Raw genomic sequence first — 57,671 nt, 5'->3', positions numbered from 1 at the left:
CCGTGGACAAGGCGTATGACGGAAAGCTCGCCGCCGTGCTCGAAGCGCTCGGTGCCACGGGCGCCGAAGGCGAGATCACCAAGCTGCCGGCACCGGACGGCCTCAAGGTCCCGGTCGTGCTGGCGGTCGGACTGGGCTCCCTCCCCGAGACGGACGAGTCCTACGACGAGGAGGCGCTGCGCCGCGCCGCCGGCGCCGCCGCCCGCGCCCTGCACGGCACCAAGAAGGCCGCCTTCGCGCTCCCCCTCGACGACGCCTCCGCCGTCACCGCCGTGGCCGAGGGCGCGCTCCTCGGCGCGTACGCGTTCACCGCGTACCAGGGCGGCGAGAAGAAGGCTTCGAAGAACGGCGGGCCCAAGCAGCCGCTCGCCGAGATCGCCCTGCTCGGCGCCAAGCCGCGCGACAAGGAGCACAAGGCCGCCGCCGAGCGCGCCACGGTCCTCGCGACCGAGATCAACATCGCCCGTGACCTGGTCAACACCCCGCCGAACGACCTCACCCCCGAGGCCTTCGCCGCCGTCGCCACCGCGACCGCGAAGGAGAACGGCATCAAGGTCCAGATCCTGGACGAGAAGGCCCTGGTCAAGGGCGGCTACGGCGGCATCATGGGCGTCGGCAAGGGCTCCGAGAACCCGCCGCGCCTGGTGAAGCTCTCCTACACCCACCCCAAGGCGGAGAAGACCCTCGCCTACGTCGGCAAGGGCATCACCTACGACTCGGGCGGCATCTCCCTGAAGCCGGCCGGCCACAACGAGACGATGAAGTGCGACATGGCCGGCGCCGCCGCGGTCTTCGCCTCCGTGGTCGCCGCCGCCAAGCTCGGCCTCCAGGTCAACGTCACCGGCTGGCTCGCGCTCGCCGAGAACATGCCGTCCGGCTCCGCCACCAAGCCCGGTGACGTGCTGCGCATGTACAGCGGCAAGACCGTCGAGGTCCTCAACACGGACGCCGAGGGCCGCCTGGTCCTGGGTGACGCGCTCACCAAGGCCTCCGAGGAGAACCCCGACGCCATCGTCGACGTCGCCACCCTGACCGGCGCCATGGTCATGGCGCTGGGCGACCGGACCTTCGGCATCATGGGCAACGACGAGGCCTTCCGGACCTCCATCCACGAGATCGCCGAGGAGGTCGGTGAGGCCTCGTGGCCGATGCCGCTCCCCGGCGACCTGCGCAAGTCCATGGACTCCCCCACCGCCGACATCGCCAACATGGGTGTCCGGATGGGCGGCGGCCTGGTGGCCGGCCTCTTCCTCCAGGAGTTCGTCGGCGAGGGCATCACCTGGGCCCACCTCGACATCGCGGGCCCCGCCTTCCACGAGGGCGCCCCGTACGGCTACACCCCCAAGGGCGGCACCGGCTCCGCCGTGCGCACCCTGGTGCGGCTGGCCGAGCGCACGGCCACGGGCGACCTGGGCTGACACCGGCGGCACCGCCGAACGGTCTGCGGGCCCCGGGCATGATCAGATTTTCTGATCGGGCCCGGGGCCTGTTCACTGTCAACGAAATCCGTAGGTTTCTACGCTGCGGTAACCCCCGGTTCGGGCAGAACGACCTGTCCGGGGGCAGGCCCGGCGTCCCGCGTTCCGCCGACAAATGCGAAGATGGGTTCTCGGCAGGACAGGGCCCCCACCACAGGGCCGAAGAATCAAGCGGCCGTATACCAGCCGCCGCCCGGTCACAGAGGACCGGTGCTCGGCGCACATGCATGGAGGACGTGACGTGGCGAACGACGCCAGCACCGTTTTCGACCTAGTGATCCTCGGCGGTGGCAGTGGCGGTTACGCCGCGGCTCTGCGCGCATCCCAGCTGGGTCTGGACGTTGCCCTGATCGAGAAGAACAAGCTCGGCGGCACCTGCCTGCACAACGGCTGCATCCCCACGAAGGCTCTGCTGCACGCGGGCGAGGTTGCCGACTCTGCTCGCGAAGCCGCCCAGTTCGGTGTCAAGACCTCCTTCGAGGGCATCGACATCGCGGGTGTCCACAAGTACAAGGACGATGTGGTCTCGGGCCTGTACAAGGGCCTGCAGGGTCTGGTCGCCTCCCGCAAGGTGACCTACATCGAGGGTGAGGGCCGCCTCTCCTCGCCGACGTCCGTCGACGTGAACGGCCAGCGCATCCAGGGCCGCCACGTCCTGCTGGCGACCGGCTCCGTGCCGAAGTCGCTGCCGGGCCTGAACATCGACGGCAACCGCATCCTCTCCTCGGACCACGCGCTGGTCCTGGACCGCGTGCCCGAGTCCGCGATCATCCTGGGCGGCGGCGTCATCGGCGTCGAGTTCGCCTCGGCGTGGAAGTCCTTCGGGGCCGAGGTCACCGTCATCGAGGGCCTCAAGCACCTCGTGCCGGTCGAGGACGAGAACAGCTCGAAGCTGCTGGAGCGCGCGTTCCGCAAGCGCGGCATCAAGTTCAACCTCGGCACCTTCTTCGACAAGACCGAGTACACCGAGAACGGCGTACGGGTCACCCTCGCCGACGGCAAGACCTTCGAGGCCGAGGTGCTGCTGGTCGCCATCGGCCGCGGCCCGGTCTCGCAGGGCCTGGGCTACGAGGAGAACGGCGTCGCGATGGACCGCGGCTACGTCCTGGTCGACGAGTACATGCAGACCAACGTGCCGACCATCTCGGCCGTCGGTGACCTCGTCCCGACCCTCCAGCTCGCGCACGTCGGCTTCGCCGAGGGCATCCTGGTAGCCGAGCGTCTGGCCGGTCTCAAGACCGTCCCGATCGACTACGACGGCGTCCCGCGCGTCACGTACTGCCACCCCGAGGTCGCGTCCGTGGGCATCACCGAGGCCAAGGCCAAGGAGATCTACGGCGCGGACAAGGTCATCGCGGCCAAGTTCAACCTCGCGGGCAACGGCAAGAGCAAGATCCTGAAGACCGCGGGCGAGATCAAGCTCGTCCAGGTCAAGGACGGTGCCGTGGTCGGTATCCACATGGTCGGTGACCGGATGGGCGAGCAGGTCGGCGAAGCCCAGCTGATCTACAACTGGGAAGCGCTCCCCTCCGAGGTCGCGCAGCTCATCCACGCACACCCGACCCAGAACGAAGCGCTCGGCGAGGCCCACCTGGCACTTGCCGGCAAGCCGCTGCACAACCACGACTGATCGTCACGGGCGCGACGACCGACCACATCCGCACATTCGTTAGGAGCAACTGAAACCATGTCGGTTTCCGTAACCCTTCCGGCGCTCGGAGAGAGCGTTACCGAGGGCACTGTCACCCGCTGGCTGAAGGCCGAGGGCGAGCGCGTCGAGGCCGACGAGCCGCTGCTCGAGGTCTCGACCGACAAGGTCGACACCGAGATCCCGTCCCCCGTGTCGGGCATCCTCGCCTCCATCAAGGTCGCCGAGGACGAGACCGTCGAGGTCGGTGCCGAGCTGGCCGTCATCGACGACGGCTCGGGCGCGCCGGCCGCTGCCGCGGCTCCGGCCGCCGAGCCGGCCGCCGCCGCTCCGGCCCCCGTCGCCGAGGCCCCCGCGGCCCCGGCTCCGGTTGCCGAGGCTCCGGCCGCCGCCGCGCCTGCCGGCGCCTCCGCCGCTTCCGGCACCGATGTCGTGCTCCCCGCCCTGGGCGAGTCCGTCACCGAGGGCACCGTCACCCGCTGGCTCAAGGAGGTCGGCGACTCCGTCGAGGCCGACGAGCCGCTGCTCGAGGTCTCGACCGACAAGGTCGACACCGAGATCCCCGCCCCGGTCGCCGGCGTCCTGCTGGAGATCCTGGTCGCCGAGGACGAGAACGCCGAGGTCGGCGCGCGTCTGGCCGTCATCGGCGTGGCCGGCGCGGCTCCCGCTGCCGCCCCTGCCGCCGCCCCGGCTCCGGTCGCCGCTGCCGCTCCGGTCGCCGCCCCGGCTCCGGTCGTGGCCGCTCCCCCGGTCGCCGCTCCGGCTCCGGTCGCCCCCGCGGCGCCCGTGGCCGCTCCGGCTCCGGTGGCCGCTCCGGCTCCCGTCGCCGCCCCGGCTCCGGTCGCCCCGGCCGCCCCCGCCGCACCGGTTTCCGCCGGTGACGAGGGCGCGTACGTGACCCCGCTGGTGCGCAAGCTCGCCACGGAGTCCGGCGTCAACCTGTCCGCGGTCTCGGGCACCGGTGTCGGTGGCCGCATCCGCAAGCAGGACGTCCTGGCTGCCGCCGAGGCCGCCAAGGCCGCCGCCGCTCCGGCTCCGGCCGCTGCCGCTCCCGCCGCCAAGGCTCCGGCCGCCGCGGTCTCCGAGCTGCGCGGCCAGACCGTCAAGATGACCCGCATGCGCAAGGTCATCGGCGACAACATGATGAAGGCCCTGCACTCGCAGGCGCAGCTCAGCTCCGTGGTCGAGGTGGACATCACCAAGATCATGAAGCTGCGCGAGAAGGCCAAGGCCGGCTTCCTCGCCCGTGAGGGCGTCAAGCTGTCCCCGATGCCGTTCTTCGTCAAGGCCGCGGCCCAGGCGCTGAAGGCCCACGCGGTCGTCAACGCCCGGATCAACGAGGACGAGGGCACCATCACCTACTTCGACTCGGAGAACATCGGCATCGCCGTGGACTCCGAGAAGGGCCTGATGACCCCGGTCATCAAGGGTGCCGGTGACCTCAACCTGGCGGGCATCTCCAAGGCCACCGCAGACCTGGCGACCAAGGTCCGCGGCAACAAGATCACGCCGGACGAGCTGTCGGGCGCGACCTTCACCATCAGCAACACCGGCTCGCGCGGTGCGCTGTTCGACACGGTCATCGTGCCCCCGAACCAGGTCGCCATCCTGGGCATCGGCGCGACGGTCAAGCGCCCGGTGGTCATCGAGACCGCCGAGGGCACGAACATCGGCATCCGCGACATGACGTACCTGACCCTGTCCTACGACCACCGCCTGGTGGACGGCGCGGACGCGGCCCGGTACCTCTCGGCCGTCAAGGCGATCCTCGAGGCCGGCGAGTTCGAGGTCGAGCTCGGCCTGTAAGGCTCTCCGCGACAGCGCGCAGCGACTGTCCCGTACGGCGCCCCCGCCCGGACCGCAAGTCCCGGGCGGGGGCGCCGTCGTCGTACGCTGGGGCGCCGCGGCGGGCGGCTGTAACCAGCCTCACCCTGCGCCTCCGACCAGGAACGCATCGCGACGAGCGGCGCCGCCGTATTGTCTACGCATCAGGCCCCGCGTGACCCTGCACACCCACCAGGAGATGAAGACCCGATGATCACCCCACCCGTCGTGCACTCGCTGCGCGAGCAGATCCGCGAGCACATCGTGGAGGGGATCGTCAGCGGGCGCTGGAAGCCCGGCGAGCGGATCGTGGAGCGCCGGATCGCGGTGGAGCTGGAGGTCAGCCAGACGCCCGTGCGCGAGGCGCTGCGCGAGCTGGAGACGCTGCGGCTGATCGAGTCGGCGCCGAACAAGGGCGTGCGCGTACGGAACCTGTCGGCGGCGGACCTGGAGGAGATCTATCCGGTCCGGGCCGGCCTGGAGCAGATCGCGGCCGAGCTGGCCGCGCCCCGGCTGGCGGCCGACTGCACGGCCCTGGAGCCGCACGTGGCGGCCCTGTGGGAGGCCGACCGCAGCGCGGACGGCACGGCGCAGGTGCGGCACACCGTGGGCTTCCACCGGGAGCTGGTGCGGGCGGCCGGGAACAGCGTGCTGCTGCACACCTGGGAGTCCCTGGGCATCGAGGTGTTCACGGCCCTGTCCATCCGGTGGCTGGGAACCGTCCAGAAGTCCTACGCCGAGGAGCACGAAGCCCTGGTGGACGCCTTCCGCAATCAGGACCCGGAGATCGGCCTGCTCGTGAAGCGGCATGTCCTGGGGTGCGCGCCGAGGGCTTGATTTCACCCCTCCAACGGCCCACATTGCCCTAATTTGCCCGGCACTGGGTGCCTAGATCCATGGCACCCGGTGCCGACTTTTGTCATTTCGTCATTTCTTCGCCACTTTCATTTGATCGATCATCGATCAGCGCCTTAGAGTCGACCGCGGACCCCACCCGGGTCCAACGACCCTGTCCTGCCCGTCAGGGATTTCTTCACCACCTCTCCTTTGTCCGGAAGGCGGCGCACACCGATGTCCGACCCCGTAGGAAAGCTTCCGAGCGAGCTCGACCAGCTCCCGGACCGCGACACCGAGGAGACCGCCGAATGGGCGGCCTCCCTCGACGCCGTCGCCAAGGCCGCCGGTACGCGCCGCGCCGAATACCTGCTCCGTCGCACGCTCCAGCACGCCGAGGCCGCCGGTCTCGCGCTGCCGAAGCTCCTTGAGACGGACTACGTCAACACCATCCCCACCGCCGCGGAGCCCGAGTTCCCCGGCGACGAGGCGATGGAAGCCAAGATCACCGCCTGGAACCGCTGGAACGCGGCCGCCATGGTGACCCGCGGCTCCAAGTACGGCGTCGGCGGCCACATCGCCACCTTCGCCTCCGCCGCGTGGCTGTACGAGACCGGCTTCCAGCACTTCTTCCGCGGGAAGGAGGCCGACGGATCGGGCGACCAGCTCTACATCCAGGGCCACGCCTCCCCCGGCATCTACGCCCGCGCCTTCCTCGACGGCCGGATCTCCGAGCAGCAGCTCGACAAGTTCCGCCAGGAGTCCGGCGGCAACGGCCTGCCGTCCTACCCCCACCCGCGGCGCCTGCCGTGGCTGTGGGAGTTCCCGACGGTGTCCATGGGCCTCGGCCCGCTGTCCGCGATCTACCAGGCGCGCTTCAACCGCTACCTGCAGAACCGCAGCATCAAGGACACCGCCAACTCGCACGTCTGGGCCTTCCTGGGCGACGGCGAGATGGACGAGCCCGAGTCGACCGCCGCCCTGGCCCTGGCCTCCCGCGAGCAGCTCGACAACCTGACCTTCGTCATCAACTGCAACCTGCAGCGCCTCGACGGTCCGGTCCGCGCCAACTTCCGCGTGGTCCAGGAGCTGGAAGCCCAGTTCCGCGGCGCTGGCTGGAACGTCATCAAGTCGCTGTGGGGCTCCGCCTGGGACGAGCTGTTCCAGCTCGACACCACGGGCGCCCTCGTACGCCGCCTGCGCGAGGTGCCCGACGCCCAGTTCCAGACGTACGCGACCCGCGACGTGGCCTACATCCGCCAGCACTTCTTCGGCGCCAACGCCGAGCTCGTGCAGCTGGCCGGCGTACTGTCCGACGCGAAGATCGCGGAGTGTTTCCACAGCTCCCGCGGCGGCCACGAGCCCCGCAAGGTCTATGCCGCGTACAAGGCCGCCCTGGAGCACAAGGGCGCGCCGACGGTCATCCTCGCGCAGACCGTCAAGGGCTACACCCTGGGTGCCGGGTTCGAGTCGAAGAACGCGAACCACCAGATGAAGAAGCTGACGATCGACGAGTTCAAGGACATGCGTGACCTCCTTGGCCTCCCGATCCCGGACAGCGCCTTCGCCGACGGCCAGGTCCCGTACGGCCACCCGGGTGCGAACAGCCCCGAGGTCCAGTACCTGAACGAGCGCCGCGCGGCGCTCGGCGGCCCGGCCCCGGCCCGCAAGGTCAAGCACGTGGCCCTGCCCGCCCCGGCGGACCGTTCCTTCGCCCCGCTGCTCAAGGGCTCCGGCAAGCAGGAGATGGCCACCACCATGGCCTTCGTCCGGCTCGTCAAGGACCTGATGCGGGACAAGGAGACCGGCAAGCGCTGGGTGCCGATCGTGCCCGACGAGGCCCGTACCTTCGGCATGGAGTCCCTCTTCCCGTCGGCCGGCATCTACTCGCCGCTGGGCCAGACGTACGAGCCGGTCGACCGCGACCAGCTCATGTACTACAAGGAAGCCAAGGACGGCCAGATCCTCAACGAGGGGATCACCGAGGCCGGCGCCATGGCCGACTTCATCGCCGCCTGCACGTCGTACGCGACGCACGGCGAGCCGATGATCCCGTTCTACATCTTCTACTCGATGTTCGGCTGGCAGCGCACCGCCGACCAGATGTGGCAGCTCGCCGACCAGCTCGGCAAGGGCTTCATCGTCGGCGCCACCGCCGGTCGCACCACGCTGACCGGTGAGGGCCTGCAGCACGCGGACGGCCACTCGCACCTGATCGCGTCCACGAACCCGGCGTCGCTCAACTACGACCCGGCCTTCGCGTACGAGATCGCGGTGATCGTCAAGGACGGTCTGCGCCGGATGTACGGCGAGAAGCCGGAAGACGTCTTCTACTACCTGACCGTCTACAACGAGCCGAAGCCGCAGCCCGCCATGCCGGAAGGCGTGGAAGAGGGCATCCTGCGCGGTCTGTACCGCTTCAACACGGCGGCGGACCTGGCGGAGGCGACCCCGGCCGCCGACGCCCCGAAGATCCAGCTGATGGCCTCCGGTACGGCCATCCACTGGGCGCTGGACGCGCAGAAGCTGCTCGCCGCCGACTGGAACGTGGCCGCCGACGTCTGGTCCGCCACCTCCTGGGGCGAGCTGCGCCGCGACGCGCTGGAGTGCGACGAGGCGCTGCTGCGCGGGGAGATGCGCACCCCGTTCGTCACCCGCGCGCTGGAGGGCGTCACCAGCCCGGTGCTCGCCGTCTCCGACTGGATGCGTCAGGTCCCGGACCAGATCAGCCAGTGGGTCGAGCAGGACTACACCTCGCTGGGCACGGACGGCTTCGGCCTCTCCGACACCCGTGAGGGTGCCCGCCGCCACTTCGGTGTCGACGCCCAGTCGATCGTGGTGGCCGCGCTGGCCCAGCTCGCCCGCCGCGGCGAGGTCCCGGCGTCCTCCATCAAGGAGGCCCGGGAGCGCTACGGCCTGTAGGCCCCGGCTTCCCTGAACGACCGTGAGGCGGTCCGCCCCCGTGGGGGCGGGCCGCCTCCTGTCGTCGGTGGGGCCGGTCGCGGGGCGCGCCCCGTGCGCGGAGCGCCGCCCGAACTCGTCCCGGCGGGCGCCCGGGGGCCGGGGATGGGGCCGTGCGGGGGGCGTGCACCGGCCTTTCGCGCCACGCGCGGTGGCGGCGGGAGGGTCGACCCGTGATGCTGGAGCGGTGATGGACGAGACGGAATTCTGGGAGATGGTCGACCGTACCCGCGAGGCCGCCGACGGCGACCCCGAGGAACACGCGGAGCTGCTCGTGGAGCGGCTGGCGCAGCTCGATCCGGATTCCGTCCTGGACTTCGCCAGGCACTTCGAGTCGCGCTACAACAGGGCCTACACCTGGGACCTGTGGGGCGCCGCGTGGGTGCTGCTCGACGGGGCGAGCGACGACGCGTTCGACTACTTCCGGTGCTGGCTGATCGGCCAGGGGCGGGAGGTCTTCGAGGGCGGGGTGCACGACCCGGACCAGCTGGCGGAACTGCTCGACGAGTTCGACGAGGAGATCGACGGGGACGGCGAGGAGCTGGGGTACGCGGCCGACGAGGCGTACGAGCAGCTGACCGGCTCGGTCGCGCCGGATCTGGGGATCCCGCTGCAGGCGGCGGAGCCGGAGGGCGCTGCGCTGGACTTCGAGAACGAAGCCGTGCTCGCGGAGCGCTTCCCCCGGCTGTGGGACCGCTTCAGGGGCTGACGCCCCGCGGTGGTGCCCCGGTGGTGCGTACGGCCCGGTGGTGCGGCCTGTTCGTGCGGCCCGGTCGTGCAGCCCGGTGGTGCGGCCTAGTAGTGCGTGCCGCCGTCGATGCGGATCTCCGTACCGGTGATGAAGGCACCGTCCTCGGAGCCGAGCATGGCGACGACGCCGGCGACCGTCTGCGGGCCGGCGAAGCCCTGGCCGAGGGCCGGGGCGAGCTTGGCGAACAGGCTCCAGTCGGTGTCCTCGGGCAGGCCGGGGCCGTTGCCGGTGGTCATGCCGCTCTCGATGGAGCCGGGCGCGACGGAGACGAAGCGCAGGCCCTGCTTGCTGTACTCGGCGGCCAGCGCGTGGGTCATGGACTGGATGCCGCCCTTGCTGGCCGCGTAGGCGCTCATGTAGGGGTGCGCGAAGCTCGCCGAGGTGGAGCTGAAGTTGACGACGACCGGCTGGTCGCCGGCCAGCAGCGCCGGGAGCGACTCGCGGATGACCAGGAAGGTACCGGTCAGGTTCACCGCGATGATCTTGTTCCAGAATTCGAGCGTGGTCTGGTGGGTGTGCGCGGAGCGCAGGATGCCCGCGGCGTTGACCAGCACGTCGATGCCGGTGAGCGCGTCGACGGCGGCGGCGACGCCCGCCTTGACGGCGGCTTCGTCGGATATGTCGAGGACCCCGGTGGTGAGCCGGCCGGCGTGTCCGTCGGCGGCCGCCCGCTCGGCGGTGGCCTTGAGGCCGGCCTCGTTGACGTCCACGGTGTGTACCCGGCCGCCCTCGGAAAGGATGCGGTGGACGGTGGCCTGGCCGATGCCGGATCCGCCGCCGGTGATGAGGACGCGACGTCCTTCGTAACGGTTCATGGGGACGAGCGTACTCCCGTCATGACACGTTTTGCCAGACTGTCAAAATGTGCATTACGTCCGTCCGCGCCGAGGTATCCTTCCCTCCGTGAGATCCCCTCGTCCGTACTCTCCCCAGGCCGGCCCCGGAGCCCAGTCGCTGAACGAGCGCCGCAAGGCGGCCACCCAGCTCGACATCGCCCGCGCGGCCTGCGAACTCTTCGCCGAGCACGGCCCCGACGGCACCACCGCCGAGGACATCGCCCACCGTGCGGGCGTGGCGCTGCGCACGTTCTACCGCTACTTCCGCAACAAGCAGGAGGCGGTGGGCCCCCTGCTCGCGGTCGGCGGCGACGCCTGGCGGGCCCTGCTCGCCGAGGAGGATCCCGGCACCCCGCTCACCGAGGCCCTGGAGCGCGCCGTCACCCGCTCGCTCGCCGACCCCCAGGCGCTCGACGAGGGGCTGGAGGTCACCCGCGGCCTGCTGCGCGCCGCCGCCTCCGACGAGGCCCTGCGGGCGGTCTGGTACCGGGTCAACCAGGACTCCGAGGAGCGCCTGGTCCCGGTCGTCGCCCGGCTCGCCGGCCCGGAGGCCGACACCCTGGGCGTACGCCTCCTCGCGGCGGCGGCCACGGACGCGATCCGCATCGCCCTGGAACTCTGGTCCACCACGGACGCCCCGCCCTCGGGCCCCGGCTCCCCCGCCGAACTGGCGGTCCGCTGCCTGCGCGACCTGACCGGCGCCATGCCCCTGCTGCGCTGACGGCCCGGCGCCCTGACGCCCTGACACCCGACCGGCCCGCCGCTCCGTCACAGGAACCGCTGCGACTTCTCCCTCAGGTGCTCCGCGAAGAAGGCGGGGGCGTCGGGCCGCATCCGGGCGAGGGCGACCATCGCCGTGACGATGACGTCGGCGACCTCCGCCTCCACATCGCCCCACGTGTGCGAGTTGCCCTTGCGGGGATTGCTCCCCTTGGCCCCGATGACGGCCTGCGCCGCCTCGCCGAACTCCTCGCCGATCTTCAGGATCTGCAGCGTCACGCTCTCCTCCCGCGCCACCCCGCGCTCCCGGTCGTGCTCGTCGAACCGCGCCACGAGCGCCCCGATGGTCTTCCACGCGTCGTCCATCCCCCGAAACTAGCCGCACACGACGAAGCCCCGCCCCCTTCTCGGCGAAGGGGGCGGGGCTTCGAGTGATCAGCGCGTCAGCACGGCACGGCTTAGAGGTCGAAGTAGAGCTCGAACTCGTGCGGGTGCGGGCGCAGCGCGATCGGGGCGATCTCGTGCGTGCGCTTGTAGTCGATCCAGGTCTCGATCAGGTCGGGGGTGAAGACACCGCCGGCCAGGAGGTACTCGTGGTCGTCCTCCAGGGCCTTGAGGACCGCGTCCAGGCTGGTCGGGACCTGCGGGACGCTCGCGTGCTCGTCCGGGGAGAGCTCGTAGAGGTCCTTGTCGATCGGCTCCATCGGCTCGATCTTGTTCTTGACGCCGTCGAGGCCGGCCAGCAGGAGGGCCGCGAACGCCAGGTACGGGTTCGAGGACGGGTCCGGGGCGCGGAACTCGACGCGCTTGGCCTTCGGGTTCGAGCCCGTGATCGGGATGCGCATGGCGGCGGAGCGGTTGCGCTGCGAGTACACCATGTTGACCGGAGCCTCGAAGCCCGGGACCAGGCGGTGGTAGGAGTTCACCGTCGGGTTGGTGAACGCCAGCAGCGACGGGGCGTGCTTGAGGATGCCGCCGATGTAGTAGCGGGCGGTGTCCGACAGGCCCGCGTAGCCGGCCTCGTCGTAGAACAGCGGGTCGCCGTTGGCCCACAGCGACTGGTGCACGTGCATGCCCGAGCCGTTGTCACCGAAGATCGGCTTCGGCATGAAGGTCGCGGTCTTGCCGTTCTTCCACGCGACGTTCTTCACGATGTACTTGAAGAGCATCAGGTCGTCGGCCGCGGCGAGCAGCGTGTTGAACTTGTAGTTGATCTCGGCCTGGCCGCCGGTGCCGACCTCGTGGTGCTGGCGCTCGACCTGGAGGCCCTGGGCGTCCAGCTCGAGGGAGATCTCGGCGCGCAGGTCGGCGAAGTGGTCGACCGGGGCTACGGGGAAGTAACCACCCTTGTAGCGGACCTTGTAACCACGGTTGTTCTCCTCGGAGCCCGTGTTCCAGGCACCGGCCTCGGAGTCGATGTGGTAGAAGCTCTCGTTCGCGGTGGTCGCGAAGCGCACGCTGTCGAACACGTAGAACTCGGCCTCGGGGCCGAAGTACGCGGTGTCGGCGATGCCGGTGGAGGCCAGGTACGCCTCGGCCTTCTTCGCGACGTTGCGCGGGTCACGGCTGTAGGCCTCGCCCGTGATCGGGTCGTGGATGAAGAAGTTGATGTTGAGCGTCTTGTCCTTGCGGAACGGGTCCAGGCGCGCGGTGGAGATGTCGGCGCGCAGCGCCATGTCGGACTCGTGGATCGCCTGGAAGCCGCGGATCGAGGAGCCGTCGAAGGCCAGCTCCTCGTTCGGGTCGAACGCCCGCCCCGGGATGGTGAAGTGCTGCATGACACCAGGCAGGTCACAGAAGCGGACGTCAACGAACTTGACGTCGTTCTCCTCGATGTACTGCTTCACTTCGTCGGCGTTCTTGAACATCCAACTCCTCCTACTCCCGACCCCGGGGCAGGGGCGGGCTTTATAGCTAGTGGTGCGTCAGTGCGGTGCCGCACGCTGACCCGACCATAAGCAGACGGGGTTTCTCAAGCATGACCCATTTGTTTCGCACAAGTTAACCAGGGTCCCGCCGGAAGAGCGGGAACCGGCACCGGTACCGTGGTTCGCGTGGACAAGAGGCAAGCAATCGGATCCTGGCTCTCCGGCCCCCGCGAGGCCGCCGAGGAGATGGGTGTCGACTTCGGCTACCCCGGCAAGCAACTGGGCCTGCCGCAGCAGGGGCCCGGCTCGGTGGCCCGTTTCGGCCGCCGCTTCGGCGCCCTGCTCATCGACGGCCTGGGCTGCCAGCTGATCGCCTACGGCCTGATCACGGGCCGCGACTGGAACGCCGCGGCCAACTGGTCGCTGCCGCTCCTGGTGGTCCTGGGAATCCTGACCATCGGCACCGTGGGCTTTACCCCCGGGAAGCGGATGCTGGGCCTCCGCGTCATCTCACAGGACGGCGGCCGGCTCGGCTTCGGCCGCGCGGTGCTGCGCACCGTGCTGTTCGCCCTGCTGATCCCGGCCCTGGTCTGGGACCGCGACGGCCGCAGCCTGCACGACCGCCTCAGCCGCGCCGTCCAGGTCCGGATCTGAGACCGGCACTCGGCACGGCACGGCACAGCACGAAACAGCACCACACAGCACGACGCAGGGGCGCCCCGAGCCATCGGCTCGGGGCGCCCCTGCGTCGTATACGAAAAACTGGTCAGCGCATCTTTCCGCCGCGCGGCATGCGCATCCCCTTGGGCATCGGGCCCTTCGGGATCGGCATGTTGCTCAGCAAGTCGCCCATGGCCCGGAGCTTGTCGTTGACCTGGGTGATCTGGGGTCCGGAGAGCACGCGGGGCAGCTTCATCAGGGTCGTACGGACCTTCTTGAGCGGCACCTCGCCCTCGCCCTTGCCCACGATGAAGTCGTGGACCGGAATGTCGGGCATGATCCGGGCCAGCTTCTTCTTCTCGTTCGCGAGCATCGGCTTCACCCGGTTCGGGTTGCCCTCGGCGATCAGGACCACGCCGGCCTTGCCCACGGCACGGTGGACGATGTCCTGCTGCTTGCTCATCGCGACGGCAGGGGTGGTGCTCCAGCCCCGGCCCACGTTGTCCAGTACGGCCGCGGCCGCGCCCGGCTGTCCTTCCATCTGCCCGAAGGCAGCACTCTCGGCCCGCCGCCCGAAGATGATCGCCATCGCCAGGAACGCCACCAGGAAGCCCAGGATGCCCAGGTAGACCGGGTGGCCGATCAGGAAGCCGATCGCAAGAAAGACACCAAAGGTGACGATTCCCACGCCCGCGACGATCAGACCGACCTTCGGGTCGGCCTTGCGCGTCATCTTGTACGTCAGGGCGATCTGCTTCAGTCGCCCGGGGTTCGCAGCAGTCTCTGCGTTTGACTTCCTCGCCATGAAGCGAAGTTTACGTGGCCTTCTCGGTCCGGGTCGCCGCGGCCTCGAGTACGTGCTCGGTTTCGACCCGGTCCTTGGCTCTGCGGCGGTCTTCGAGGACCGCCGTCCAGGCGTTCCGGCGGGCGCCGCTCATGAGCAGCGACTCTATGCCCCGGAAGGCATCGGTGAACGACGGGATGGCGATGGCGCGTACGGGCGCGGCCTGCATGATGTCGATCCCTTTCACGGAGCTCACATCGGGGGGTGCCAGGAACGTGTGCGGTGCGTCCAACTATCGTCACTGACTGGTGTTACCAGGGTGTGACCGACTGGTCAAACAGTGATGAAACATTGATGCGGCCCACCGGACTCTTCCTGGAAAGAGCCTAGGGGCCGCATCGATGCGGTGTTACCCGTAAGTAAGACTTTGTGCGCGAGTTCACATACCTCCCGCACCACGCGCCTCGGGCGCCTCAGACGGTCGCGCGCTTCTCCATCGCCTGCTGGTACAGCCGGCCCGCGCGGTACGAGGAACGCACCAGCGGCCCCGACATGACGCCGGAGAAGCCGATCTCCTCGGCCTCCTTCGCCAGCTCCACGAACTCGGCCGGCTTCACCCAGCGCTCGACGGGGTGGTGGCGCGGCGAGGGCCGCAGGTACTGGGTGATGGTGATGAGCTCGCAGCCCGCCTCGTGGAGGTCCTTCAGCGCCTGGCTGACCTCCTCGCGCTCCTCGCCCATGCCCAGGATCAGGTTGGACTTGGTGACGAGGCCGTAGGCCCGCGCCTGGGTGATGACGTCCAGGGAGCGCTCGTAGCGGAAGCCGGGGCGGATCCGCTTGAAGATGCGCGGCACCGTCTCGATGTTGTGGGCGAAGACCTCGGGGCGGGAGGCGAAGACCTCCTGCAGCAGCTCGGGGACCGCGTTGAAGTCGGGGGCCAGCAGCTCGACCTTGGTGTGGCCGGTCTCGCGGCCCGCCGTCTGCTGGTGGATCTGGCGCACGGTCTCCGCGTACAGCCAGGCGCCGCCGTCCGCCAGGTCGTCTCGCGCGACGCCCGTGATGGTGGCGTAGTTCAGGTCCATCGTGACGACGGACTCCCCGACGCGGCGCGGCTCGTCCCGGTCCAGCGCCTCGGGCTTGCCCGTGTCGATCTGGCAGAAGTCACAGCGCCGGGTGCACTGGTCGCCGCCGATGAGGAAGGTGGCCTCGCGGTCCTCCCAGCATTCGTAGATGTTGGGACAGCCGGCCTCCTGGCACACCGTGTGCAGTCCTTCGCCCTTCACCAGGGCCTGCATCTTGGTGTACTCGGGACCCATCTTGGCCCGCGTCTTGATCCACTCGGGCTTGCGCTCGATGGGCGTCTGGCTGTTCCGGACCTCCAGGCGCAACATCTTGCGTCCGTCGGGTGCGACTGCGGACACGACCGGCTCCCTGTGACTTCGATTCTTCGGCGCCCACCAGGGTACGCCCGTAATTTCATACGCTCTTACGTCGGCCAACCTGCGGGCGGCCGGGCCCATTCCCGGGTCCGTTCCCGGGCCCATTCCCGGGTCCGTCCCCGAGTCCGTTCCCGGTGCCGCTCCCGGCCCGCCGGAGCCGTGCCGCTACGAGCCCACCGCGGGCTCTATCTCCCGGGGCCGCAGCTCCGCCTGCTCCAGTACGTCCTTCAGGTGCCGCTCGATCACCGGCAGCACCTCGGCGATGGTGATCTCGCGCCCGAGCTCGTACGAGAGCGAGGTCACACCGGCGTCCCGGATCCCGCAGGGGACGATCCGGTCGAACCAGGTGTTGTCGGGGTTCACGTTGATCGCGAAGCCGTGCATCGTGACGCCCTTGGCCACCCGGATGCCGATGGCGGCGAGCTTGCGGTCCTCGCGGCGCTGGCCGGCGTTGGACGGGGCGTACTCGGGGCCGTTCAGCCGCGGGTCGAACTCCTCGTCGTGCAGCCGCGGGTCGAAGTCCAGCGAGAGCCCGCCGATCTTCGGACGCTCCTCCACCGGGTCGCCCAGCACCCAGACCCCGCTGCGCCCCTCGACGCGGGTGGTCTCCAGGCCGAACTCGGCGGCCGTGCGGATCAGCGCGTCCTCCAGGCGGCGGACGTGGGCCACCACGTCCACCGGGCGGGGCAGCTTCATGATCGGGTAGCCGACCAGCTGGCCCGGGCCGTGCCAGGTGATCTTGCCGCCGCGGTCGACGTCCACGACGGGCGTCCCGTCGAGCGGCCGCTCGCTGTCGGCGGTGCGCCGGCCCGCCGTGTAGACCGGCAGGTGCTCCAACAGCAGGCAGGTGTCCTCGATCTCGTCCGCGAAGCGGGCCGCGTGCACCCGGCGCTGCTCTTCCCAGGCCACGGTGTACTCCACGGCCTCCGGCCCGAAGCCCAGACGGACAAACCCAAGCTCAGCCACCGCGGCGCCTCCTCGTTGAACCTGCCGACGAACTTGCTGTGTGCACGTATCGCACCAGGCAAGGGTACGGCGACCCGCGCGCGCCCCGTCAGCGGCCTGCGCACGGCCGGTCAGCGGCCTGCGCGCAGCACGGTCAGCGCCCCGTCACGAGCCCGGGGTCCGGCGGCCCGGGCAGCTGCTTCGGCCGTCTGCGGCCCTCCGGCGGCCGGTCCGGGTCCTCGTCCGCCCGGGGGAGCCGGCGGTGCCCCTCGGTGTGGTCGTTCACCCAGCCGCAGACCCCGCAGGCGTAGCGCCCGTCGAGGCCCGCGATGTACGTCCCGCAGCGCCGGCACTCCGCTTCGGTGAGCTCGGGCGCGGGGAGCGGGGCCGTGGATTCTGCGCAGCGGTCGTCGCCGTGGAGGCGCTCGAAGCTGCCGGGGCGGTGCTCCCCGGTGGTCCGGCGGGTCATGGGCCGCAGCGTACGCGGGTGGAGGGGGTCAGTCCGTAAAGAGCCCTACCGATTCTGCACACGATCGGATGAATGTGGGGCAGAGAGGGCGGTGCAGACCGGGTTCGCCGCTACATTCACGCCGTTCACAGGGCCGGGACTCCGGTCCGTCACGTCAGGAGACCGTGGAGCCGATGACGGAACGACCTGCCCAGCGTGTCCCCAACCGGCAGCTCGCGGCGCTGATCGCCGAAGCCGGGTTCTCCAACGCCGGGCTCGCCCGCCGTGTCGACCAGCTCGGTCTGGAGCACGGTCTCGATCTGCGGTACGACAAGACCTCCGTGACCCGCTGGCTCCGCGGGCAGCAGCCGCGCGGCACGACCCCCGCACTGATCGCGGAGGTGTTCACCCGGCGCCTGGGGCGGCGGCTGTCGGCCCAGGACCTGGGCCTGGACGCGTGCGCACCCGTGTACGCGGGGCTGGAGTTCGCCGCCACCCCCGAGGAGGCCGTCGACATCGCTAGCGGGCTGTGGCGCAAGGACTCCGGTTCGCACGCCGAGCTGCGAAAGATCGCCTTCACCCCGGCCGGGCTGGTGGTGCCGAGCCGGGACTGGCTGATCGGGCGGGCCGACGAACGGGTCGGCCGGGGCGCGGACCAGGCCGCGCGGGTCCCCGTACAGGGCCGCCCCCTGCCGGCACATCCCGCTCAGGGCCACCCCCTTCAGGGCCATCCCGTCCAGGGCCGCGCCGCGGTGCCCCGGCAGCGGCAGATCGACCGCGGTCCGGGGCAGCGGGTCACGGGCGGTGACATCGCCGCGCTCAGATCGGTGAGCGAGCTGTTCCGCACCCTGGACGACGCCTACGGCGGCGGCCACGCCCGCCAGGCCCTGGTGCGGTACCTGGAGCACGAGGCCGAGCCGATGCTGCGCGGCACCTACGGGGAGACCACCGGGCGCCGGCTGTTCTCCGCCGCGGCCGATCTGACCCGGCTCGCGGGCTGGACCTCGTACGACATCGCCGCGCACGGGCTGGCACAGCGGTACTTCGTGCAGGCGCTGCGCCTGGCCCAGGCCGCCGCGGACCGGCCCTACGGGGCGTACGTGCTGGTCACCATGAGCCGGCAGGCGGTCTACCTCGGCCACGGCCGGGAGGCGGTGCAGCTGGCCCGGGTCGCCCAGCAGGGCGTCGGATCGGGCCCGCCGCCGGTGGTGCAGGCGCTGCTGCACTCGGCGGAGGCCCGCGGGCACGCGGTGCTCGGCGAGGTCAGGGCCTCGACGGCCTCGCTGGTGCGGGCCGAGCGGGCGCTGGGCTCGGCCCGGCCGGGTGACGACGTGCCGCACTGGGCGCGGAGCTACGACGAGGCGCAGCTGGCGGACGAGTTCGGGCACTGCCACCGGGACCTGCAGCAGTACCGGGCGTCCGCGCAGCACGCGGAGCGCTCGCTCCAGCTGCGGGCGCCCGGGTACGCGCGCTCGCGGCTGTTCTGCCGGGTGGTGCTGGCGACGGCGCGGCTGGGGCTGGGCGAGCTGGACCAGGCGTGCGCGCTGGGCGCGGAGGCGGCGCAGCAGGCGATGGAGATGCGGTCGGTGCGGGCGGTGGAGTACGTACGGGACTTCGAGCGGCGGCTCGAGCCCTACCGGGACGCGTCGGCGGTGCGGACGTACCGGGACCGGGTGGCCGCGCTGTCCTGACCGGCGGGCCGGCTCCCGGGGCTCCGGCCCGGACCCGTGCCCCGGTCGCCGGCGGGGCTGGATCCGCCCCGCCGGCGTGAATCTCAGGCCGCCACCGGAAGTGCGGCTTCCGGGGCGGCCGGGAGTGGGATGCCGAAGTCGCGCAGGACGGCGCCGGCCGCGCGGCGGGCCGAACGCAGGGCGCCCTCGACGGTGTTGGTGTCCCGGTGGTCGCCGCATACGTACAGCCCGGCCAGGACCCGGACGGTGCGCCGGGTGTCCTGGGGCGGTGGCATCGCGGGGACGGCCTCGGGGGTGTGGTGGACGGCGAGGAGCTCCCAGTCCCGGGTCGCGGTCTCGTAGAGCCGGGCCAGCCGCGAGGCCACCGTACGCGTGGGCGGCGGCGGGCCGAGCACGGTGGTGGTGACCAGGCTTCGGCCGGCGGGGGCGCGCGTCGGGTCGACGGCGCTCATCACGGCGGTGTGGGCGACGGGCCAGTCGGGGTCGCCGTCCAGGAGCAGGGAGCCGTCCCAGGCCAGCGGGCCCGCCGGGGTGGTGGTGGCGTGGTGGATGACGGTGACCTGGTGGAACCGGGGCACGCGCAGCCCCGGGAGCAGTTCGGCGGCGGCCCGGGCGCCGGTGGCCAGGACCGCGGAGCGACAGCTGAAGTCGCCGTGCTCCTCGGTGGTGACCAGGTTGGTGGCGACCGAGCGGACCCGGACCCCGGTGCGTACGGTGCCGGGCGGCAGCGCGGCGGCGAGCAGCCCGGGCAGGGTCGCGGCGCCGCCCTCGGGCACGGCGAGGCGGCCGCGCGCGAAGGTCCGCAGGGCCAGGTCCGCGACGCGGCTGGAGGTGGTGAGCCCGGGGTCGCGCAGGAGCGCGGCGAGCAGCGGGCGCAGTGCCGTACCGAGGCTCCTGGAGCTCAGGGCGGCGTGCGCGGTGCGTTCGGGGCGGGCCAGGAGGCGTTCCTCAGGCAGTGCGGCGAGGCGGCCGAGGGCGGCGCCGAGCCGGGCCTGGTCGAGGGAGCCGCTGGTCAGGGCCCTGGCCGGGGTCAGCGCGCCGGCCCGGAGCGTCCTGCCTTCGGTGTGGATGAGGGCGCCCGGCGCGAAGGGCCGCAGGACCAGGCCCTCGAGGCCCGGGGTGCGGGCCGGTTCGGCGTAGGCGGTGTTGAGGAGCTGGCCGACCCGGTCGAGCCGGAAGCCGTCCACGGTCTCGGTGGCCATCCGGCCGCCGGGATCGTCGGCGCTCTCCAGGACGATGACCGTGACTCCGGCCGCGATCAAGTGGTGCGCGGCCGCGAGTCCCGAGACTCCGGCTCCTACGATGACCACGTCCGCATGGTGTGCGTGTGCGCTGTTGAGCACGTGCCCCTCCCCGAGGTCGGCCCGGCTGTGTGGGGAACCTCCTTCCCCCAACGGCATCGGGCGGAACCCGAGTTGGCCGGACCATTACGGGCTGCGCGGTCAACTCCGGTCGCACGGCGGTCGCATTGGGCTCACAACCGGTCGCACACGTGCGCCGGAGTGCTCCCCCTCAGGTCCCCCTCGGGTCTCCCTCGGGCTCCCCTCAGCCCCCCCCTCAGACTCTCCCCGGACTCCCTCCTCAGGAGTCCAGCGCCGCCCGGACCGACTCGTCGATCCCGGGGTACCGGAAGACGAAGCCGGACTCCAGCAGCCGGGCGGGGCGCACCCGCTGACTGCCCAGCACGTCCTGGGCGAACTCCCCGAGCACCACGCGCATGACCGGAGCGGGCACGGCGAACACCGCCGGGCGGTGCAGGACCCGTCCCATCGCGGCCGTGACCTCGCGGTTGGTCAGGGGCTCGGGGGCGGTCAGGTTCACCGGCCCTTCCAGGGAGGGCGTGTCGATGAGGTGCCGCAGGGCGGCGAGCTCGTCGTGCATCGAGATGTGCGACCAGTACTGGCGGCCGTTGCCGAGCCGGCCGCCGATGCCGGCCTTGAAGATCGGGAACAGCTTCCCCCAGGCTCCGCCCTCGGCCGCGACGACCAGCCCGGTACGGGCGAACACGGTCCGGATCCCGGCCTCCCGGGCGGATGCGGCGGCGGCCTCCCAATCGACGCACACCTCGGGGAGGAACCCCTCTCCCGCCGGGGCGCTCTCGTCGACGGCCCGGTCACCGGTGTCCCCGTAGTACCCGATGGCGGTCCCGCAGACGAACACCCCGGGGGCCTCGTCCATGGCGGCGACGGCCGAGGCCATGGCGGCCGTGCCCTTGACCCGGCTGTCGCGGATCTCCCGCTTGTAGGCGTCCGTCCACCGGTGGTCGCCGACCCCGGCCCCGGCGAGGTGCACGACGGCTCCGCACCCTTCGAGACCCGCCGGGTCCACGTACCCCCGCTCCGGATCCCACCGCGCCTCGTCCGGCGCGGCCGGCTCCCGCCGCACGAACCGGACGACCTCATGCCCGTCGGCCTTCAGGACCCGCCCGAGGGCGCTGCCGATGAGCCCGCTGGCCCCGGTGACTGCGATACGCATGGCCACATCTTGACACCCACCCCACCCAACCCAGTCAGCACACCTCCCGGACCCGCCCCCCGAACATCCGAGCCGCCGCTCCCGGGGACCAGCCCCCGGACCCCGCGCCTCAAACGCCGGCGGGGCTGAAAGATCGCCTCAATCGCCGGCGGGGCTTGATCTTGGCCGGCGTCAGCCCACACGTGACCTCCGGAGTGCCGGAAAACCCAGCTCCGCCTGCGTTTGAGGCGACCCTCCAGCCCGTCGGCGTTTGAGGACCGGGGTCCCGGGCGGATCCCCAGGCGGCTCGGGCACAGCCCGGCATGCCTTCAGCCCGTCCGGCGTTTGAGGACCGGGTCCGGGCAGAGCCCGGGGGCCCTTCAGCCCGTCCGGCGTTTGAGGACCGGGTCCGGGCAGAGCCCGGGGAACGGGCGAAGGGCGGGTAGGGGAGCTCCGCCCCGCAGGGCCCACCACGCGCGCCCCGGCACAGGGGCCCCCGCCGGGACAGCCGGGGCCACACCGGGCACCGGGACCCGCGCCGGGACGGCGATGGTCGCGGCCCCGCCCGGACAGGCCCCGACGGACGGAGTCCGGCGCAGCGGCGCGAGGGACCCGCCGAAAAGGCTAGGCGCCGCCCAGCCATGTGCCGACCGCATAGGTCACGGCCATCGCCAGCGCCCCGCCGACAACGTTCCGCAGCACCGCCCGACCAGCAGAGGCCCCACCCAGCCGCGCACTCAGCACCCCGCACAGCGTCAACGCCACCAACACCGCCACCACCGTCACCGGCACCCGCCCCGACGCCCCCGGAAGGACGATCGCCAGCAGTGGCAGCAGCGCCCCCACCGTGAAGGCGACCAGGCTCGCCAGCGCCGCGTGCCAGGGGTTCGCCAGCTCGTCGGGGTTGATCCCCAGCTCCACCCGCGCGTGCGCCCGCAGTGCGTCCCGCTCCGTCAGCTGCTCCGCCGCCTCCCGCGCCACCGCCTCGCTCAGCCCCCGCTGGGCCAGCAGCTCCGTCAGCTCGTCCAGCTCCGCCGCCGGCGACTCCGCCAGCTCCCGCCGCTCCAGGTCCAGGGCCGCCTTCTCCGAGTCCCGCTGGGAGCTGACCGACACGTACTCCCCCGCCGCCATCGACAGCGCGCCCGCCAGCAGTCCGGCGACGCCCGCCGCCAGGATCGCGGTCCGCGAGGTCGTGGCCCCGGCGACGCCGACGACCAGGCCCGCGGTCGAGATGATCCCGTCGTTCGCACCGAGCACCCCCGCGCGCAGCCAGTTCAGCCGGGTACTGATCTCCGCGCTCTGCTCGTGCGGAGGATGCGCGCCGCTTTCCGTTTCCGTCACGCCACCACTGTCGCGGCCACCGCCGGAAGGAGCCACCCGGCGTGCGCGCCTCCGGTGCCGGGACCAGGGTGGAAGGGTGAGACGCCGACGCGAGGAGCCGGGCTGGCTGCGCGGGACGCCGCCGCCGCGCTGGGCACGCCTCGCGCCCGCGGTGGCCCTGGTGGTGCTGGTGTGCGTACAGCGCATCACCCCGGGCGACGTGGAGCTGGGCTACTTCCTGGCCGGGCTCCCCCCGGTGGCTGCCTTTGCGTACGGGGCCGCCGGGACTGCCTTCTTCGCCGGCGTGGTGCTCGTGCTCGTCGGCGTGCCCTCGCTCGGCATCGCGCACGCCCAGGGCTCCGATCTCGCGACCGTCGCGGTGATCGGCCTGCTCAGCGTGGTGGTCGCCTGGGTCCGAAAACGCCGCGACGCCCAGCTGGTGAGCGTGCGCACGGTCGCGGAGGCGGCCCAGCTCGCGGTGCTGCCGCCGATCCCCGAACGGGTCGGCGCGGTCGCCTGCGCGGGCCTCTACCGCGCGGCCCAGCAGGGCACCCTGGTCGGCGGCGATCTCTACGACGTGCGGGTGGGGCCCTTCGGCGTGCGCGCGCTGGTCGGCGACGTCCAGGGCCACGGCCTGGCCGCCGTCGGCACGGTCGCCTCCCTGCTCGGCGCCTTCCGGGAGGGGGTCCTGGACGACGCGGAGCTCACGATGGTGGCGGCCCGGCTGGACCGGCGGCTGCTGGCGGATTCGGCGGCCGAGTCGGAGGAGCACGCGGAGCTGTTCGCGACGGCGGTGCTGCTGGAGTTCCCGCCCGGGCTGGGCCTCGTACGGATCGTGTCGTGCGGGCATCCGCCGCCCCTGCTGCTACGGGGCTTCACGGTCTCGGAACTCGACGTGGAACCGGGCCCCCCGCTCGGCCTGGGCCTGGCCGGCCCCACCCCCGCAGCACCGGCCGAGCTCCCGGTCGGCCCCGGAGACCGGCTGGTGATGTACACGGACGGGGTGACGGAGGCCCGCGACGCGGCGGGCCACTTCTACCCCCTGACCGCACGCGTGCCCGTACTGGCGACGGACCCGGCGGGACTGGCCCGGGCCGTCTGGCGGGACCTGCAGTCCTTCACCGGGGGCGGGCCGCGCGACGACGTGGCACTCCTGGTGCTGTCGCTGGACGAGGGGCCGGACGGTGACGGCGGTGACGGCGGCCTTGCCTGATGACCGCGCCGTACTGAACACATGACCAAACGATGACAACCGCCCATTCGGGCCATTCACCGTGATTCGCTCGATTTCCCCAGCCCCCGAGCATGGAAACCGAGGCCCACCCGATGCACGCACCGCACAAGCACAACAGGCGGATCACCGCGGTCCTGGTGGCGGCCGGAGCCATCGCCCTGCTCACCGGCACGATCGTGGTCGGCGCCACCGCAGCGGGCGCGACGGCCCCCGGTTCCACGAGGAGCCCCGTCGAGGCCCCCGAAAAGCTGTCGCCGCTGCCCGAGGAACAGGGCAACGGCGACAGCTTCCCGAAGGTCCGCGAGGCGCACTGAGACGGACTGAGACCGACTGGCGGGCCGGTCCGGGCCCGGACTACCCGGCGTCGCGGATGAAGGAACGGACCATCTTGCAGGTGACGTTCGACGGCCGGCGGACACCCGTCCGGACGGCCATCGTGCGGATCTTGCGGTTGGTGGCGCGCTGAACGTCGTACGTGCCCGAGTCGAGCAGGGATATCGCCAGCCGCATCGCCTTCAGGCGCCGGTTGTGGCTCTCGTACCACTCGCGGGGCAGCCCCGCCGGCAACGGCTTCTTCTTGACGGGCTCGATGGTGCGCAGGGTCATGGCAGTGGCCATCTACAGCCTCCCAAACGGTAGTTGGCTTCCTGTCGTTCTCCTTCGATTTTACCGGCGACCACTGACAAAGGACCTGGCCAGACACCGCCTCGCTAAGCTTTCGGGCATGGAGATCTGGATCAACCCCGCCTGCTCGAAGTGCCGCAGCGCCCTGACCCTGCTGGACGCGGAGGGCGCCGAGTACACCGTCCGCCGCTACCTGGAGGACGTCCCCTCCGAGGCCGAGATCCGCGAGGTCCTGGGTCGCCTGGGCCTGGAGCCCTGGGACATCACGCGCACCTCGGACCCGCTCGCCAAGGAGACCGGCGTACGCGAGCTGCCGCGCGAGGAGACCGAGGAGGCACGCGGGCGCTGGATCAGCCACCTGGCAGCGCACCCGAAGCTGATCCAGCGCCCGATCATCACCGCAGAAGACGGCACGGCAGTGATCGCCCGCTCAGAGGAGTCCGTCCGCGATGCCCTGGGCCGGAAGAGGTAGGGCCCATCGGGGGTGAACCCCGGGGCCTGGGCTGCGCGTTGGTCGGTTGCTTCGACAAGGTCCGGTGGGAGCCCGGCAGTCCAGCGTCCTTTCGGTGCGGGCCGGTCCCTCAAGGGCGCTCCCTACGGTCGCGTCGCTACGCGATGACCTTCGGCCACCCTTGACCGACCGACCCACCCCGAAACGCCACAAGACTCCCGGGATCCCCCCGAGGAACGGCCGGGAGGAAGAGTGTGGAGGAGCGGCCGGATCAGGGATGCCCATCCCCCTCCGGCCGGTGCGATCCGGACCGGTCACCTATCAGCACCGCCCAGCCGGACGGTATGGACGCCCGGGACGGTCAGAGCATCCAGGACCGGGCGGTCGGACACCCTTCCCGAGACTTCGACACGGCCAACATGAGCGTAAGGACGACCACCACCCCTTCGCAGGGTCGGTGGGCGCATCGGATCGCTACACAGTCCCACTCGGCTTAGCGGCTACCGACCGTCTGTGGCTGGACATAAGCCGCCCGTCCACCGGACCCGACGATGAGACGATGATGGGTGCTCCGCAGGGTCTGGCGGTCAGACGTAGCTGAGGATGACGAGCAATGCCGCGCACTCGGCCAGGATCTGGACGACGACCGCCGCTTGCCGCACCCGGACTGCGGGCGCGGCCATGGCGACCACGAATGCCACGGCCGCGACGCCGGCACCCCAGATGAACCAGCGCGCCGGCAGGCCTGAGGCGCAACCCTCCCCATACGTCAGACAGCGTGCGGCCGACTCCTGCACCAGGGTGAGCAGACCGGCCGCCACCACGCCCGGCACGAAGAGGGCGGCGGTGAGGGCGGCCCACAGCCGGCTGCGGTCCCGTGCTGCCGGGGCCGAGAGCGTGTGGTCGGGAGTGGAGGTGGTGTTCATGCCCTCATCCAACCGGTGCACGCCGGAATCACACAGCCGTCCGGATACTCAGGTCCAGGGTGCGGGTGTACTCAAGAGCAGGGGTCTTGAGGACCCTATAGGCCCTGCCTGCAGAATCTGTCCCGTTGGTCCAGACTCCTCAACCACAGACGGTCGGTAGTCGCTAAGCCGAGTGGGACTGTGTAGCGATCTGATGCGCCCACCGACCCTGCGAAGGGGTGGTGGTCGTCCTTACGGTCCGGTTGGCCGTGCGAAGTCTCGGGAAGGGTGTCCGACCACCCGGTCCTGGATGCTCTGACCGTCCCGGGCGTCCATACCCTCCCCCTTCTGCGGTGCTGACAGGTGACGGGTGCGGATCGTCGCACCGGCCGGAGGGGGATGGGCATCCCTGATCCGGCCGCTCCTCCCCATCCGTCCCTCCCGGCCGTTCCCCGGGGGGAACCCGGAAGTCTTGTGGCATTTCGGGGTGGGTCGGTCGGTCAAGGGTGGCCGAAGGCCATCGCGAAGCGACGCGACGACGAAGGAGGAGCGCCCTTGACGGGCCGGCCCGCACCGAAAGGACACTGGACTTCCGGGTTCCCACCGGACCCTGCCAACGCCCCCGCCCAACCCGCAGCACAGCCGCAGCACAGCCGCACCGCAGCCCCACCGCAGCCCCCACCCACCCCACCCCCCTCACACGCCCCCCACCCCCACCCCCTACGCTGGCCAGGGCCACCACAAAAGGCACAAACCACCCCCAAGGACCAGCCTCCGTGACCCAACAACCGCCGCAGCCGCCCCAGTCCCCGACCTCCCCACCTCTACCCTCCCCACCACCCCCGCCCCCGCTCCCCCCACCCCGACGGGGAGCGGACTGGATGTTCGGCGGGGTCTACGGGACGGTCCTCGCGTCCGGGCTGCTCGCGGCGCTCGACCAGAAGGGCGGGGAGTACACGCCCTTCTACGACGCCAGCTGGGTCCTGGTCACCGCCGCCACCGCCGGTCTCGCGCACGGGTACTCGCACCACATGAGCACCCATCAGCCCGGCTCCGCGGGGCACCGGTGGCGGATCCTGGGGCGGGCGCTGTGGAACGAGTGGCCCATGATCGCGGCCACCCTTCCCACGGTCCTGCTGCTGCTCATCGCCGGGCTCGCCGACTGGGACTCGCACGGGGTCACCGCCATCGGGCTCGGCCTGAACACCGCGATGCTGTTCGCCTGGGGCTCCTTCGTGGCCCTGCGGGTCGGCTACGGCCTCGGCTCGGCGCTCCTGATCGGCGTCGCCGACGCCACGATCGGGCTGGCCATCATCGTGGCCAACGCCGTCATCAAGTGACGGGCCCCGGGCGGCACGGCCCCGGAGCCGGCCACCGGCGGCAGAGCCCCCGAGCCGAGCCCGGCCGCCGGCACCAGGGCCCCGCGCCTCACTCCGGCAGCTGTCCCTCCGCCTCGGCCAGGATCTCCGTGAGCCGCGCGCCGAACTCCGCACCGCGCGCGTCCGGCACCCCGGTGCGGGCCGAGTCGAGCAGCGCGTCCAGGGCGCGGCCGTAGGCACCCGGTACGTCGCTCCAGTCCGGCAGGCCGAAGACGCCCTCGGTGCCGCGCAGCTCCAGCCCCACCCCGGCGGCCGCGCGCGGGGAGCTGAGGCTGAGGACTGCGGTGCTGGCCGCGCCGGAGCTGTGGCGCAGGGCCAGCTGGACCAGATCGGCGGGGCCGCGGGTGGCGCTGACCGAGGTGACGTCTCCGAGGACCGGGATGAGTACGGACAGGGCGTGCGGGCCCACGTCCCACAGCCCGCCCTTGGCCTTGCGCCAGGGCGAGTCCGCGTAGGCGCTGGGCTCCCCGTCGGGCGGGAAGACCGCGCCGAGCCAGTGCGCGGCGGCGGTGAACCAGCCGGAGCGTGCGGCCTGCTGGTCCACCCAGCCGGCCGTCGGCTCGGCGAAGCGCAGGGTGAGGAAGACGACGGAGGCGACCCGGTGTTCGACCACGGCGTCGGCGACGGCGCGGGCGTCGGCCGCGGTCGTGGCGACGGGCTTGTCGAGCAGCAGGTGGCATCCGGCGGCGGCCGCGCGCACGGCGAGCGGGGCCTGTACGTCGGGCGGCAGGGCGAAGGCCACGGCGTCACAGTCGGCGAACAGCGCGTCGGGGTCTTCGTACACCTTCACCCCGTACTCGCGCGCCAGCGCGGTCGCGGCTTCGGGCCGCCGGCCCCAGACTCCGGCGAACTCGGAGCCGGCGTGCGCGGCGAGGGCGGGGGCGTGGGTGCGATGGGCCCAGGGGCCCGTACCCAGCAGCCCGACCCGGGGGCGTGGCCCGGAAGCGGCCTCTGCGGCGGCATCTCCGGCGGACGTCAAATCGTACGAAATGCTCACCCGCCCAGTCTGCCCCACTCGTACGGGTGCACGGACGTCGACCCGCACAGCCACGCCCACCTGCGGCGTAAACCTCGGTAACACGGGGTTCACACACGGGCAACGGAAGAGAAATCGCGAGCGGGCACGCTGCGGTCTACACCGCAGAACGAATTCGCAGCACGCGAACCGCAGGACGCAACGCAGCATCCGCAGAGTCTGCGCCGGAGCGACGCACCGAAGGATGGGGCCCGTGAGCTACAAGGCTGAGTACATCTGGATCGACGGAACCGAGCCGACGGCGAAGCTGCGTTCCAAGACCAGGATCCTGGCGGACGGTGACGCGCTGCCCATCTGGGGCTTCGACGGATCGAGCACCAACCAGGCAGAGGGCCACGCTTCGGACCGCGTCCTGCAGCCGGTGTTCTCCTGCCCGGACCCGATCCGCGGCGGCGACAACGTCCTGGTCCTGTGCGAGGTCCTGAACATCGACATGACCCCGCACGAGTCGAACAGCCGCGCGCTGCTCCGTCCGATCGCCGAGAAGTTCGGGGCGCAGGCCCCCATCTTCGGCATCGAGCAGGAGTACACCTTCTTCGACGGCACCCGCCCGCTCGGCTTCCCGGTCAACGGCTTCCCGGCCGCGCAGGGCGGCTACTACTGCGGCGTCGGCTCGGACGAGATCTTCGGCCGCGAGATCGTCGAGAAGCACCTGGACCACTGCCTCACGGCGGGCCTGGCGATCTCCGGCATCAACGCCGAGGTCATGCCCGGCCAGTGGGAGTTCCAGGTCGGCCCGGTCGGCCCGCTGGAGGTCTCCGACCAGCTGTGGATCGCGCGCTGGCTGCTCTACCGCACCGCCGAGGACTTCAACGTCTCCGCGACGCTGAACCCGAAGCCGGTCAAGGGCGACTGGAACGGCGCGGGCGCGCACACCAACTTCTCCACGAAGGCGATGCGCGAGGACTACCGCGCGATCATCTCCGCGTGCGAGTCCCTGGGCGAGGGCAGCAAGCCGCTGGACCACGTCAAGAACTACGGCGCCGGCATCGACGAGCGTCTGACGGGCCTGCACGAGACCGCCCCGTGGAACGAGTTCAGCTACGGCGTCTCGGACCGCGGCGCGTCCGTCCGCATCCCGTGGCAGGTGGAGAAGGACGGCAAGGGCTACATCGAGGACCGCCGCCCGAACGCGAACGTGGACCCGTACGTGGTGACCCGCCTCATCACGGACACCTGCTGCACCGCCCTGGAGAAGGACGGCCTGGTCTGAGACCGCCCCTCCCCCCGCTCACGCCCCGACGCCCGCCCGGTCCCCGCGACCGGGCGGGCGTCGGCGTTCCTCTGGGACGGATCCGCCCGGAATGCGATACGGGTGACGGGAACGGACAGGCGGGAGCGAGCGACCGAGTGATGGTTTGTCGGGATTGCAACATTCTCTTCACGCCATGATCATCGAATATGAGACTCCGATCCATAGAGTGAGACAGGGTCTGCCCCGACGTCAGGACATCTGCTTGAATGGGGCCATGGCCAGCCACTCGCACACCCCGACAGGTCGCAGCGACCTCAAGCCGTTCTGGCCGTCCCGTCAGGACCACGATTTCGACCGGGTGTGTTGCCGCGCGAAGAACGCGCCGGCCCTCTAAAACCTCCGGGACACAACCGAGCTTCCCCGAGGCCTTCGGTCTGCGCGGTACGACACAAGACGACGCCTGCACGTACGTCTCCTGCCGACCACTCCGCGTGAAAGAGCTGACCACTCATGGCGAACACCCGTTCCTTCGCATCTGCCACCTCCGCTGCGACCTCCCCCCTGACCTACCCGGCCTTCCCGCCCAGTCCGCGCCACCGCCTGCGAGCCGTGGAGCGCGACGAGGTGGCCCGGGTCGTGGACTTCCTCCCGCCCGGCGCCACCTGGCTCCCCGCTCCGGCGCACACCCTGCCCGCCCTGCCCGGCCAGCCGCCGATGGTCGGCTATCTGGTGCTCGTACCGGCCGACCAGCAGCCGCCGGTCGCCTTCTCCCCGCAGTCCGTTCCCGCTCCCGCGGCCCCCGCGGCCGTCACCGGGGACGCCCTGGTCCGCATCGACCCGGCGCAGCGCACCGCCGAGGTGGACGGCGAGGTGCTGGACCTGACGTACCTGGAGTTCGAGCTGCTGGCCCACCTGGTCGCGCACCCGCACCGGGTGCACAGCCGGGACCAGCTGGTGACCACCGTCTGGGGCTACGGCCACGTGGGCGACGGCCGCACCGTCGACGTCCACGTCGCCCGGCTGCGCCGCAAGCTGGGCGCCGCCCACCGCGGGGCGATCCAGACCGTGCGCCGGGTCGGGTACAAGTACGCCCCCTGATCCTGCCCGCCGGGCCCGTGCTCACGAGGGGGAGCGCGGGCCCGGCGCATGCCCGCCGCATGCCCGGACCTGCGGGATCAGGGCCAACTCGGCCGCACACCAGTGCTGTTGGTGACCAGCCGCTGCCGTAGGCTGCGCAGCCGTGACTACCGGAACCGGCGGCGCGCTCGCCCCTCTTCAACCCCAGGACCCTCGCGAGATGTCCGGCTACCGACTGGTCGCCCGGATCGGCGAGGGCGGCATGGGAACCGTCTACCTCTCGCACACGCGCGGCGGGCAGCCCGTCGCGCTGAAGCTGGTCCGCCGGGAGTTCGGGCAGGACCCGGAGTTCCGCCGGCGGTTCGAGCAGGAGGTGCGGGCCGCGCGCCGGGTGCAGGGCTACCACCTCGTACCGGTCCTCGACCACGACACCACCGGCCCCGCACCCTGGCTCGCCTCGGTGTTCGTACCGGGAATGTCGCTGCACGACGCCGTCAGCACCTACGGTCCGCTCCCGCTGGACGCCGTCTTCCGGCTGGTCGGCTGCACGGCGCGGGCACTCGGCTCCATCCACGCGGCGGGGGTGGTCCACCGCGATCTGAAGCCCGCCAACCTGCTGCTCGGCGCGGCCGGACCGTACGTCATCGACTTCGGGATAGCCCGGGCCGCCGACAGCACACAGCTCACCCGGACCGGCGGGGTCATCGGCACCCCGCAGTACATGTCCCCCGAACACGCGCTGGGCTCCGAGGTCACCGCCGCGAGCGACCTGTTCTCGCTCGGGCTGATCGCGGCCGTCGCGTCGACCGGGCGCCATCCGTACGGCGACGGCGGGGCCACGGCCATCGGCGTGCGGATCGCCAACAGCGACCGGCTGCCGCCGGACCTGAGCGGCTATCCGGCCGGGCTGCGGCCGCTGCTGGAGCGCTGCCTGACGGCGGATCCGGCGCAGCGGATCGGTACGGAAGAACTCGCCGCCCTGTGCGAAGCGGCGGCCGGGCGGCAGCCGAACGACTTCGCCGACTGGCTTCCGGAGCCGCTCGGGCAGGAGATCGCACGGCGGGTCCGGGCGGCCGTGCACCCGCCGGCGCCGACGGTGGCGGACACGGGCGCCGGTGCGGGCGCCGGTGCCGGTGCGGGCGTTCCGGGCGGTACGGGTGGCTCCGGCGCAGGTGCGGCCGGCGCCTCCGGCGGGGTGTACGGGGCCCCGACGGCGGGTGCGCCGCCGCGGCCCGCCGGACCGCCTCCGGGCGGCGGGTACGCGACGCCCCCTCCGGTGCCGACCGCGGCTCCGTTCCCGGCCCCGGCCGCCGCCCCGAAGCGGTACCGCGGCGCACTGGTGGCCGCGGGTCTCGTACTCGCCGTCCTCGCGGGCGCCGGCGCGGCGCGGCTGCTGGACGGCGACGGCACGAGCGGCGCCACCGGCAAGGACTCCGCCGGGCAGCGCGGCGCGGTCACCCCCGCCTCCTCGGGCTCGGCCCCGGCCGCGGCTCCGGCCCCCTCCGGAGCCAAGACCGCGCCGTCCGCCTCCGCTTCGCCGAAGGCCGCGTACACGCCGGTCTTCCAGGACAGGCCCCTGACCCTGCGCGCGCCCTCGTACAACACCGGGACCCACGTCGACCTGGACGCTCCGAAGATCCTGCCCAAGGGGGAGATCGGCAAGACCCAGGACATGGAGCTCACCTACCAGGACTGGAGCGGCGCCGATCTGAGCTTCCTGACGGCCACGGGCAAGAGCACGGGCACCACGCCGGAGGAGTGCCGGGAGGCCGTGGCCACCAACACGCTGGCCTCCAGGGTGGGCAGGGACGAGCTGAAGGCGGGCAAGACGCTCCCGAAGGGGACCGTGCTGTGCACCGTCACCAGTGACGGCAACCTGGCGATGCTGCGCATCACCGAGGTCGTGCTCGACACGAGCAAGGGGTCGATCGGCCCCATGCCGGACTACGTCACCACGCTGACGCTCTGGAAGATCGGTTGACCGTCGGGCGCGGCCTCCGGGAGCGTTCCCCCGGCGGCCGCGGCCGACGGCGAGTGGCCTACGCCCGGGCGTCGACCCCGGCCTCGGCTCCGGCCTCGGCTCCGGCTTCGGCTTCGGCTTCGGCTCCGGCCTCGGCTTCGGCCCGGGAGCGGCGCCGCGACGCGGCGAAGCCCAGGGCCACGTCGGCCACCAGGAACACCACCAGGCTGATCCCGAGCAGCGGGACGAACCAGCCCACGAGGGCCGTCACCGCGGCCAGCGGCAGCAGCACCATCACCGGCAGCTTCCGCCACGCGCCGCGCGGCTGCGGGCGGCCGACCGAGAGCCTGCGCTCCTTGGTCGGGCGGCGCAGCCACCACATGCGGTAGCCCCAGACGACCATGAACATCAGCGAGACCGCCAGCGCGGCGAGCGCCAGCTGGTTGGCGAGCCCGAAGGTGAGGCCCATGTGCAGGTCGATGCCGAAGCGGGTCAGCTTGGCGAGCAGCGGGTAGTCGGCGAAGCGCAGTTCGTCCATGACCCGGCCGTCGGCGGGGTCGACGGAGACCGCGTCCAGGTGCACCGGCACCTGCTTGTCCTGCTCCTTGACCACGTACCCCTTGCCCTTGGCGGGCAGGGTGATCCGCAGGGATTCGGTGACCCCGGCGGCCCGGGCCGCCGCCACCGCGCCGTCGATGCCGATGGTGTCGGTGGGGGTGGGCGGCGCCGTCTGCGTGCCGTCGCCCCCGCCGTGCCCGGCGTGTTCGCCTCCCGCGCCGGCGGCCGGGGCGTCGCCGACCACGGCGGAGACGGCCGGGGTGGACCCGCCGAGGCTGTCCTGGAGCTGCCCGATGTTCTCGCCGGCGTACTTGGACCAGGTCAGGCCGGTGGCGGAGAGGCCGACGAGGCCGATGGCGATCCAGACGCCGACCGAACCGTGCCAGGACAGGGTCTTGCGCCGGCCCGTCGCCTTGCGGTCGGGCACGAGGAGCTGCGCCCTGCGGGTCCGCCTGCGGCCGATCCACAGTGCGAGTCCGCCGAGCGCGACCACCCACAGCCAGCTCGCGGCGAGCTCGCTGTAGTTCCGGCCGAACTCCCCCAGCTGGAGGCTGGAGTGGAACTCGCTCAGCCAGGCGCGCAGCGGCAGCGCGTCACCGGCGGTGGTGAGCTTCCCGCGGACCTCGGCCGTATACGGATCGACGAACACGGTGAGGGTTTCGCCCTCGGTGAGTCCCGGGCTCTCCATGATCACCCGGGTGGTGGCGTCCGCCTCGGGTGCGGGCCACACGGCGGTCACCGTGCCCTGGGGCGCGGCGTTCCGCGCCGCGTCGACCTGGGCGCTGAGCGGCCGCGCGCTCGCGCCGACGTGGTCCACCGTCAGCTGGTCGGCGTAGACGATTTTCTCGGCCTGCCAGGAGCCTGCGTAGAGCAGCCCGGTGGTGGCGGCGACGAACAGGAGCGGGGCTATCAGCACCCCGGCGTAGAAGTGCAGGCGCAGGAGCAGCGGCCGCAGCGCGGCCCAGGTGCCGGGGCCACGGGTTTCGGGGGTGGGTGCGTCGGAGTCCGCTGCGCGGAGTTCCCCGACCTCGTCGAGAGACATGGGTGTCCTAGGTGTTGGCGAAGACATGGGTGAGCGACCCCAGGTCTCGCCCCCTCGCCGAAGAGGTGCGCCGTTCAGGCGCGGGCAGGACGGCCGGGGGCCGTGATACGGATCAGTCCGCGCGCGGGCGGCCCGCGCCGCTCGGCGGTGTGCGCGTGCACGGCGCCGCGCAGGGTGCGCGGCCGTTCGTACGCGGCGGGAAGGAACCCGGGCACCGGCGGTACGGGCAGCACGCGCGACCGGAGCAGGGCGAGGACCCGGGAGAGCGGCCGGGCGGCGAGCAGCGCCCCGGCCGCGAGGGCGGCGGCGAGCCGGAAGACGGCGGCCTCGCCCCAGGCCAGCCAGAGCGCGCAGAACAGTCCGGCGAGGACGTGCGCGGCGATCATGCCGAGCCCGTCGTGGGCGTGGCCGGCGGCCAGGTCACCCATGCCGCTCATGCCGTCCATTGAGTCCATGGAGTGCATGGGGTGCGTGCCGCTCGCGCCGCCCGCGCCCGCCTCCATGCCGGTACCCATGCCCATGCCCATGCCGACGTCCGTGTCCATGTCCGCCGCCGCGTGGTGGCTGCGCACCGAGGCGGAGAAGACCAGGTGCAGGACCGCCTGCACGCCGAGCAGTGCGGCGGAGATGGTGACCGGTCCGCGCCTGCGCCCGGCGGCGAGCCGGGCGAGCCCTCCGATCAGCACGAATGCGGACAGAAGACCCAGCAGGGGAATGTCCATACCGGACACGTACGAATGCCCCGCCGCTCCCAGTGCGACAGCCACCGCCGCGAAGACCGCGGCCCGCGTGGCGCGCATCGGCGCGGGGCTCTGTGACATGACCTGGGCATGCTGCCACGAGGCCCCGCCGCACTCAACCGCAACTCTGTGTCCGATCATGGCCGGATGAACCCAGTGCCATTGACGGTGCCGTTGAGCGCGGTGTATGCGGGCGGGGTCCAGCTCGGGGCGTACGCCCTGGAGCGGCTGGATCCGGCGGCGCGGGAGCGGCTGCTGCGCCGCTGCTCCACCAATGCCGACAACCTGGACGCGGGCCGCTGGGAGACCCTGCCGCTCAGCGCGTTCCTCGTCGAGGAACCGATGCCGCTGCCGTACGCACTGCTGCTGACCGCCGTGCTCGGGTACGCCGAGTACGCGTACGGGGCCTGGTGGACGGCCGCCGCCTTCCTGCTCGGACACACCGCGGCGACCCTGCTCGTGTACGGGGTGCTGCGCCGGACCGCCGGTCCGCGCACCCGGCGGGCGGTGGACGTGGGCACCAGCTACGGGTTCAACACCGTGCTCGGCGCGCTGACCGCGGCACTCCCGCGCGGCCCGGTGCGCACCACCGCCCGGGTGGGGCTGCTGGCGCTCGCCGTGCGGCCGCTGCTGCGGCGGGAGCGGACCTTCACCGATGCCGGGCACCTGGTGGCGCTGGGGCTCGGCCTCGGGTTGTCGGTGGCCGCCGATTACCTTTCCGGAGCGAAATCTCCGAAAATCATAGGGATGACACGCGTCACCCAGCGCAGTGTCCTCCGCAGCCATTCAGTTCTCTGATCATTCGGATTCCGAATGCCGTCGTCCGCCAACGCTGGAGCAGCCACGATGACCGTCACCCAAGCCACCACCGTCGCCAACCTCCGCGACCTCGGCGGCACCCCGCTCACCGGCGGCCGCACCGTCCGCGCCGGTCTGGTGCTGCGCTCCGGCCAGCTCGACCGGCTCGACCTGGAGGCCGACCGGGCGGTGGCCGCGCTCGGCCTGCGGACCGTCGTCGACTTCCGTACCGACATCGAGCGGGGCGAGCACCCCGACCGGATCCCGGCCGGCGCCCGGCTCCTCATCGCCGATGCCCTGGCCGACAAGATCAACGCCGACAGCTCGGGCGGCGCCGACACCCCCGGGAAGATACCGGCCGCCCAGCTCAAGGAGATGCTGTCCGACCCGGTGGTGGCCGAGGAGCACCTGGGCGGCGGCAAGGTGCAGGCCCTGTTCGCCAGCGTCTACCGCTCGCTGGTGAGTTCCGCGTCCGCGCAGGCCGCGTACCGGCTGCTGCTCACCGAGCTCGCCGATCCGCAGGCCGGTCCGCTGCTCTTCCACTGCACGGCGGGCAAGGACCGGACGGGCTGGGGCGCCACGGTGATCCTGTCGCTGCTCGGCGCGGACGACGAGACGCTGATGAGCGAGTACCTGTCGGTCAACCCGGCGGTGCGGATCGCCTTCGCGCCGATGATCGAGGGCTTCACCGCGGCCGGCGGGGACCCGGACATCGCGCTGGCGCTGATCGGCGTCTTCCCCTCCTACCTGGAGGCCGCGCTGGACGAGGTGAACACGCGCTACGGCTCGATGGAGACGTACGTCCGCGAGGGTCTGGGGATCTCCGACGCGACGGTGGAGGCCCTGCGCGCCCGCCTCATCGCATGAACCTTTCGGCCTCTTTCGGGGGGCTGGTCCGAACGGACGCACTGGGACCGGGTGACCATCCGACCATTCGCTCGTTCTGCTGAACGTGACTGCGCCGGATACCGCCACCCGCCCCCTCTCGCCCGACGTCGAGCAGGCCGAGGCCGCCATCGTCGAGCACTACCCGCGGCTGGTGCGGCTGGCCTACCTGGTGCTGCCGCCCGCCCTCGGCCGCAACCGGCGGGTCCTCACCGCCCACTCGCTGGCCCAGCGCGCCCTGCCGCGCGGCCGGCGGGACGGGGCGGTGGCCGCGCAGGCGGCGGTGCAGGGCGGGGTCCCGGGCCAGCGGGGCGGGGCGGGTCCCGAGTCCGGGTACGCCTACGTACGCCTGCGGGTGCTGCGCTCCGCCCTGGAGGCCGGGATCCCGCTGACGTTCCGCGCCCTGCCCAGGCGGGCTCAACTGCCGCCGCTGCTCCCCCAGGTGTGGGGGCTGCGGCTGTTCCCCCGCTCGGGCGGCGCCGAGGAGCTGGCGCTGGACCAGTGGCTGGCCACCCTCGACGGGCCGGGCCGGGCCGCGTGCGTGCTGCGGGCACTGGAGCGGCTGCCCGAGGCGGAGGTGCTGCGGGTGCTGACCGAGGCGGGGGTGGTGAACCCGGCCGCCGCCGTCGCGGAGTCCGGGGACCCGGCGACCGACGGGCTGTTCCACTCCCCCGAGTTCGACCCGTGCGTGCTCCAGGCCCGGCCCACCGATCTGCTGCGCCGCCGCCGGCTGGTGCGGGCCGGGATCGCCGCCGGGGCCGCCCTCGCCGTGTGCGGGGCGCTGCTCGCGCTGCCCGGCGGCGGCTGGGGGGCCGACGGGGCCGCCGCCCCGCTGTACGCGAAGAACGCGGCGGCGGAGCAGGCCCTGGACCCCGGGCAGCTGGTCCGGGTCGCGCCGACGGTCTGGCGCACGTCCTCGCGTACCGACTACTCCGGCTGGCCCGCGCGCGGGGACCGCGTCGGCGACACCGCCCTGCTGCGCAGGGCCCTGGCCGTGTGGGCCCGGCCGGGCCGCTCGGTCGTGGTCTCGGCCACCCCGGGCACCCCCTCCGGACCGCCGATGGGCCCGCCGCAGCTGCTGTTCGCCGGCACCGTGGACCAGGCCGTCGTGGTGCTGCTCTACGACGGCCTGCGCGTGGCGCGGTACGCCGAACCGCGCTCCGGTACCGAGATCGCCGCCCTCGACTTCGCCCGGACCGACGGCGCCTCGGCGGACACGGCGACGGCCCTGGTGCTCAGCCGGGTCGACGGCAACGTCCGCTATCTGGCGGCCCCTTGGGTGACGGGCGCGGCGCTGCGGGACCTGCTGAAGCCGGGCGAGGCCCCGGCGCCGTTGAAGCTGACTGCGGAGGGGATCACCCCGCCGGTGGCGAGCCCCGCCCCGGACGGCACGTGCACCAGTTGGAACGCCCTGGCCGTGACGGGCGACGGCGCGACCCGGCTGATCACCGACCTGGGCGAGCTGACGCCGGCCCGGCTGACCTCGGGCGCGCCGGGCGCCGAGCGGAACGTGACCGAGGGCGCGGAGCTGGGCGACTGGTCGCGGATCGCGTGCCTGCTGCCTTCGGTGCGCTCGCACGGGGTGCGCGCGGTCAACGCGTGGACGTACGCGAAGCAGCCGCTGCCGGAGGGCGACGGCACGGCGACCTGGCTGTGCACGCGGGCGGAGACCTGGCAGGGTACGGCGGACCGGGTGCAGGCGCAGTTCCTGGCACCGGGGGCCCCGCTGGCGGCGCAGGCGGCGAAGGCGGAGGGTTCGCCGGCGTGCGGGCCGCGGGACCCGCGGGTGCTGGCCGGGGTGCTGTGGAAGTCGAAGGCCGGGCAGTGGTACGTACTGGCGGCGGGCAGCGCGCAGTTCGCTTCGCTGACGGTGGGCGGTGGCCAGGTGAGCGGGGTCGCGGTCGGCAACCGGCTGGCGGTGAAGGCTCCGGCGGGTGCGCAGGTGGAGCTGTCGGGCAAGCTCACGGACGGTTCGCAGGCGGGCGTGCTGCGGTAGGCCGGCCGCGGGGTGTCACCGGGGCCGCTTTCAGCGGACCCCGGTGACACCCGGGTGGCCCCCCGTGGGCTCAGTGGTCGGGTCTCAGCAGGGGCTGAGGTAGTAGACCCAGCCCCAGGGCGCGTCCGGGTCGTCGCTGTAGCCGCCCGGGGAGGTCCAGCCCACGTTCCTGTTCACGTCGTAGAACCTGGCGTGCAGTTCGGCCCGCTGGTTGTTGATCCAGGAGCCGGTGCCGGTCCAGGGGATCGAGTTGAGCGTGTTGCAGGTGAAGAGCTGCTTGACGTCGCCGGTGTACCACTCGCCGCTGTACGCGCACACGTAGGTGTAGGGGCAGCCCGAGGCCGCGGTGGCCGGCGTGGCCTGCGGGGCGCCCAGCTCGTGGGCGTACTTCTCGCCGGGCAGGGTCAGCAGGATCTCGCCGCCCTTGGCCAGGGTGATCTTGTTGACGGCGACCTGGGTTCCGGCCTCCTTCGCGAGGTACGAGTCGACGCGCTTCTGCAGGCCCTTGGCCTGTGCGCCGTCCAGTCCCGCGGTGCGCGCCTGGGCCGCGAAGTCGGGCCGGCCGCCGTCCGCGACGGTGGTCGCGCTCGCCCCGCCCGGAGTGGCGAGCAGGGTGAGGGCGGTCATCGCCAGTGCGAGGACGGCCTTCGCGGGTGTGCCGGACAGGAAGGTGCTGCGTATTGCCATGTGGGCGTGCCCCTCTGAATCGGTGATGCCGGTGTTCCGGTGTTCCGACGTTCCGTGCAGGGGAAATTCTGGGGTTCGCCGGCGGCTCGGTCTTGTAGGAATGCGACACGAAAGGGAGCAGCCAGGTCCGCTTCCCTGGGCGATCACATGTGGCCACGACGGCTCTCCGCCGGATGGCCGGTGATCGACTACCGGCCCGCCTGCCGTAGGGGCAGCATGCGTCCACAGAGATCATCTGCGGATCGCGCTTTCTCCCACCCCCCACCCGCCGAAGGAGAACCATCGTGTCCACGCCTTCCGGTATGTCTTCCAGCCGGGAATTCCGCCCGGGAACCGGCTTGAAAGGGCCGGTGTGCGGATATTCCAGCTATGCCTATGCCGCGGGGACCGCCCGGCGGCGCATTCTGATGCCCAATACGGTGGCCACCGTGAATTTCGGATTCGGCGCGCCCGTGCGGACCCTGAGCGTGGCGGGAGAACGCACCCACAGTGCCTCGTCCTCGCGGGTGGACCTCCCGGCGACGGCGGCGGTCTGCGCCCAGCACGAGGGGGACGTGCGGGGAGTGGTCATCCGCATGTGGCCGATGGGCGCCTACCGGCTGTTCGGCGTCCCCATGTCGGAGTGGCAGCAGCCGGGACTCGACCCCACCGACCTGCTGCCGCGCGGCCTGCGCCACCTGCCCCGGATGCTGGAGGAGGCCGACGCGGACCGGCGTGCCGGGATCCTGGACGCGGAGCTGCCGAGGCTGGTGGACGGCCACCGGGCGGCCCGGGTCGCGCCGGAGATCATGCTCGCGTGGCACGAACTGCACCGCACGCAGGGGCGGGTCAGTGTCGGCCGGCTCGCGGCCGGGGTGCTGTGGAGCAGGCGTCACCTCGAACGCCGGTTCCGCGAGCAGATCGGGCACCCGCCCGCCGCCATCGCCCGGGTCCTGCGGCTCAACCACGCGTTCCGGCTGCAGCGCGGGGGCCTGCCGCTGGCGAAGGTGGCCGCGCTCGCGGGATTCCACGACCAGGCGCACTACAGCCACACCGTCAAGGACGCCACCGGCCTGACCCCCGGCAGGCTCCCCCTGGACGGCGGCCCGATCGACTGGCAGGCGGAACCGGCGCCGACGGCACGGACCGGCCGGGGCCGGGCTTACTGACCTGCGGGGACCGGCGCGCCGACCCGTGGGGACCGGGCGCGCCGACCCGTGGGGCGCGCTCGCGGCGAGAAGTCCGCGCAAGGGGGTTCTCCCCGCCGCTACCCATCAGTACATTGACGCCATGTCTAATACGCCGCCCGCGTCGCCCGCCCCCGTGGCGTCGGAACACACGGAACACACGGAACACATAGACCGCACAGCAGGCCTCACAGCAGGCCTCACAGCAGGCCTCACAGCAGGCCTCACAGCAGGCCTCAAGGCCCGGAACGTCTCCTTCTCCTGGGAGGACACCCCGCTCCACTGGCTGCCCGGCGACCCCTTCGCCAACCACACCATCAACGTGCTGCACCTGCTGCTCCCGGCCGGAGAGCGCTGGTTCGTGCACGTCTACAAGCAGGTGCTCCCGTACATCACGGACGAGCGGCTGCGCGAGGACGTCGTCGGCTTCATCGGCCAGGAGGCCATGCACGCGAGCGCGCACGACGACGTGCTCCCCCACCTCAAGCGGCTGGGCCTGGACCCGACCCCGTACACGGCGCAGGTCGACTGGCTCTTCGAGAAGCTGCTCGGCGACCGGACGCTGCCGCCGGGCGGGGCCCGCAGGTGGTGGCTGATGGAGCGCGTGGCGATGATCGCGGCGATCGAGCACTACACGGCGTTCCTGGGCAACTGGGTCCTGAACGCCGGGGAGCTCGACCGGCGCGGCGCGGACCCCGTGATGCTGGACCTGCTGCGCTGGCACGGCGCGGAGGAGGTCGAGCACCGGTCAGTGGCCTTCGACCTCTTCATGCACCTGGACGGCAACTACCGCCGCCGCGCACGGACCTGGGCCACCGCCTTCACCGCACTGGTCTTCCTCTGGCAGCGCGGCTCGCGCTACTTCATGGAACACGACCCCGAACTGCCGCCCGGCTCCAAGGCCTCGGTCGGCCAGTTCTACCGCTCGGGCCGCAAGGGCACCCTGCCCTCCACGGGCGCGATGCTGAAGTCGATCCCCACGTACCTCTCGCGCGGCTACCACCCCTCGCAGGAGGGCTCGACGGCGCAGGCCGTCGCCTACCTGGCCTCCTCCCCCGGCGCCAACGGAGGTTTCCCCGCATGAGGCGGACCACGGCACTGACGGCGGGGGCGCTCGCGGGCGCGGCCTGGCTGACGAAGCGGGCGATCGGCAGGCGCATCGATTCCGGATCCCCCCTGTGGCCCCTGCCCGCGCTGGAGACCCCCGTCTCGGGGTACTCGCCGCGGCGGTGGATCCCGGCCCTGATCGTGTCCCGTACGGAGCCCGCGGACGGGGTCCTGTCCCTGACCCTGGAATCGGCGGAACTGCCCGCCTGGACCCCGGGCGCGCACGTGGACGTGACCCTCCCCTCGGGCCTGGTGCGCCAGTACTCCCTGTGCGGCGACCCCGCCGAACAGGGCCGCTGGACGATCGCGATCCGGCTGGTCGGGGACGGCCGGGGCGGCTCGCGCGAGGCCCACGCCCAGCTGGTGGAGGGCGCCGAGCTCCCGGTGCGCCCGCCCCGCAACCGCTTCCCCCTCGTCCCGTCCCCTTCCTACGTCTTCGTCGCCGGCGGCATCGGCATCACCCCGGTCCTGCCGATGCTCCGGGCCGCGACGGCGGCGGGCGCGGCGTGGACCCTGATCTACGGGGGCCGCTCGCGAGGCTCGATGCCGTTCGCCTCCGAGCTGGCGGCCTCCTACGGCGACCGGGTCACGCTGGTCCCCGAGGACGAGGCGGGCCTGCCCGACCTCTCCCCTCTCGCCGACCCCGGTCCGGGCACCCTGGTCTACTGCTGCGGCCCGGCCCCCCTGATGGCGGCCGTGGAAGCGGCCGTCCCGGCGGGCACCCCGGTCCACCTGGAACGCTTCGCCCCGGCGGCCGCGGGCGGCGACTCGAGGCCCTTCACCGTGGAACTCCACCGCTCGGGGCGCGTCATCGAGGTGGCGGCCGGGGAATCCACCCTGACCGCCGTGCGCCGCGAGCTCCCCAACACCCCGTACTCCTGCCGGCAGGGTTTCTGCGGCACCTGCCAACACCGCGTCCTGTCCGGGGACATCGACCACCGCGACACCCTCCTCACGGACGGCGAACGCGAGGACTCGATGCTCCTGTGCGTCTCCCGCGCGGCCGGGGACCACCTGGTCCTGGACCTCTGAGGGGCCGTCCGGACAGCTCGGCCCGGACGCCCAGTAGGGTGTTCGCATGACAACCGGGGTGCGGCGCAGGATGGGTGTCGAGGAGCGGCGGCAGCAGCTGATCGGGGTGGCGCTGGAGCTGTTCAGCCACCGGTCGCCCGACGATGTGTCCATCGACGAGATCGCGGCGGCCGCGGGGATATCGCGGCCGCTGGTCTACCACTACTTTCCCGGCAAGCTGAGCCTGTACGAGGCCGCGCTGCGCCGGGCGGCCGACGAGCTCGCGCTGCGTTTCGTGGAGCCGCAGGAAGGGCCGCTCGGGGGGCGGTTGCTGCGGGTCATGGGGCGGTTCTTCTCCTTCGTCGACGACCACGGGCCCGGTTTCTCGGCCCTCATGCGGGGCGGACCCGCGGTCGGCAGCAGCCGGGCCAGCGCGATGGTCGACGAGGTGCGCCAGGCGGCGTACGAGCAGATCCTCGCGCACCTGGGCATCGACCGGCAGGCTCCCCCGGCCCGGATGGAGCTCGTGGTGCGCTCCTGGGTGTCCCTGGCCGAGTCGACCGCGCTGATCTGGCTGGACGGACGGCGGATCCCGCGCGCCGAGCTGGAGTTGCAGCTGGTGCACGATTTCGCCGCACTGGCCGCGGTGAGCGCCGCCTACGACGCGGAGATGGCCGGGATCCTCGTACGGATCCTCATGGACGAGCCCGCCGACGGGCCGTTCGGGGAGCTGGTGGGGCGGCTGGCGGGCCTGGTGCCCACCACGGTGCCCGGTCCGCGTTGATCGCCGCTCCTTGATCGAATGGCACGCAATAATGCCCGCGTGATCATTGATGACGGGATCGTGTTCCGCCATGCGGAGGAGAAGGACGCCGGCACGCTGGTGGCCCTGTACGACCAGGCCGCCCGCTGGATGGGCGCGCACGGGATCGAGCAGTGGAAACCCGGTGAGAAGGACGCCGCGCACTTCCGGGCGATCATGCGCGAGGGCGAGGTGTGGCTCGCCTCCGACGGTGACGGGTACGCGGTCGGGGCGTACGAACTGTGGTGGTCCGACGAGGAGGCCTGGGGCATCCAACCGCCCGTGGCCGGCTACGTGCACCGCCTCATGGTCGAACGCGAGGCCGCGCCCGCCGGGGCCGGCCGGCGGCTGCTCGAACACTCCGAGCGGCGGATCGCCAGGACCGGCCGCGAACGGGCGCGGCTGGACTGCGTCTCCACCAACCCCCGGCTGCTCGCGTACTACCAGGACGCGGGCTACCGGGTGGTCGGGGAGTTCCCCCACAAGGAGGGCAAGGACGGTCGGGTCTACGGGGTGATCCTGCTGGAGAAGCGGCTCGACCGGCTCACCCTGGTCACCCCCGCCTGAAGCGGGTCACCCCGGCCGGAGCGGTCACCCCCGCCGGAGCGGTCACCCCCGCCTGAAGACGGCCACCGTGCGGGCCGGGACCGTGAACTCCCCCTTCGCGGGGTCGTACGCCGCCTGGCGGACCACCGGGTCCGCGCCCGAGGCCTGGACCGGGTGCAGGGCGTAGGCCGTGCCCGCGAGGGCCGGGAGGCGCTGGGCCTGCGCGCCGGGGGTGGCGTTGAAGACCACCACCAGGTCGCCCAGCGTCATCGTGATCACGCCCGGGGTCTCGCCCGGGCCCGACAGCGGGAAGGCCAGCTGCGCCTGGACCGCCCCGGCGGTGGTCAGGGCGAAGGCCGGTTCCGTCGTACGGATCCTCAGCAGGTCGCGGTAGGCGGCCGAGGCGCCGTCGATCTCGGCGCAGCCGGGGGCGGCCCCCGCCAGCAGCGGCTTCGCGTACGGCCACTTCGCGCGGTTGTCGGCCGCCGGCGGCAGACCGCGGCCGAAGCCGTTGCCGTCCCGGCAGTCCCAGTGGACGGCGTTGAACCAGTCGCCGCTGTCGAAGGAGTTGCGGTCCAGGGACTTGGACCGGAGCAGGTCCGTGCCCGCCTGCGAGAGCGCCGGGCCCTGGGAGAGCGCGGCGACCGACATCGCCAGGACCTGCGCGCGGGCCTGGCCGGCCGGTGCGGTGCCGTCCGGGAGCTTGTACTTCAGGGCGTCGAAGAGCGATTCGTTGTCGTGGGCGTCGACGTACGCGAGCGCGTCGCCGGGGGCCGCCGCATAACCGGCCGGGGCGCCGTTGTAGTCCACCTCGGAGCCCTTGACCGGGCGGCCGCCGGAGTCGGTGAAGGCGTACCCGGCGAGGTTGCCGGTCAGCCCGACCTTGATCAGGTCCTGGTCGTGGAGCAGCCGGGTGCGCTGCTGCTCCGCGGTGCCGTTCGCCGGCGAGGAGTTCGGTGCGGTGAACAGGCCCGACGCGAAGCCCTGTACGCGCGGGTCCTCGTCGAAGGGGCCGCCGCCGCGCACCGCGTCGCGGGCCCGGTCGGAGAAGGTGGCGATGCCGGTACCGGCCATGTTCTGCTGCGTGGCCTGGACGAAGCGGGCGTCGTTCGCCACCTCGCCGAAGTTCCAGCCCTCCCCGTAGAGGACGATCCGCTTGCCGTCGACGCCGTCCTTGGCGACCGTGAGCGCGTCGAGGGCGGCGCGCACCGCCAGGATGTTGGCTTTGGGGTGGTGGCCCATGAGGTCGAAGCGGAAGCCGTCGACCTTGTACTGCTTGGCCCAGGTGACCACCGAGTCCACGACGAGGCGGCCCATCATGGCGTTCTCGGGGGCGGTGTTGGCGCAGCAGGTGGAGTTGGCGACGGAGCCGTCGGCCAGGAGCCGCTGGTAGTAGCCCGGCACGATCCGGTCCAGGACCGACTTGTCCGACTGGCCCGCGGCCACCGTGTGGTTGTAGACCACGTCCATGACCGTGCGCAGGCCCGCGCCGTTCAGGGACTGCACCATCCGGCGGAACTCCACCGTGCGCGCCGTGCCGTTCGGGTCGCTCGCGTACGAGCCTTCGGGGACCGTGTAGTGCAGCGGGTCGTACCCCCAGTTGTACGGGTCCTTCGCGGCCGCGGCGGCCACGCAGGCCTGCTGCTCCTCGGAGTCGGGGGCGTAGACCTTCAGGTCGCAGGCGGGCTCGGTGCGGTCCGCGGCCTTCTCCGGGACGGTCCCGAAGTCGAAGGCGGGCAGCAGGTGGACGTAGGAGGTTCCGGCGGCGGCCAGCTCGCGCAGGTGGCGCATGCCCGCCGAGCCGGTGTCCGTGAAGGCCAGGTACTGGCCGGGGTGGGTGGTGGTGCGGTCGGCGACGGAGAAGTCGCGGACGTGCAGCTCCTGGATCTGCGCGGAGGTGAAGGGTACGGGTGCGGGCTTCTTCAGGTCGCGCCAGCCGGGCGGGGCCAGCTTCGGGTCGGCCAGGTCCACGGCCAGGCTGTACGTGGAGTCCGCGGTCAGGGCGGTGGAGTACGGGTCGGTGACCAGGTTGCGGACGACCTGCCCGGTGGTCGGCGCCCAGACGGTGACGGCGTAGCGGTAGGGCTTGCCGGACCAGCCGCGCTCGCCGCGCACCGACCAGACGCCGGTGCCGTCGTCGCGGTGCATGGCCACGGTGCGGCCGTCGAGTTCGAGGGCGACCTGCTGGGCGGTCGGGGCCCAGACGGAGAGGGTGGGGCGGCCGTCCTTGAAGACGGGGCCGAGCTGGGCGCCGGTCGTGTACAGGTCGTCGAGGACGCCCGCGAGCTGGACCCCGGTGGCGGCGAGGACGGCGCCGTTGGCGGCGCGGGCGCTCGCGACGAGCTGGCCGCGCAGGGCCTCGCGGACGCGGTCCCGGTCGCGCGGGTCGACCGTGTAGGCGGCGTACGCGGCCAGGTGCGGGAACTTCTGCTTCTGGGCGGCGGTCAGCTCGGTCCGGGCCAGCCGCAGCCACTGCGCCCGGCCGGTCAGGGTGCCGTTCTCCGCCTTGACGGCGCCTTCGCGGGAGGCGAGGAGCTGGAGGGAGGCGGCGGCCGGCGGGGCGTTCCAGGCGATGGTGTCGCGGTCGATCCAGACGGCCTGGGCCTTGGTGAGGTCCAGGGCGGCGGCGCTGCCGGCGGGCTGCGGGAGGAGGTACTTCTCCTTGCCGCCCAGCATCCACACCTCGTGTCCGGAGCCGGTGGGTTTCAGGTCCAGGGACTGGTCGGAGGGGAGGTCCTTGGCGTCGCCGTTGTGGAGGATGTAGCTGAGGCTGGTGGCTCCGGCGGCGAGGGGGACCTCGTACACCGCGCCGTAGGAGTCGGTGCGGGTGGGCAGCAGCGGCTTGGACCAGTCGGTGGGCGTCGCCGCTCCGGTCCAGACGTGCAGGCCCCAGCCTTCGTAGGCGCCGTCGGGGCGCTGGTAGTGCAGGACCGCCTTCGTCCCGTCGACGGGAGGAGCGGCGGGGCGTTCGGGGCGGGGGGCTTCCTTGCCCTGGTCGAGCCAGATCTCGCCGGTCCGGGTGACGTCGATGGTGCGGTCGGTGGCGACGTCCTTGTTGCCGTCCTTGTCGATGACGAGGTAACCGACGCTGGCGGCCCCGGGCTTGAGCCGCACGTAGGCGAAGGCTCCGTAGGCGTCGCGGCCGGTGAACTCGTGGCCGGCGGGCCAGGTGGTGGCCTCGCCTTCGGCGAGGTCGCCCCAGGCGTACAGGCGCCAGTCGGTGTAGTTCCCGTCGGGGCGGTTGTAGTGGACGATCGCGTAGTCGCGCTGGGTGGCGGTGGGGACCTCGGCGGGCGGGGCCTGTCCGGCGGCCGATGCGGCGAGGGCGCTCGCGGTGCGTCCGGCGGAGTCGATGACCACGGCCTTGTAGCGGAGCGGGGTTCCGGAGGCGGTGGCCTCGCCGATGGTCTGGGTGACCTTGTAGGGGGCGTGGTCGGCGGAGCCGAGGACCTGCCAGTTGTCTGTGCCGGTCTGGGCGGCGAAGACGACCCGGTTCAGCGGGTCGCCGCCGGTCACGTCGGCGGAGAGCTCGACGGTGCCGGTGGCTCCGGGGGCCGGGGCCTTGAGGGTGATGGTGGGCTTGGCGGTGGAGGCGGCGTACGCGGCGGGCTCGGCGGGCGGGGTGGTCGCCTGGAGGACGAGGGAGCCGAGGGCGGGGAGGGTGACGGTGAGCTTGCCGGCGGCCGAGGCGCGCGGCCGGCCGGTGGTTGCGGCGGCCGCCGCTGCTCCTCCCGCGTACAGGGTGCGGTACTGGGCGCCGGCCGGGGCGTCGAGCTCGATGGTGCGGGGCTCGGTGGCGTTGTTGGCCGCGACCAGGTACTCGGTGCGCGTGCGGGTGTCGGTGCGGGCGAAGGCGTAGGCCGAACCGTCGGAGAAACGTTCGCTCTGGACGCCGTCCCGGAGGGCCGGGTGGTCCTTCGTCAGCTTCGAGAGAGCACTGATCTGTTTGTAGAGCGGGTGCTCCGGATCGTAAGCATCGCTCGCATGCGTGCGCACCGTTCCGAGCTGGTCGTCGTCCAGGTAGTCGGCCACCTGCGAGGCGAAGAGCGGCTGTCGTGCGTCCTTGTCGCCGCCCGCGCCGGTGAAGCCCTGCTCGTCACCCGAGTAGATCACCGGATTGCCCCGGGAGAAGAACATCAGCTCGTTGGCGAGCCGGTACCGGTCCAGCAGCTCCTGCTCCCCCGCCCCCGGGTGGTCCTGCTTCAGGAAGGTCCCGAAGCGGCCCATGTCGTGGTTGCCGAGGAAGGTGACCTGCTCGTAGGCGTTCGCCTTGTCGGTCGTGTACCGGTAGTCGTCACCGAAGACGGAGCCCAGCCGGCCGGCCCCGGCTCCCTGGGAGGCGTAGGAACGGATCGCCTCCTGCAGCGGGAAGTCGAGCGTGGCGTCGAGGCGGCCGCGCGTCACGTACGGGGAGGTGATCGCGGTGTCGGCGGAGTAGACCTCGCCGAACATGAAGAAGTCCTTGCGGCCGTGCCGGGCCGCGTACTTGTCGAGGGCGGTCGCCCACTGCGTCCAGAAGCCGGTGTCGACGTGCTTGACGGTGTCGATGCGGAAGCCGTCGATGTCGAAGTCCCTGACCCACTTCTCGTAGATCTTCTCCATCCCCTCCACGACCTCGGGACGCTCGGTCCACAGGTCGTCGAGGCCGAAGAAGTCTCCCTGGTCGGAGGATTCGCCGGCGAAGGTGGAGTCGCCCCGGTTGTGGTACATCACCGGGTCGTTGAGCCAGGCCGGGGACTTCAGGTTCTTCTTCGCCGCCGGGACGAAGGGGGTGCGGGGGAAGGAGTCGGCGTCGACGGCCGGGAACTTCTTCTTCCCGTCGGCGTAGGCGGAGTCGTCGAACGGCACCCCGTCCTCGGTCAGATAGGGGAAGGCGCCCTTGGACAGGTAGCCGTAGGACGCCTCCCGGTAGTCGACGACGTCGGCCGTGTGGTTGGCGATGACGTCGAAGAAGACCTTCATCCCCTTCCCGTGCGCCTTGTCGATCAGCCGCTCCAGATCGGCGTTGGTCCCGAAGTGCGGGTCGACCTGGGTGAAGTCGGTGATCCAGTACCCGTGGTAGCCGGCCGACGCGTCCTTGCCCGTCCCCTGTACCGGCTGGTTCTTGAAGATCGGCGCCATCCAGATGGCCGTCGTGCCGAGCCCCTTGATGTAGTCCAGCCGGTCGGTGAGCCCCTTGAGGTCACCGCCCTGGTAGAAGCCCTTGTCCGTCGGGTCCAGACCGGTCTCCAGCCGGGAACCGGTCAGGCCGCCCCGGTCGTTGCGCGGATCGCCGTTCGCGAACCGGTCCGGGAGCACGAAGTAGAACTGCTCCCGGGTCAGGTCGTGCCGCGCGGGCTCGGCGGCCAGCCCGGCGTCCGGGGGCGGAGCCGGTGGCGCCTTGGCGGCGACCGCCGCGGCGGCGGGGAGGGCGGGCAGGAGCGTCACGGCCAGAATGGCTGCGAGCACTCCCGCGGCGCCGGCGAGGGCGGGGCGTATCAAGGCGGATCTCCTCGGGTGCGGGACGGGTCGGGGGGGAACGGGAGGATCAGTTGCGCCAGGTGTCGTTCAGCGTGACCTTGCCGTTCGCGGGGACGGTGGCGGACCGGTTGGCTCCGCTCTCCCAGGTGACGTTCCCGGCGGCGTCCTTGCGGACGTACTTGTACGCGAAGACCGCGCCGGGCGGGAGCGTGACGTCGAGCTTCCAGACGGGGTAGGCGGCCGGGTCGAGCTTGAGGGCGCTGCCGGTGTTCCAGCTGCCGAGCTCGGCGCGGTCACCGGTGACGTAGATGTTCTGGCCGGGCACGGTGGTGGCGCTGACGGCGAAGGAGGCACCGGCGGGCGCGGTGGGGGTCGGGGTGGGGGTGGGGGTCGGGGTGGCGGTGCTGCCGCAGCCGCGGGCGCCGACGTGCAGGGCGACGGCCGTCCCGGCGCCGAGGGTGGCGGTGAACCGGCCGCCGGAGTCCACGGTGACCGTGCGCCCGCTCTGCACGTCGCAGTAGTCGCCGGCCGCGAGGGAGGTCTGGAACGTCCGGGTCAGCGCCGAGCCCTCGTGGTTGATCGCCACGTACGCCTTGGCGCCCCGCCCGAAGGCGATCTGGTCGCCGCCGTTGTCCCACCAGTCGGTGACGGCCTGGCCGCGCGCGGAGTTGCGGAAGGCGACCATGGAGGAGATCTCCCGCCAGGCGTGCTGGCACTTCCACCCGTCGGCGTAACAGGCGTTCACCGTCCCCCCGTTGGGCGGCCCCGCGTCACGGTCGGTCCACTCGTACCCGGAGTGCACGTCCGGGGAGCCGTAGGGCCAGGCCAGCATGAAGACGCTCGCGAGCGTGTAGGCGGAACCGTCCTTGTAGCTGAGGGTGTCGCCGCCGCGCTCGGTGTCGTGGTTGTCGACGAAGACGGCGGACTGGGCGGAGGGCATGTACCCCCAGGCCTCCCCGAAGTCCTTCAGGTAGGCGAGGTTCTCGCTCTGGAACACCCGCTTGAGGTCGCGGGCGTAGCGGAACTCCTGCACGTCCCCGTTGCCGAGGTACTCGCTGGGCGAGACGGCCTCGCCGGCGCCGTAGATCGCCTCCTGCTTCCAGTAGGCGTTCGGGTTGCTCAACCGCCCCTTGACGGCGGCCAGGTCGGCGGCGGGCATGTGCTTGGCGGCGTCGATGCGGAACCCGTCGACGCCGAGGGAGAGCAGGTCGTTGAGGTAGCCCGCGATCCGCCCGCGCACGTACTCCTCGCCCGTGTCCAGGTCGGCGAGCTGCACGAGCTCGCAGTTCTGGACGTTGGCGCGGTCGGTGTAGGTGGAGATCGTCGCCCGGCAGTCGTCCATGTCGGAGCCGGAGTAGACGCCCGGGTAGTTGTACTTCGTGTACGAAGTACCGCCGGTTCCGGTCCCGTCGGCGGCCGCCATGTGGTTGATGACGGAGTCGGCGACGACCTTCACGCCCGCGGCGTGACAGGCGTCGACCATCGCCTTGAAGGCGGTACGGTCACCCAGCCGCCCGGCGATCTTGTAGCTGACGGGCTGGTACGAGGTCCACCACTGGGAGCCCTGGATGTGCTCCTGGGGCGGCGAGACCTGCACGTACCCGTACCCGGCGGGGCCGAGGGAATCGGCGCAGGCCTTGGCCACGGAGTCGAACCGCCACTCGAAGAGCACGGCGGTGACGTCCTTCTCCCCGGGCGCGGAGGCGGCCGCCTCCGGGGCGGGACCACCGACGACGGCGAGGGCGGTGACGGCGGTGACGGCGGATGCGGACAGCAGCGCGGCGGCGGCTCTGACGGCGCGAGCACGGGTGGGCATGCGGTGTTCCTCCTGGCGGAGAGGCACGGGCCGGGTGGGGGCCGGTCACGGCCGGGTTGGGGATTGCAGCGACCGTAGGTGCCAGGAGGGAGCCCTGCAAGACTTTGCGCAAGAGATTGCAGAATTGTTTCCGGATGGGGTCGCGCGGCGGTGCCGGCAGCTCACCCGGCTCGCCCACCACCGGCCCCGGACGCCCCGGAACCGGGACAGCGCACATGCCTGCGCCCGACCGGACGAGGCATGTGCGGAGGAAGGCGGGTCTAGGCGTGCGGGATGACGAAGTCGCAGTCGGGCCTGGACTGGCGGCTGTGGGCACCACCCGCGGCACAGCGGCCGTTGTCCTGGAAGCCGTAGCAGAACATGTCGTGATTCGATTCGATGCGGGGGCCTCCGCGGAAGCCCCGTCACCGACAGCGTCCGAGACCCGGCCCGGCACGTGATGTGCCGGGCCGGGCCGGCGTTCAGAAGTCCCAGCTCTGGCTCCGTGCGCCGTTGCAGCTCCAGCTCACCAGGAGCTGGCCGTTCTCGGGCCGGCCGGCCAGGATGTCGAGACACTTTCCGTTCACCCGGTTACGGATCTCGCCGCCGTTGCGGAACCACTTCTGGTGGAGCCCGCCGTTGCAGTCCCACATGGCCACCGAGCCCTGGTCGCCCAGATGGGGACCGTAGATCTCCAGGCACTTTCCGTTCATTGCGGAACGGATCTGCTCACCGTCCCAGCGCCACTGCTGGTTGGTGTTGCCCGTGCAGTCCCACGTCACGGTGAAGGCGCCGTTCTCCTGGTGGAACATGAAGATGTCGGCGCACTTTCCGTTCAGGCCGGACTTGAGCAGCGGTGCCGCTGCGAACGCGGGCCCGCCCGTCAAAGTGGCCCCGGCCAGCAGGCCGGTGACCGCCGCCAGCAGCATCAGTCGCCGTAGAGACCTCATGGTTTCTCCTTCATGTCGTCCTTGCGCGGGTTGCGCTGGGCCATGTGTAGCCGCCGGTTGATGTCCGGCGCCGGAATGGGGATTCCGGACATCAACAGCTGGACAAAAACCACCCATCACGACTGCGGAAAGACGCAGGAAGGAAGGCCATGCCCCGCCCCGAACGTCCGCTCGACCCGGACACCGGTCCGCTGACACAGTTCGCCGCCGACCTTCGCAAACTGCGCGAGGCGGCGGGACGGCCGCCTTATCGGGCACTGGCCAAAAGGGCGCACTATTCGTCCACGACACTGTCGGACGCCGCGGGCGGGCACACGTTCCCGAGCCTTGGTGTCACGCTCGCCTATGTCGAGGCGTGCCGGGGTGACCGACTCCTGTGGGAGGCCCGATGGCATGCGATCGCCGCCGAGATCGCCGCGAGCGCACAGGGTGCCGAGCTCGGGGAGAGCAGCTGCCAGGACGCACCGTACGCGGGGCTGTCGGCGTTCCAGCCGGAAGACGCCGACCGCTTCTTCGGTCGCGAGCGGCTGACCGGCGAGGTGCTCGCGAAGGTGCGTGACCGCCGGTTCCTGGCGGTCTTCGGGCCGTCCGGATCGGGGAAGTCCTCGTTGCTGCGGGCGGGGCTCGTCGCCCGCGCGCGGGCGTCGGGGTGGCCGGTGATGCTGTTCACTCCGGGCCCGCATCCCGTGGAGGAGTGCGCCGTCCACCTGGCCGCGGAGACGGGCGCGGCTCCCGGCGCGCTGGTGACCGAGCTGCTGGACGATCCTGTGGCGCTGCACCTGCGGATCCGGCAGACCGTGATCGACCGCCCGCCGGACGTCGACGCGCTGATCGTGGTCGACCAGTTCGAGGAGGTCTTCACCCTCTGCGCGGACCGGGACGAACGAGACGCGTTCATCGCCATGCTGATCGCGGCCACCACGGCGGCGACCAGCCGGACCCGGGTGGTGCTCGGCGTGCGCGCCGATTTCTACGGCCACTGCGTCCAGGACCCCCGGCTGGTCGAGGCGGTGCGCGACGCGCAGATCGCGGTCGGTCCGATGAGCAGCCAGGAGCTGCGCGAGGCCATCACCCGGCCGGCCGTGCTCGCCGACTGCACGGTGACCGGCCCGCTGCTGGCGGCCGTCGTCGCGGACGCGACCGGCCGGCCCGGTGCGTTGCCACTGGTTTCGCACGCGATGGTCGAGACCTGGCGCCGTCGCAGCGGCAACCGCCTGACGCTGGGCGGATATCTGGCGGCCGGCGGGATCCAGTACGCGCTCGCACAGACCGCCGAGGCCGCCTACCGGGCGCTGTCGCCGGTGCAGCAGGACCTCGCCAGATCGCTGTTCCTGCGGCTGACCGCGCTGGGAGACGGTACGGAGGACACCAGGCGCCGCATCACCCGGGACGAGCTGGACCCGAACCCCGACACCGCCCGCGTACTCGAATCCCTCGCCCGGCAACGGCTGGTGACGCTGGACGAGGGGTGCATCGAGATCACCCACGAGGCGATCATCCGGTGCTGGCCGAGGCTGCGCGGCTGGCTGACCGAGGACCGGGACCGGCTGCTCCTGCACCGGCAGCTCACCGACGCGACCGCCCGCTGGGAGGTGCAGGACCGCGACCCGCACGCCCTCTACCGGGGTGCCCGGCTGGCCGCGGCACTGGACCTGGCCGCCACGTACGGCAGCCGGCTGACCGCCAGGGAGCGATGCTTCCTCGAAGCGGGCCGGGAAGCGCAGGCCGGGGAGATGGCGGCGGTCAGGCGACGGACGGTCCGCCTGCGGCAGCTGGTCACGCTGCTCACGGTGCTGGTGGTCATCGCGGCGACCGCGGGCGGGCTGGCCGTCGACTCGCGCGACTCGGCCGTCCGGCAGCGCAACGTGGCCATCGCGCGGAAGGCCGCCGCGGACGCGGCGGACGTGCGGCCGCAGGACCCCCCGCTCGCGGCGCAGCTGAACCTGGCCGCGTACCGGCTGGCGGCCACCGGCGACGTCCGCGACCAGCTCATGAGCTCGTTCGCGACGCCGTACACGAGTCGGCTCACCGGCCACACCTCCGACGTGGTCTCGGTCTCCTTCGCCCGCGGGAGCCCGGTCCTGGCCACCGCGAGCTGGGACCGCACGGTCCGGTTGTGGGACGTCGGGGACGCCCACCACCCCGTTCCACTGGCCGTCTTGGACCAGCCGGAGCAGATGTGGTCGGTGGCGTTCGGTGAGGGCGGCCGCGTCCTGGCCACGGCGGGCGAACGCTCGGTGCGGCTGTGGGACGTGGCGGACCGGCGTGCGCCCGCCGAGCTGAGCACGCTGCCGGACCAGGCGTCCGGGCCGACGTGGGTGGCGTACGGGCCGGGCGGCACCCTCGCCACCGGCCACACCGACGGCGCCGTACGGCTGTGGAAGGTGACCGATCCCCGCCACCCCCGCCTACTGGCCACCCTGCCGGGCCACACCCACGCGGTCACCTCGGTGACGTTCAGCCGGGACGGCCGCATGCTGGCGACCACCGGCGACACCACCGCCAGACTGTGGGACGTCATCGACCCGGCGAATCCGCTCCTCCTCGACGTCCTGCGCGGACACACCGACACGGTGACCTCGGCCGCCTTCAGCCCGGACGGCAGGACCGTGGCGACCGGGAGCTGGGACCGCACCGCAAGGGTCTGGGACATCGGCAGTACCCCGCGAACGCGGCCACCGGCCGTCCTGCTCGGCCATCCCGCGATCGTCTGGTCGGTGGCCTTCACCCCGGACGGCGGCACGCTCGTCTCGGCGGGCGGCACCACGCAGTTCTGGGACGTCGCCGCCCCGGCGAACCCGAAGCGGACCAGCACGCTTCAGGGCGGCTTCTACCAGACGGCGTTCAGCCCGGACGGCCGGCTGCTCGCCACCTCCGACCGGCTTCTGGACCTGCGGGACCTGTCGCTCGGGGCCCATGACGACGTGGTCACCTCCCTGGCGTACGGCCCCGGCGGCCGCCTGCTCGCCAGCGCCAGCTGGGACGGCACCGCACGGCTGTGGCAGGTCACGGGCGGCCGGGCCCTGTGGCCGCTGTCGGTCCTGCGCGGGCACACCAAATTCGTCCGGTGCGTGGCGTTCAGCCCGGACGGGCGCATCCTCGTCACGGCCAGCGAGGACACCACCGTCCGGGTCTGGGACGTGGCCGACCCACGCAGACCGCGACTCGCTTCGACCCTCACCCCCGGCGCCGGCGAAGTCGCCGGCGCCGCCTTCGGCGCGGCCGGCCGCCTGCTGGCCGTCTGGGCGCAGGGCAAGACCGGCCTGTGGGACCTGACCGATCCCGGAAGTCCCGAACCCCTGGGCCGGGTCGCCGAGGACGGGCCGGACGTCACCGCGGCCTCCTTCCGCCCGGACGGCCGCACGCTGGTGACGAGCAGCGGCGAGTCCGGTTCGCTGCGGTTGTGGGACATCAGCGATCCGCGCGGCCCCCGGGAACTGCCGTCCCCCTTCCGGTCCGACCCTCTGACCGGCGGCGTGTTCAGCCCCGACAACCGGAGGCTGGCCGCCTTCCACCGCAGGGACAGGACGGTGTGGCTGATGGACGTCGACGGTTCCAACCACCCCACGAGGGTGAGGCGGCTACCGGCGTCCGGTTCCTGGCTCTACAGGCTGGCCTTCGACGCGGCCGGCCGCCGGCTGGCAGCCGGCTCCGCGGACGGCAAGGCCCTGCTGTGGGACCTGAACGGTGCGACCGCTCCCACCATCCTCACCGGCCACGCGAGCCCCGTACCGGCCGTGGCGTTCAGCCCGGACGGCAAAACCCTGTCCACCGGCGGCAACGACTTCACGATCCGCCTGTGGGACACCGACCTGGACCGGGTCACCGCCCGCATCTGCGACAGCGCACACCCCCGGCTCACCAAACCGCAATGGACCCAGCACTTCCCGGCAGTCCCCTTCAACCCGCCCTGCCCCACCCCGTAGCCCCCCGGAACCAGGCGCCCGTGCCCCGCCTTCACTTCAGTTGATGTCTCCGACGACGTTGGTGGAGCCGGGGCTCTTCACGTTGTTGTTGATGGCGATGTTGTTGAACACGTTGAACACTCCGTTGAGGTTGATGGGCAGGATGGATCCGCCCCCACCGCCGGAGGGGTTGATGGTCACGCTGAAGGCGTGGCTCACGCTCTGCGCCGGGTTGGCGCTGTCCGTCGCGGTCACCGTGAAGGAGTACGTACCGGCTGCCGTGGGCGTACCGGTGAGCTGTCCGACCGGGGACAGGGCGAGTCCCGGGGGCAGCGTGCCGCTCGCCGTGTACGTGACCGGCGGGGTTCCCCCGGTCGTGGGGCCCGTCACGACGACGGCACTGTAGGCGTTGCCGACCGTGCCGGTGGGCAGGGGGCTGGCCGCCCAGGGCACGACCAGCGGAGCAGCGGGGATCGTGTAGGTGAGACGGATGACGGGGTCGGCGGTGACGGCCGCGGTGGTGGCGGTGGCCCCCACCGGGTTGCGGATGTAGGACGAGCCCGCACCTCCGCCGCTGGCCGTGTCTCCCAGGACTCCGTTGCTCGCGCCGGATCCGCCTCCGAAGAAGCCTCCGCCACCGCCACCTCCCGGGGACGCCGCGGCGCCCTGGCCCGGCTGACCGACGGAGCCGTTGAGCTGGCCTCCTCCGCCGGGGGAGTTGCCTCCCCCGCCGCCACCGCCGTTCCCGGGAGCTCCCGCGGGGAAGACGAGCAACTCGCCGGCGCCGCCGCCTCCGCCTGCGGTGTTGGCGCTCGGCGCTCCCCCGGCACCGCCGACGTTCGTGGCAAGGGACGAGAACGATGTTCCCGTGCCGCCGTTGCCTCCGGAGCTGCCGAATCCGCCGCCGGAGCTGCCGACGTTCGCCACGGTGGCGCCGCTGCCCCCCGGGCCGTTCCCGCTGCCGCCGCCGTTGGGGCCGATTCCGGCTCCGCCGCCGCCCGAGGCGGCCAGGAGGTAAGTGTTCGGCCCCTGGGTGCACGTCCCGTCGCAGATGGTCGTGGCACCACCGCCCGCGCCGCCGAAGCCCGTACCACCACCCCCGTTGAACCCGCCCTGGGCAGGTGCTCCGTCCGAGGTCTGACCCGGGGCCGCGACCCTGAGATTGAGGGTCTGCCCCGGTGCGACGGTCAGCGAGCCACTGACCCTTCCGGCGGAGCCGCCTGCGCCGGCCCCCACCCCGGCCCCGTTCCCGCCCCTTCCGCCGGTCGCTTCGTCGATGGTGAGGCTGGTGACGCGGTCGGGGACGGTGAGCGTGAACTCACCGCCGCCCAACTGACCTGCCAGGGGTGTGTTGCCCGGCCCTGGGACTCCGGTGTAGGTGCAGACGACGGTGGTTGACCCGTCAGGGGAGGTACTGGTCTGCGGAGCCGATGCCGTGCCCCTGAGGGTGGTGGTTGCGCACACAGGTGTATCGGCGGCCAGTGCCGGAGCGGAGATGAAGAGCGGGCTCACGGCCGCGGAGAGAACCGCCAGGCAGGTCGTCAGCGACCGCCGTGAGCAAGCACCAAGGCTGGCATGGGGCAGGGTGGTTGACCGACGGGCCATGACGACCTCCAGGGGATCACGCTTTGCTCGGACACCGTCGACGAGGCGGCCAGAGGCCCTCGCGGACGGCCGAGGAGACGCAGGCCAGTCTCGCGA

The 57,671-nt window shown here is 72.1% G+C and carries 46 protein-coding genes (1 of these 46 running past the window's edge); 25 read left to right on the top strand and 21 right to left on the bottom strand.

Features of this window, described 5'->3' with window-relative positions; translation table 11 throughout:
• The 6 genes from OG904_RS22435 to OG904_RS22410 form a co-directional block, all read left to right on the top strand.
• A protein-coding gene (locus OG904_RS22435) for a leucyl aminopeptidase (RefSeq protein ID WP_405493672.1) crosses the window boundary here: on the top strand, positions 1–1,418 show its 3' portion. Its footprint begins 112 nt before the window's first position; the window shows 1,418 of its 1,530 coding nt (coding positions 113–1,530); its start codon lies off the left edge, out of view; its stop codon occupies positions 1,416–1,418.
• Between the two features lie 301 nt (positions 1,419–1,719).
• Complete coding sequence (gene lpdA / locus OG904_RS22430; RefSeq protein WP_405493670.1) at positions 1,720–3,108, top strand: dihydrolipoyl dehydrogenase; 1,389 nt, start codon at positions 1,720–1,722, stop codon at positions 3,106–3,108.
• A 57-nt stretch (positions 3,109–3,165) separates the two neighbouring features.
• Positions 3,166–4,932 carry a 2-oxoglutarate dehydrogenase, E2 component, dihydrolipoamide succinyltransferase gene (gene sucB, locus OG904_RS22425; RefSeq protein WP_405493668.1) on the top strand — a complete coding sequence of 589 codons (1,767 nt, stop codon included), beginning with the start codon at positions 3,166–3,168 and terminating at the stop codon, positions 4,930–4,932.
• A gap of 231 nt (positions 4,933–5,163) precedes the next feature.
• On the top strand, positions 5,164–5,787 hold the full coding sequence (locus OG904_RS22420; RefSeq protein ID WP_405498191.1) for a GntR family transcriptional regulator: 624 nt from the start codon (positions 5,164–5,166) through the stop codon (positions 5,785–5,787).
• 234 nt (positions 5,788–6,021) lie between these two features.
• Positions 6,022–8,706, top strand: a complete 2,685-nt coding sequence (gene aceE / locus OG904_RS22415) for a pyruvate dehydrogenase (acetyl-transferring), homodimeric type (RefSeq protein WP_405493666.1) — start codon at positions 6,022–6,024, stop codon at positions 8,704–8,706.
• Positions 8,707–8,935: 229 nt separating this feature from the next.
• On the top strand, positions 8,936–9,454 hold the full coding sequence (locus OG904_RS22410) for a DUF4240 domain-containing protein (protein WP_405493664.1): 519 nt from the start codon (positions 8,936–8,938) through the stop codon (positions 9,452–9,454).
• An 86-nt stretch (positions 9,455–9,540) separates the two neighbouring features.
• On the opposite strand, the gene OG904_RS22405 is transcribed toward OG904_RS22410, so the two are convergent.
• Positions 9,541–10,311, bottom strand: coding sequence for an SDR family NAD(P)-dependent oxidoreductase (locus OG904_RS22405; RefSeq protein WP_405493662.1), 771 nt, complete (start codon positions 10,309–10,311; stop codon positions 9,541–9,543).
• An 88-nt stretch (positions 10,312–10,399) separates the two neighbouring features.
• Here OG904_RS22405 and OG904_RS22400 point away from each other — a divergent pair, with 88 nt between their 5' ends.
• Positions 10,400–11,053: a TetR/AcrR family transcriptional regulator gene (locus OG904_RS22400; RefSeq protein WP_405493660.1), complete on the top strand. Its 654-nt coding sequence runs from the start codon at positions 10,400–10,402 to the stop codon at positions 11,051–11,053.
• A gap of 47 nt (positions 11,054–11,100) precedes the next feature.
• Here the strand turns inward: OG904_RS22400 and OG904_RS22395 are convergent, their stop codons facing one another.
• Positions 11,101–11,418 carry a MazG-like family protein gene (locus tag OG904_RS22395; protein WP_405493658.1) on the bottom strand — a complete coding sequence of 106 codons (318 nt, stop codon included), beginning with the start codon at positions 11,416–11,418 and terminating at the stop codon, positions 11,101–11,103.
• A 92-nt stretch (positions 11,419–11,510) separates the two neighbouring features.
• Positions 11,511–12,920 (bottom strand): type I glutamate--ammonia ligase, encoded by a 1,410-nt coding sequence (gene glnA, locus OG904_RS22390; RefSeq protein ID WP_405493656.1) that lies wholly within the window; start codon positions 12,918–12,920, stop codon positions 11,511–11,513.
• A gap of 186 nt (positions 12,921–13,106) precedes the next feature.
• On the opposite strand from glnA, the gene OG904_RS22385 reads away from it, so the two are divergent.
• Positions 13,107–13,574: an RDD family protein gene (locus OG904_RS22385; RefSeq protein WP_405493654.1), complete on the top strand. Its 468-nt coding sequence runs from the start codon at positions 13,107–13,109 to the stop codon at positions 13,572–13,574.
• A gap of 112 nt (positions 13,575–13,686) precedes the next feature.
• On the opposite strand, the gene OG904_RS22380 is transcribed toward OG904_RS22385, so the two are convergent.
• The 5 genes from OG904_RS22380 to OG904_RS22360 form a co-directional block, all read right to left on the bottom strand.
• Entirely contained in the window at positions 13,687–14,385 is a 699-nt protein-coding gene (locus tag OG904_RS22380; protein WP_405493652.1) for a DUF4191 domain-containing protein, read from the bottom strand.
• A 10-nt stretch (positions 14,386–14,395) separates the two neighbouring features.
• Positions 14,396–14,593: a hypothetical protein gene (locus OG904_RS22375; RefSeq protein ID WP_214950030.1), complete on the bottom strand. Its 198-nt coding sequence runs from the start codon at positions 14,591–14,593 to the stop codon at positions 14,396–14,398.
• 244 nt (positions 14,594–14,837) lie between these two features.
• Entirely contained in the window at positions 14,838–15,785 is a 948-nt protein-coding gene (lipA, locus tag OG904_RS22370) for a lipoyl synthase (RefSeq protein ID WP_328298288.1), read from the bottom strand.
• Positions 15,786–15,968: 183 nt separating this feature from the next.
• Positions 15,969–16,769 (bottom strand): lipoyl(octanoyl) transferase LipB, encoded by an 801-nt coding sequence (gene lipB / locus OG904_RS22365; RefSeq protein ID WP_405493650.1) that lies wholly within the window; start codon positions 16,767–16,769, stop codon positions 15,969–15,971.
• A gap of 133 nt (positions 16,770–16,902) precedes the next feature.
• On the bottom strand, positions 16,903–17,217 hold the full coding sequence (locus OG904_RS22360) for a hypothetical protein (RefSeq protein ID WP_405493648.1): 315 nt from the start codon (positions 17,215–17,217) through the stop codon (positions 16,903–16,905).
• A gap of 173 nt (positions 17,218–17,390) precedes the next feature.
• On the opposite strand from OG904_RS22360, the gene OG904_RS22355 reads away from it, so the two are divergent.
• Positions 17,391–18,887: a regulator gene (locus OG904_RS22355; protein WP_405493646.1), complete on the top strand. Its 1,497-nt coding sequence runs from the start codon at positions 17,391–17,393 to the stop codon at positions 18,885–18,887.
• An 83-nt stretch (positions 18,888–18,970) separates the two neighbouring features.
• Here OG904_RS22355 and OG904_RS22350 read toward each other — a convergent pair whose 3' ends face one another.
• From OG904_RS22350 to OG904_RS22340, 3 genes are all read right to left on the bottom strand, one after another.
• Positions 18,971–20,230 (bottom strand): FAD-dependent oxidoreductase, encoded by a 1,260-nt coding sequence (locus OG904_RS22350; protein WP_405493644.1) that lies wholly within the window; start codon positions 20,228–20,230, stop codon positions 18,971–18,973.
• 238 nt (positions 20,231–20,468) lie between these two features.
• Positions 20,469–21,362 (bottom strand): TIGR01777 family oxidoreductase, encoded by an 894-nt coding sequence (locus OG904_RS22345; protein WP_405493642.1) that lies wholly within the window; start codon positions 21,360–21,362, stop codon positions 20,469–20,471.
• A gap of 603 nt (positions 21,363–21,965) precedes the next feature.
• Positions 21,966–22,682, bottom strand: coding sequence for a VIT family protein (locus OG904_RS22340; protein WP_405493640.1), 717 nt, complete (start codon positions 22,680–22,682; stop codon positions 21,966–21,968).
• A gap of 76 nt (positions 22,683–22,758) precedes the next feature.
• On the opposite strand from OG904_RS22340, the gene OG904_RS22335 reads away from it, so the two are divergent.
• On the top strand, positions 22,759–23,874 hold the full coding sequence (locus OG904_RS22335; protein WP_405493638.1) for a PP2C family protein-serine/threonine phosphatase: 1,116 nt from the start codon (positions 22,759–22,761) through the stop codon (positions 23,872–23,874).
• Between the two features lie 92 nt (positions 23,875–23,966).
• On the top strand, positions 23,967–24,209 hold the full coding sequence (locus OG904_RS22330) for a hypothetical protein (protein ID WP_405493636.1): 243 nt from the start codon (positions 23,967–23,969) through the stop codon (positions 24,207–24,209).
• Positions 24,210–24,249: 40 nt separating this feature from the next.
• Here OG904_RS22330 and OG904_RS22325 read toward each other — a convergent pair whose 3' ends face one another.
• On the bottom strand, positions 24,250–24,513 hold the full coding sequence (locus OG904_RS22325) for a hypothetical protein (protein WP_405493634.1): 264 nt from the start codon (positions 24,511–24,513) through the stop codon (positions 24,250–24,252).
• Positions 24,514–24,619: 106 nt separating this feature from the next.
• Between OG904_RS22325 and OG904_RS22320 the strand changes: the two genes are divergently transcribed.
• Entirely contained in the window at positions 24,620–24,991 is a 372-nt protein-coding gene (locus OG904_RS22320) for an ArsC/Spx/MgsR family protein (protein ID WP_405493632.1), read from the top strand.
• Between the two features lie 566 nt (positions 24,992–25,557).
• On the opposite strand, the gene OG904_RS22315 is transcribed toward OG904_RS22320, so the two are convergent.
• A complete protein-coding gene (locus OG904_RS22315; RefSeq protein WP_405493630.1) occupies positions 25,558–25,896 on the bottom strand; it encodes a hypothetical protein in 339 nt (112 codons plus the stop codon).
• A gap of 860 nt (positions 25,897–26,756) precedes the next feature.
• Here OG904_RS22315 and OG904_RS22310 point away from each other — a divergent pair.
• Positions 26,757–27,215, top strand: coding sequence for a hypothetical protein (locus OG904_RS22310; protein WP_405493628.1), 459 nt, complete (start codon positions 26,757–26,759; stop codon positions 27,213–27,215).
• An 88-nt stretch (positions 27,216–27,303) separates the two neighbouring features.
• Here OG904_RS22310 and OG904_RS22305 read toward each other — a convergent pair whose 3' ends face one another.
• Positions 27,304–28,233, bottom strand: coding sequence for a Gfo/Idh/MocA family protein (locus OG904_RS22305; RefSeq protein WP_405498189.1), 930 nt, complete (start codon positions 28,231–28,233; stop codon positions 27,304–27,306).
• Positions 28,234–28,483: 250 nt separating this feature from the next.
• Between OG904_RS22305 and glnII the strand changes: the two genes are divergently transcribed.
• The 3 genes from glnII (at position 28,484) to OG904_RS22290 (ending at position 32,543) form a co-directional block, all read left to right on the top strand.
• Positions 28,484–29,503, top strand: coding sequence for a glutamine synthetase (gene glnII / locus OG904_RS22300; protein WP_405493626.1), 1,020 nt, complete (start codon positions 28,484–28,486; stop codon positions 29,501–29,503).
• A 492-nt stretch (positions 29,504–29,995) separates the two neighbouring features.
• Positions 29,996–30,583 (top strand): winged helix-turn-helix domain-containing protein, encoded by a 588-nt coding sequence (locus OG904_RS22295; RefSeq protein ID WP_405493624.1) that lies wholly within the window; start codon positions 29,996–29,998, stop codon positions 30,581–30,583.
• Positions 30,584–30,782: 199 nt separating this feature from the next.
• The gene (locus OG904_RS22290; RefSeq protein ID WP_405493622.1) at positions 30,783–32,543 is read left to right on the top strand and encodes a serine/threonine-protein kinase; all 1,761 of its coding nucleotides are present in this window, start codon (positions 30,783–30,785) and stop codon (positions 32,541–32,543) included.
• Positions 32,544–32,601: 58 nt separating this feature from the next.
• On the opposite strand, the gene OG904_RS22285 is transcribed toward OG904_RS22290, so the two are convergent.
• Together OG904_RS22285 and OG904_RS22280 are read right to left on the bottom strand one after the other, a co-directional pair.
• Positions 32,602–34,122 (bottom strand): PepSY-associated TM helix domain-containing protein, encoded by a 1,521-nt coding sequence (locus OG904_RS22285; RefSeq protein WP_405493620.1) that lies wholly within the window; start codon positions 34,120–34,122, stop codon positions 32,602–32,604.
• 74 nt (positions 34,123–34,196) lie between these two features.
• Positions 34,197–34,943 carry a hypothetical protein gene (locus OG904_RS22280; protein ID WP_405493618.1) on the bottom strand — a complete coding sequence of 249 codons (747 nt, stop codon included), beginning with the start codon at positions 34,941–34,943 and terminating at the stop codon, positions 34,197–34,199.
• A gap of 66 nt (positions 34,944–35,009) precedes the next feature.
• On the opposite strand from OG904_RS22280, the gene OG904_RS22275 reads away from it, so the two are divergent.
• The 3 genes from OG904_RS22275 (at position 35,010) to OG904_RS22265 (ending at position 38,541) form a co-directional block, all read left to right on the top strand.
• Positions 35,010–35,660, top strand: a complete 651-nt coding sequence (locus tag OG904_RS22275) for a rhomboid-like protein (protein WP_405493616.1) — start codon at positions 35,010–35,012, stop codon at positions 35,658–35,660.
• A gap of 48 nt (positions 35,661–35,708) precedes the next feature.
• Positions 35,709–36,527 (top strand): tyrosine-protein phosphatase, encoded by an 819-nt coding sequence (locus OG904_RS22270; RefSeq protein ID WP_405493614.1) that lies wholly within the window; start codon positions 35,709–35,711, stop codon positions 36,525–36,527.
• 85 nt (positions 36,528–36,612) lie between these two features.
• Entirely contained in the window at positions 36,613–38,541 is a 1,929-nt protein-coding gene (locus OG904_RS22265; protein ID WP_405493612.1) for a hypothetical protein, read from the top strand.
• Positions 38,542–38,625: 84 nt separating this feature from the next.
• Here the strand turns inward: OG904_RS22265 and OG904_RS22260 are convergent, their stop codons facing one another.
• Positions 38,626–39,228, bottom strand: a complete 603-nt coding sequence (locus tag OG904_RS22260; protein ID WP_405493610.1) for a hypothetical protein — start codon at positions 39,226–39,228, stop codon at positions 38,626–38,628.
• Between the two features lie 428 nt (positions 39,229–39,656).
• On the opposite strand from OG904_RS22260, the gene OG904_RS22255 reads away from it, so the two are divergent.
• The 5 genes from OG904_RS22255 (at position 39,657) to OG904_RS22235 (ending at position 43,881) form a co-directional block, all read left to right on the top strand.
• Positions 39,657–40,376 (top strand): helix-turn-helix transcriptional regulator, encoded by a 720-nt coding sequence (locus OG904_RS22255; RefSeq protein WP_405493608.1) that lies wholly within the window; start codon positions 39,657–39,659, stop codon positions 40,374–40,376.
• A gap of 121 nt (positions 40,377–40,497) precedes the next feature.
• Positions 40,498–41,478, top strand: a complete 981-nt coding sequence (locus OG904_RS22250; protein WP_405493606.1) for a metal-dependent hydrolase — start codon at positions 40,498–40,500, stop codon at positions 41,476–41,478.
• Positions 41,475–42,533: a PDR/VanB family oxidoreductase gene (locus tag OG904_RS22245; protein ID WP_405493604.1), complete on the top strand. Its 1,059-nt coding sequence runs from the start codon at positions 41,475–41,477 to the stop codon at positions 42,531–42,533. Before OG904_RS22250 ends, OG904_RS22245 begins: the two co-directional genes overlap by 4 nt.
• Before the next feature lie 46 nt (positions 42,534–42,579).
• A complete protein-coding gene (locus tag OG904_RS22240) occupies positions 42,580–43,296 on the top strand; it encodes a TetR/AcrR family transcriptional regulator (protein ID WP_405493602.1) in 717 nt (238 codons plus the stop codon).
• A 39-nt stretch (positions 43,297–43,335) separates the two neighbouring features.
• Positions 43,336–43,881: a GNAT family N-acetyltransferase gene (locus tag OG904_RS22235; RefSeq protein WP_405493600.1), complete on the top strand. Its 546-nt coding sequence runs from the start codon at positions 43,336–43,338 to the stop codon at positions 43,879–43,881.
• Positions 43,882–43,923: 42 nt separating this feature from the next.
• Here OG904_RS22235 and pulA read toward each other — a convergent pair whose 3' ends face one another.
• From pulA to OG904_RS22220, 3 genes are all read right to left on the bottom strand, one after another.
• On the bottom strand, positions 43,924–49,341 hold the full coding sequence (pulA, locus tag OG904_RS22230; RefSeq protein WP_405493598.1) for a pullulanase-type alpha-1,6-glucosidase: 5,418 nt from the start codon (positions 49,339–49,341) through the stop codon (positions 43,924–43,926).
• 46 nt (positions 49,342–49,387) lie between these two features.
• A complete protein-coding gene (locus tag OG904_RS22225) occupies positions 49,388–51,136 on the bottom strand; it encodes a carbohydrate-binding module family 20 domain-containing protein (RefSeq protein ID WP_405493596.1) in 1,749 nt (582 codons plus the stop codon).
• A 461-nt stretch (positions 51,137–51,597) separates the two neighbouring features.
• Positions 51,598–52,065, bottom strand: a complete 468-nt coding sequence (locus tag OG904_RS22220; protein ID WP_405493594.1) for an RICIN domain-containing protein — start codon at positions 52,063–52,065, stop codon at positions 51,598–51,600.
• A gap of 149 nt (positions 52,066–52,214) precedes the next feature.
• Here OG904_RS22220 and OG904_RS22215 point away from each other — a divergent pair, with 149 nt between their 5' ends.
• Positions 52,215–55,991 (top strand): hypothetical protein, encoded by a 3,777-nt coding sequence (locus OG904_RS22215; protein WP_405493592.1) that lies wholly within the window; start codon positions 52,215–52,217, stop codon positions 55,989–55,991.
• Positions 55,992–56,027: 36 nt separating this feature from the next.
• Here OG904_RS22215 and OG904_RS22210 read toward each other — a convergent pair whose 3' ends face one another.
• The gene (locus tag OG904_RS22210) at positions 56,028–57,434 is read right to left on the bottom strand and encodes a putative Ig domain-containing protein (protein ID WP_405493590.1); all 1,407 of its coding nucleotides are present in this window, start codon (positions 57,432–57,434) and stop codon (positions 56,028–56,030) included.
• Positions 57,435–57,671: the final 237 nt, after the last annotated feature.

The organism is Streptomyces sp. NBC_00096 (assembly GCF_045041305.1).
GTDB lineage: Bacteria > Actinomycetota > Actinomycetes > Streptomycetales > Streptomycetaceae > Streptomyces.
Note: the sequence above shows the minus strand (reverse complement) of the source record. Positions and strands in the feature narration are given on the sequence as shown.

Bases quoted from the DNA above. Each gene is read 5' to 3' on its own strand.
- OG904_RS22410 (WP_405493664.1), top strand. From the start codon at position 8,936: ATGGACGAGACGGAATTCTGGGAGATGGTCGACCGTACCCGCGAGGCC.
- OG904_RS22250 (WP_405493606.1), top strand. From the start codon at position 40,498: ATGTCTAATACGCCGCCCGCGTCGCCCGCCCCCGTGGCGTCGGAACAC.
- OG904_RS22405 (WP_405493662.1), bottom strand. From the start codon at position 10,311: ATGAACCGTTACGAAGGACGTCGCGTCCTCATCACCGGCGGCGGATCC.
- OG904_RS22310 (WP_405493628.1), top strand. From the start codon at position 26,757: ATGTTCGGCGGGGTCTACGGGACGGTCCTCGCGTCCGGGCTGCTCGCG.
- OG904_RS22295 (WP_405493624.1), top strand. From the start codon at position 29,996: ATGGCGAACACCCGTTCCTTCGCATCTGCCACCTCCGCTGCGACCTCC.
- OG904_RS22355 (WP_405493646.1), top strand. From the start codon at position 17,391: ATGACGGAACGACCTGCCCAGCGTGTCCCCAACCGGCAGCTCGCGGCG.
- OG904_RS22380 (WP_405493652.1), bottom strand. From the start codon at position 14,385: ATGGCGAGGAAGTCAAACGCAGAGACTGCTGCGAACCCCGGGCGACTG.
- OG904_RS22330 (WP_405493636.1), top strand. From the start codon at position 23,967: ATGGAAACCGAGGCCCACCCGATGCACGCACCGCACAAGCACAACAGG.
- OG904_RS22285 (WP_405493620.1), bottom strand. From the start codon at position 34,122: ATGTCTCTCGACGAGGTCGGGGAACTCCGCGCAGCGGACTCCGACGCA.
- OG904_RS22325 (WP_405493634.1), bottom strand. From the start codon at position 24,513: ATGGCCACTGCCATGACCCTGCGCACCATCGAGCCCGTCAAGAAGAAG.
- OG904_RS22260 (WP_405493610.1), bottom strand. From the start codon at position 39,228: ATGGCAATACGCAGCACCTTCCTGTCCGGCACACCCGCGAAGGCCGTC.
- OG904_RS22240 (WP_405493602.1), top strand. From the start codon at position 42,580: ATGACAACCGGGGTGCGGCGCAGGATGGGTGTCGAGGAGCGGCGGCAG.
- OG904_RS22275 (WP_405493616.1), top strand. From the start codon at position 35,010: ATGAACCCAGTGCCATTGACGGTGCCGTTGAGCGCGGTGTATGCGGGC.
- glnA (WP_405493656.1), bottom strand. From the start codon at position 12,920: ATGTTCAAGAACGCCGACGAAGTGAAGCAGTACATCGAGGAGAACGAC.
- OG904_RS22375 (WP_214950030.1), bottom strand. From the start codon at position 14,593: ATGCAGGCCGCGCCCGTACGCGCCATCGCCATCCCGTCGTTCACCGAT.
- OG904_RS22320 (WP_405493632.1), top strand. From the start codon at position 24,620: ATGGAGATCTGGATCAACCCCGCCTGCTCGAAGTGCCGCAGCGCCCTG.
- OG904_RS22290 (WP_405493622.1), top strand. From the start codon at position 30,783: ATGTCCGGCTACCGACTGGTCGCCCGGATCGGCGAGGGCGGCATGGGA.
- OG904_RS22220 (WP_405493594.1), bottom strand. From the start codon at position 52,065: ATGAGGTCTCTACGGCGACTGATGCTGCTGGCGGCGGTCACCGGCCTG.
- OG904_RS22345 (WP_405493642.1), bottom strand. From the start codon at position 21,362: ATGCGTATCGCAGTCACCGGGGCCAGCGGGCTCATCGGCAGCGCCCTC.
- OG904_RS22215 (WP_405493592.1), top strand. From the start codon at position 52,215: ATGCCCCGCCCCGAACGTCCGCTCGACCCGGACACCGGTCCGCTGACA.
- OG904_RS22280 (WP_405493618.1), bottom strand. From the start codon at position 34,943: ATGTCACAGAGCCCCGCGCCGATGCGCGCCACGCGGGCCGCGGTCTTC.
- OG904_RS22360 (WP_405493648.1), bottom strand. From the start codon at position 17,217: ATGACCCGCCGGACCACCGGGGAGCACCGCCCCGGCAGCTTCGAGCGC.
- sucB (WP_405493668.1), top strand. From the start codon at position 3,166: ATGTCGGTTTCCGTAACCCTTCCGGCGCTCGGAGAGAGCGTTACCGAG.
- OG904_RS22315 (WP_405493630.1), bottom strand. From the start codon at position 25,896: ATGAACACCACCTCCACTCCCGACCACACGCTCTCGGCCCCGGCAGCA.
- OG904_RS22225 (WP_405493596.1), bottom strand. From the start codon at position 51,136: ATGCCCACCCGTGCTCGCGCCGTCAGAGCCGCCGCCGCGCTGCTGTCC.
- OG904_RS22245 (WP_405493604.1), top strand. From the start codon at position 41,475: ATGAGGCGGACCACGGCACTGACGGCGGGGGCGCTCGCGGGCGCGGCC.
- OG904_RS22270 (WP_405493614.1), top strand. From the start codon at position 35,709: ATGACCGTCACCCAAGCCACCACCGTCGCCAACCTCCGCGACCTCGGC.
- OG904_RS22395 (WP_405493658.1), bottom strand. From the start codon at position 11,418: ATGGACGACGCGTGGAAGACCATCGGGGCGCTCGTGGCGCGGTTCGAC.
- aceE (WP_405493666.1), top strand. From the start codon at position 6,022: ATGTCCGACCCCGTAGGAAAGCTTCCGAGCGAGCTCGACCAGCTCCCG.